Raw genomic sequence first — 57671 nt, forward strand, 5'->3', positions numbered from 1 at the left:
ATCTTTCCATCATCACATTTTTCCCGTGAACATCGCAGGGGGTTAATCCTTGTTCTCTTGCATACTCTAAAGCTTTATTGATATCAAGGATCACCTGCTTAGGGATTTTAATCCCTTTATGAACAGCATCGTATAAGGTAATTTCTTTTAACCGTTTCAATACTATGAAATTTTCTCCTTTATAAATAAGCTTTGAATAAGAAGGATGGTTTCCGATTCTGCGGTATACTTCTGACTCTTTTTCAATGCCTTCTCCTTCGCGCGCGTATACTTTCACTACCCAATCTTTGTACTCTTTGTGCATGAATACCGCGGCATAATTACCTTTCCCTAAACACTTCCAAAGTCTAGGAATATCTTTAACTACTACAGGCTCGGATTCATCCTCGCTTCTTATGCTTATCTCTTTTAATAATTCATTCTTTATCAATCCCACAAAACAATTTATACTCATCATTTCCACTCCGGTTTTGCTAAAAGTGGGCCTGCCCACATTTTAACGAAAATATACACTAAGCGAATTTTAGCATAAAACTGGTCATCTTTCTTCTTCAAATAAAAAGATGACTCGTTTTATTTGAACTGTTGAATACTTAATATGTATTCCGCTATTCAGAGCCAAAAACCATACAACAAAAAAATATTTCTAACTATTTTCATTTTTTCAGAGGCAACTGTATAGAGCTTTTCTTAGTGCAAGTTCTCTTGGTTCATTGACCCTGCCAAATCCATGTTTGATTTTTAGTAGTTTTCAATTCTTGTTCCGCTAATATCTTTGTTAGCTAACACTTTTATCTCGCTTTAATGGGCAGTAAGACCCCCCACCTCAAAATTCAGAAAAAGTAAAGAAGTTAGGTGAGGGATTAACTGCCCATAAAAGTCCGATTGGTTCAACTAATAATCAGTGGGGATGAAGAAAACCCCCACTGATTAAAGTTTCACTTTATTGTTTTAATAGTCTTTTGTTTAATTCCCACAATGCTGTTTTGTTGCTATCCCACTTCAAATACGTTATGGCTTCCTCAAAGCATAACCATTTATAATGTAAGTGTTCTTTAGATAATGAGATGTTTTTTGTAGGTACTTTAACTCCAAACGAAAATTCTTTTATTACATAAACGTCATCTCCCCAAAGGAATTCTCCAACTACATCCTCTACTGGTAGTGAAGACACAGAATCTAATTGTATATATGAACATTCTCTTGTAATACCAGCCTCTTCAAACGCTTCACGTTTTGCTGATTCAATAGGAATCTCACCGTCTTCTCCACCACCAGCTATTCCTTGCCAATAACCATAATCACTTCGGTTGAAAATCGCATATTGAATAGAATCGTCAGTTTTTATATAAGGAAATATTAATACTTGATATGGTGCTCTCATTACTTAACCTCCTCTCAAAAAAAGCTTTAAATAAATAGAAATAAAGAGCAAACATCACAATTCTACATTAATAATGCACGTTCATGGTGTCGGCTCTTTATTTTTAAAGAATTTCATTTTTCGTAAACAGTCTTACTCTGAACGGAGAAAAAACTACTTATTTCCTATCGAATTTGCTTAGTGTATTTTTTCATACCCGATGTTATTCAATTGCGCCCGCAACGTCATAATCATTTAAATCTAACTCAATTGGTTGTCCCAGCGCTAACTTAGCAAGTTCTGATCCTAAATATGGACCTGCAGTTAAACCTGAGGCACCTAATCCGTTTGCAACGAGAATACCTTCAAAGTTAGGAAGCGGGCCAATTACAGGTAAGAACCCTGGTGTGAATGGTCTAAATCCAACTCTCGTTTCAAGCATAGTAGCATTTTCTAAGCCAGGTGCAACTGTTAATGCTTTATGGAATACTTCATTTAAACCACCAGCCGTTACACGGTGATCGAAACCAGTATCATTCTCATGTGTTGCACCAATTACGACATGGCCATTGTCAAATGTTAAAATGTATTGATCATTTGGCGGCATAACAACTGGCATATTTTCTGTTGCTATATTTTCCATTTGCAGGTGAACAATCTGTCCTTTTTGAAACGTAACTAAGAAATTAATTCCTAATGGGTTTAAGATTTCATTCGCCCATGCACCTGCAGTTACAATAACCTTTTCTGCTAGAATTGTTTTATCGTTTACTTTAACACCCGTAATCTGACTACCTTCACAGACTAATACTGCATTGCCTTTTATAAAAGTTGCACCATGTTTTTTCGCAGCGCTTATTAATGCGTTGCGTAATAATCTTCCATTTACTCGTGCAGCACCACTAATATGAACAGAACTAAATTCTTCTGATAATGCTGGGAATAATTTTTTCGTTTCTTCAGCTGATAAACGCGTAATTTCACCAATCTCTGGTGCATCTTCACGGCGCTTATAAGCTCGCTCTTCCATTTGATCTAGTTTTTTCTCATCAGTATGTAAACTAATTGCACCTACACGGTTGTAACCTGTATCCGTTTCACCGTCGTCTTCTAATTGCTGAATTAACGAAGAATAGTAACGTGCACCGCCTTTAACGATTTTATACCATGCTTTATTACGACGTTGCGAAAGCCATGGACAGACAATACCTGCTGCTGCATCCGTTGCTTGACCTACTTGTTGACGATCCACGATAATAACGTTCGCGCCAGCCTTAGCAAGATGATAAGCAGTAGACGCACCTAAAATTCCCGCTCCAACTACAATATACGATTTCATTTCAAACACCTTTTCTCTTTTACTAATTATATAAATATAAGAACATCCCTTAGTATAATGGAAGAAATACTTTTTTCAATGTACTCATCGCAATTAATTGTTGCATCATTGTGACTTTCCTAATCTTATTTTTTCTTTTTGCGGAATAAATCAATTGTTTTATAGCCTTGTGATAGAACCTCAATCATCTTTTCAAAACGTTTTTCACGTGTTTTTTCTTGTTTGACAGAAAACAGATTACGTGCCCAATCTTTTTTGTATCCAGGTGTTAAACTTTGATAAAACTTAAGTTCATTTGGATGATTAGCTAATAAAGCTTCAACATCTTGAATTCGATCTGCATAATCAGCTACACATTGGCTCATTGCAGGCGTTTTCGTCGCTTTTTTCTTCTCACGCTTTAAACCTACAACAGTAAAGATGTCATCCATACTTACCATTCGCGCAAATTTAATATCGCTTTCTCCCACATATCCATCTTCTCCAACGTTTAATGCTGGAAACATCTCATCACGGTGAATAAACGTACTGTAGCGAGAATTACCTTTTTTCGGATATGCGAAGAATATGTATCCTTTTTCAATTAATAATTCTTTATTACTAATAATATAATTCGTTTGTTTCACCATTTCATCCAGTGTTTCTACAAAAATAAAAATGGCATCGTGTTCTTTTGAAAATACAGTTTCTTTTCCTGTAAAAACTTCGTAATCACTTGGTTCATTAATAACAACCATATTCGTATACTTATTAAGTTTCAATTTATCGATAATTGACATGAAGATCTTCCTTTACATTCAAAATTCATTGTTTATACTTTTTCATACTGTTCTAGTGTATTATATCTATTAAGAAAATCAAACTTTAATAGTTGTTTTAAATTAAATTAATAAAATAGCCGGTTCTTATTCAGAACCGGCTAGCTATTCGCGTTATCATAACTCAATAGCAAATAAAGTATATAAAAGCTCTCTATATTGCTCTTCTGTAATTTCACGTTTCGCTTTTTCGCCATGAACTATTTCAGTGAAACTAGTATTGGTTAAAGAGACATGACCAGATTCCGTCAATTTCACTGCAATTGGTCCTTTATTGAAAATAGATTTCTCATCTTCTACTACTCTTTTTTGAACATCATTCACTACTGCCTCATCAATGATACGATTATAAAAAGCATGACATACTTTCCACTCACCGTTCGTATCTTTTCTTTCTAGAACGTAATTCCCTTTACTCGTATCTTTTCGTCTCACTCGATACGTACCATTTTTAGAAGAAACAGCCTCACCAGTAAAAGGCACAGGGACTAGAGGTACTAATGAAGCAATACCTACATCAATTACGTATCGTACGTTATCATAATTTAGAATAATCGTTATATGCCCATCCTCGAGTGCCCAAGTGTTTATATCATTTTTATATACGGTACCTAATGCGAGTTGTACATCATAACCACAATCTTTTAAAAAGTAGTACAAAAGAGTATTTAATTCATAACAAAGTCCACCGCGGGATCTAGTTAAAATTTTATCCTGTAAATTTTCCATAGTAATTGCATTCGAATTACGTGATATAACATCTAAATTCTCAAATGGTATAGTGTGTGCAAATGCAAAAAGAATTGTATTTAATTCTTCAAACTTCATTTCAGTACGCTTTGCAAGATTCAATCTTGTAAAAAGCTTATGTTGTAGACTTGTCATAGTCAGCACCCCTTAAAATGTATAAGTTAAACTAGTATATGCTGATTGTAATTTTGATGGGGTACTGAAACAATGTACATTTCGTTTAACTGTACCGGTACAAAAAGTCTAACTTACAAGATTACTCAAGATAAGAAGCTACGAATACAAATGTAATAGTTTGTCTATAGGTAAATTATTATAATCGCTTAAATCAACAAAATACTGAAGCTGCCACATTTGGCTCTTTTTAGCTTGGTTGCTAACAGGGGTATCCCAGATCGGATAAATCCTCATAGCCATCTTGCCTTTTTGATTTTGTGTTCTCAAGATTTTTTCCTTAAGAAGAATCTCTTTAGGGAAGATAAATTGTCCTAGTTTATTATCATCTATACAAGTGATAACTAATAAGTCAGTAGCAGCGTCATAAGAGAATGCTTGATTTTGCATATCGTCATCTTTCTCCCAAAAAGAAACAAATTGACCAATTTTATTAGGAGTAATTTTGGATTTTCTAAAACGAATGGTTTTGTTATTTAAGTGAAATAAATATCCTGCATATTCTGCGTTTTGCTTTTCTTCTTTTACATTCGCAATCAGTAAATTGTTAGGTTTGTAAATTATGTTGTTTAAGTTTTGTATCGTATCATTATAACTGTTCAAGAAAACTCCCCCTTTATTCATTTCTTAGTTTAACACAAACATCAGTTCTTATATGTTATAAATAATAAGCGATATGAAAAAGAGGGTAATTTTACTGGGGTATTGTTATTACTTTAATGTACTTAGTTTTTCAATTGCTTGTTGTTCAGTTGCTAAGTAAAAAATATCTTTACCTTTATTACATTCATAAATAAAATCCTTTAAGCTTTTACTAGTATACATAGAGAAATCTCCAACAATAGCAAATTTCACCTTGTAGTTTATAAATTTTTGAAGGATATCGCCCGCAAGACGTGTTTTTAGATCAAAGAAATCTTCACTTATTAAAGATTTATGGATAATAATATGCTTCGCATCTATCTCATATTGAACAGTTGCCATAGTATCTAATGCAGATTGAACATCGGATATTAATACCTTATCATTTCTAATGACCGCAATATTGATTCCATCGATTACTACTTTCTTTATTTCCATAGTCCCACCCCTTTATAATTTACACAATATGAGTAAAATTGTTTTACAAAACTTCGTATGAATCATAGATTAAATTAGCTGTAGCTTTTAAAATTGCCTCTATTTTTTATTACTAATACGGTCAATGAAATTAATTTTACTTGTTAAAAAAATATTGTGGCGTAACATAACTTAACAAGCTATCCAAAGTGTTAATCTCGGCATATGGTTGTATTTTGGTAGTATTCTTGATTTTCGGAGGGTTAAACCACACACCTTTTATATTTGCATTTTGAGGACCAGCAATATCCTTTTCTAAGTCATCTCCAATAAATAATACATCTTCTGGTTGCACATTAAGCTTATTTAATGCTAGTTCAAATATACGTTTATCCGGTTTACTAAATCCCACTTCTTCAGAAATAATGATCGTATCAAAGTAATTGTTTAAATTCGTGTTAATTATTTTAGCCCTTTGCCTCTGACTTGAGCCATTTGTTATAATTCCAACTTCAAAGTGCTTCTTTATATGATGTAAGAAATGAATAGTATTTTTGTCTATTGAAAAACATTTAGGGAAATTATTATTCCAAAAATCTTGGATATAATTGCGTGGCAATCTATACTTCGGCGGGAATTCATCAAACAACGATTCTAAAACTATTGTTTTATCACTCATGCCGTATTCCCTTTTATCATATTCTTTAAATTTCCGTAGCATATTGTTTTTAACTGTATCACTAACATCCTCATAACAATTTTCTAAAACAAATAAAAACAATTTATCTACTGCCATATCCCTATTAAGTAACGTATCATCTAAATCAAACAGCATAGCTTTATAACCCATCAAATAAATTCACAACCTTTCTATATTTCTTAGTTATCATCAAAAGTAATCAAAAAACAATTCATATCAAAGAACTCCTAATAGAACGCTATTCTAAGAGTTAAATCAAAAATCCTTTTTCTGTTTGTTAATTGATGTGAAAGTACATAATTTCAACTAAGGTAGTAGGTGAATTTTTTAATTATAATTTATAACTTTCAGATTAATTTGAAAGTATTTTGTGATAAGCTGTACGTAAAGATTAAATATAAAGGATGATTCGTATGCAAATTAGACCAAAGGCAAGTGAATATAACTCTTATTATGCTACGTATGTTAACTTAGTATCAGACGGAAATATCATACAAATTTTAGAACAACAAATAGAGGAAACGAATCTTTTATTAAAAGACATTTCTGATAGTGAGGGACTTTTTCGATATGCTCCTACTAAATGGAGTATAAAAGAAGTAATCGGCCATATTGCGGATACAGAACGTGTTATGGCGTATCGCTTGTTATCTATCGCTCGAGGCGAGACAGCAGAACTTCCAGGCTATAACGATGATATGTATGTTCTTAAAGCTGCTTTTGATAAGCAATCTATGCAAGATCTTCTTGAGAATTTAATAGTTGTTCGCCAATCTACCTTGCATTTACTGAAAAGCTTAGATAAAGACACTTGGTTACAAAAAGGATATGCGAACAAATCTGAAGTTACAGTTCGTGCATTAGCATACATCATAGCTGGACATGAGCTTCATCATCTACAAATTATAAAAGAACGTTATCTTGGTTCTAATGCATATCCAGTAAGTTAATACTTGAAGAAAAAGAGTCCCATTTATATAGGACTCTTTTTTGCTATTTATAAAATTCACCACGCAAGATGCAAACGAGCCCTTATACATAATTTTCTTCAGACTGATATACTATAAACACAATAGTTCTAGAAAGGTGATGATATTATGTATGAACAACAAAATAATAGGGATAGAGATCAAAAAATGATGTTTTTTATGCAAGGAGTTCCCACAAATAGAGTTAACATGAATCAATTGCCAAAATGGATTAGAATCTTCGGCTATTGTGCGTTTGGTTGGATGATACTATTTAGTTTCATTATGATTGTAGGTTTAATTCTGTAATAACGATACATTCAAAATGTTAACGGAACAGCATTTAGATTATACATCTAGGTAACAAGCTATTTTATTACCTAGATGTACTACCCATTCCTTTTCATCTTCATGAATGTAAATAAGTGCATTGAACATTCAACTTGTGAAGAATAGTAATGAGGGTGATAAAGGTCTATACTCACAATCCTTTTGATTTATTTTTGGATGGTAAAACATGTTTCTCTACTCTTTCATATTGAGTAAGTAATTGCCTAATTAAAGATAATTTCGGTACTAACCAATGCGAAAATACCGCCGAAATACATCCTATTAAAGCCCCTACTGCAACATCAAAAGGATAATGAACCCCTACCCAAATACGAGAGATCGCTACACAAAGTGCAAGTATAAGCCATAGCCATCCAGTTTTTTTACGAACAAGCCAAAACGAAAAACAAATCGAAAAAAAGAGAATCGTATGGTCACTAGGAAATGAATTATCTACAGCATGGTCGACAAGTTTATTAACATCAGGCAATACTGCAAACGGTTGATAATTTAGATGGAATTTCCCTGCTATTTTCCCGATTACCTCAGCAATTACAAAAGCAACCATCGCTTGAATAACCATCATCCTACTTTTTCTAGACCCAGTAAACCAATAAGCTAAAATAATTAAAGCAAACATATATACCATATATTCTGCCAAAAATACGATGGCTGGGTTTAGGAATGAATATTGTTTACCTAAATCATTAATGGCTCGAAAAATATCAATATTGAATTGAGAAAAAGACATTTCAAATCCCTCCTTTTAGTAAAGTGTTTTACTGAATGCCATATACTTTCATTACATGAATAGTTTTGGTTATTGTACTCATCTAGAAATAAAAACTTCTTATGACATCGCTTTCTTCTTTTTCACTTTAATAAAAAAAGAAAAAGGAAAACATCGAATTTCCTTACAAACATTCGTACATTCTTACAGTTTTGTCATTTTTTCGTCACTTTGTAAATAGGTTCATCGTCTTGCCTTTTGCTATATTCATAAACTCTTATATCTACAACTACGGAAATGATAATTACACATAAAAAAGAGAAGAACCTTGGTAAGTTCTTCTCTTTTTTTATTAAATTGTAATATAATTACAGTATGTGAAATTATACTATTTTAACTTTAAAAGCGAAGTGAAAACAATCTTTCGTTCGTTTTTGGTATTTATTTAATCGGTTTCTCTGTTTTTAAAACAAATGAACTTAATGCAGAAACTTTAATTTTATTGTCATGGACAACAGAAAGTGGTTTACTTCCCGCCTGCTTCCCGTCTACTAGTACTTTCCAAGGACCTTTCGATGGAAGTGTTATTTCAACAGCTTCTCTATTTGCATTGTGAGCCACCGTAAAGTATTCATTTTTATTCCCCTCTATTGTATAAGCTACAGTATTTTTCGGAGCATGAATAAATGATATATGTGTTTTTATTTGCTCTGCAGATGTCATTCGAAAAGCTGAGTACTTTTTGCGTAATTCTATTAAACCCTTCATATAATCTACTTCATTATTAAACGTTGCTCGGCGCAGCCAATCCATCTGGTTAATTGAATCTGGAGATTTGTAACTGTTATGATCACCATATTTCGTGCGCATAAACTCTTGTCCCGCATGTAAGAACGGAATACCTTGTGATGTTAATAAAATCGAAGAAGATAATTTATGCATTTGTTTTCGCACGTCTTCACTGTCACTTGGATTAGTCAACTCAAGTTTATCCCATAATGTATGATTATCATGCGCTTCCACATAAGTTAGCACCTGCTCTGGATCTTGGTAAGTCGACGAATTTGTATCGTAGTCAATGCCTGCGGTAATACCTTTTTTAATACGGTCTTCCATGTGTTCCTTTCCATTTACAAACCCATTTTCTTTCTCTTCAAATACACTACCTTTTAATCCATCACGTATATTATCGTTAAAATGAGCAATCCCTTTCATTTTCTCTGCATTTTTTTGATTTGCTTTCAACTCTGCTGCAAGAGGTGTATTTAAATCCCAACCTTCTCCATGCAGTATAATAGAAGGGTCAATTTGATTAACAGCTTTACGTATTTCATTCATTGTTTCATAATCATGAATACCCATTAAATCAAAACGGAATCCGTCTAAATTGTATTCTTTTGCCCAGTATGTTATTGAATCAATCATAAATTTCCTCATCATTTTTCGTTCTGAAGCAGTATCATTTCCTACACCAGTGCCATTTGCAAATGTTCCGTCTTCATTGTAACGATAATAATAACCTGGAACTAACTTATGAAAATTAGATTCAGTAGCATTATACATATGGTTATAAACTACATCCATAACAACGCGAAGGTTATTATCGTGCAATGTTTGAACCATTTGCTTTAATTCAGTTATTCGAACAGTTGGCTCATATGGATTTGTAGAATAAGATCCCTCTGGAACATTGAAATTTTTCGGATCATATCCCCAGTTATATTGTGGTTCGTTTACATTCTCTTCATTTACTGAAGCATAATCAAATATCGGTAAAAACTGAACGTGAGTAACACCAAGGTCCTTTATATGATCAAGTCCTGTTTTTACACCTTCTGGCCCTTTTGTTCCTTTTTCTGTTACACCTAAATATTTTCCTTTCTGTTTAATGCCACTTTCGGGCTGAATAGAAAGATCACGTACATGCAATTCATAAATAATAGCATCTTCCGGATTTTTTAATTTAGGCTTTTTGTTAGTGTTCCATTTTTTCGGATTTGTTTCTTCTAAATCAATAACCGCACCTTTATCTCCATTTACAGAAGCAGCACGTGCATAAGGATCAACTGCTTCTGTCCACTTATCACCAATTTTTACCTTATACGTATAATAGAGACCTTTTTGATTCCCTTTAAGTTCTGCTTTCCAGGTGCCCTTTTCACCTTGTTGCATATTTATTTCAGTACCTATTTTATCGTTCCATTTTTTATATGTAACTAACTTCGCTTCACTCGCAGTAGGAGCCCATACACGGAACTTTGTATGTTGCACGGTATATGTATTTCCTAAATCGTTACCACCATAATAAAATAAATGATCAAATTCCTCACTACGAATGACTTTACCAATTTCAGTATTCGTATCAGCTAAGTTTTCTATTTTAACTTTGTATGTTTGTTTTAAATCAATTTTCTGTTCCGTAATTATTTTCACCTTATTCGTAATATCTCCACTGTTTATATCATAAGGAGTAATATTCTTAATTTTAATACCTTCAATTTCGATTTTCTGTTCCTTAATATGAAATGGAACATTCGTCGTTACAGTGATTTCATTGAAACTATCAATAGTTGCTTTTTGAATTGATAGATCCGAAGAAGGCTTAGCGTTATATACCTTTTCATCACCAGAAAGAATCCATACTTCAGCACGACCGTCCTTTATATTTTCAATCCAACGATCCCCACCATCTTTTTCCCACTCATTTGTACGAATGATGAATCCTACACGATTATAGTCACCATCTATATTAATCTTAGCGTACTTTCCAAATTCATCTTCACCAGTAAATTCATAAGATGTACCATTTGCATTTTCTCCCCATAACCAAAGATTCCAGTCTTTTGTATTTCCAAGCTGCTCTTTGTAATGAATGATAACTTCAGTTGTTTTCGAATTTGAAACTGCCTTTACACTTTGAAAAGAGAAAACAGATGATAACATAACGATTATAGTAAGCAATAAAACTGATTTGTTAATTAATCTTTTTGTCATTTGCACTACATACACCCTTTCTTTAAATAGTACGGACGATTTATTATGCCCGTACTACATTACACAATTTAAATTAATATAGAAATCTCTTTTGCTTCCCCCCGTATTGGTTATTTTCACATATGTATTTCAATGATCTTTCCAATACGAAAACGTTTGCATTGATTGTTAAAAAAATAGTTTATTTATGTCTTCATATATCTGTAAATACGAAAAGATCAGGGAAATTATTTTAAAGCAATCGTTTGTTATCGCTTTCATTTTATAGCACTTCCCATTAAGGGGTCAATATATTATTAATTTTCTGTTTTTATATACTATAAACCTAAAATCTTTGTCGCAACTTCTTAAAGGTAGAGTACCTAATTATTGCTTAGTAAGTTTATTTTTCAAATACATTGGTATGAAAAAAACAGCTAATATCCTTAAAACGATATTAGCTGTTTTTCATAATGTAATAATATATGAATAAGAACTATATTTCTAACTTACTTAATTTTTGCTGCATCAAATGCCTTTTGTACTGCTTGAACTTCAGCTGAATTTGCACCATATTTGTTAGTTGCCACTCGAATACATGCTGATCTCAATTCTTTGAAATTAGAAGTCATGTTTAACTCATCTGTATTTGCATAATAGAAAATATCAAACATTTTATCTTCACCAATTCCTTTAACAATTACTCCGTTATGAGTTCCGCCTTTTGCAATAAGATAAGCAACTTTATTAATAATGCTTGAATTAAAATGAACGCCACCTTGATCCCATCCATTAAAATCGTTAAATTCACTGTAATCATCTGGATAAGGTACTCCAAGTGAAGATGGAACAGAAGCTGGGTTTTCCATATCACGGAAGACAGATCCAGTTTGTTCTCCCATCGTCCAGTTAAAGCTTCCATTATTTACGTATTTCTCAATAGATGTTCCCATAATATCAGATAGTGCCTCATTAATCGCACCAGATTCACCGTAATATTCAAGATTAGATTCACTAGAAGTAACAGCATGTGTAAATTCATGGCCAGCTACGTCATATGCTTTGACGATAGGATCTCCATATACAAGCATACTACCATTATTAGCACTTAATGCATTCTGCCAATTTTTCGGATTATTCGTCTCTTCAGAATCCCAAGCGTGTACAACTGAAACTACCTTTTGTCCCTTATTATCAAAGCTATTACGATTGTATTTATCTTTATAAAAATCAAACACTTTTGTTGCTAAGTAATGAGCACTTACTGCTTTTGGATCGTTAAATGTTGTCGAAGTACTAGTTGCTAATGTACCAGGATAATAGCTTTCTTCTTTCGTAATATCTCTGTAATTCACATCATATGTTTCAATTCCTTGCCCTCTTGTATAATCAGCCAGAGCATATTTGCCATTACTTTGTTTAGAAATACCAAATGAACGAGAGATCCCTAAATCATCTTTTCCAGTGCCCGTTAATGATGTAAGACTGCTTTTTTTACTTTTCTTTAAGGCTCCAACTAGTTTTTCACTTGCTTTCAAGTTAGACTCTTGTACCATATTTTTTAACATATCACCATTTTGTGCATTTACTAAATATGTTCCGGAAACATATTTTGGTGTTGCCGCTTCAAATGTAACCTGGTATGCATTGCTAGCCTGTCCATTATTTTCATCAACAAAAATAACTTCCTTAACTTCTGGCTCCGAAATAAAATTGATATCGTTCCCGTACTTCGTATAAATATATTGTTTCGCTTCATCTTTTGATAGATTGATAGGCTTTTTCAATTCTTCTTGTTTTAAATTTTGCGCGCTATCGCCTGAAACACTTTTAATAACACCGTTATTATCTACGTGTGCAGTTAATTGATGGCCATATACTTCTTTTCCTTCATATGTTTGTTGTATACGTACAAGTGTAGTCCCATCATATGAATCACGTTTTTGAAGAACTTTATAATCTACTCCAGTTTCTCCATTGACTTGCTTTGAAGAAAGGGCTTGTTCTGTTTTCTCCTTAAGAGCATCTTTTACTACATTCTCTGGTGCCTTTTGTGACGGTTGTGTAAGTTCACCTGAACGGAATGATTCCTCCTGAATTTGAACTTGTAGTTGATCTGTTTCCTCTGCATGACCTACTCCATACGGTGCTACTGCTGTTAAAGCTAAACCTGTTGTTAATGCTACCTTAGTTAACGTCTTTTTGTTTTTCATTTTTTCACCTCGTATAATTTTGAAATAGAAAGCTTGTACAAAGTATACTTCCTGTTCCTGTCGAAAAAAAGGGAAAATACACAATTTATGTAACATTATGCAAAATTACATAATATAAGGACGATGATTCAAATTAAGAACAACTTATATAAGTGCATGAATTTCAATAAAAAAAGAGCACTTTAAGGTGCTCTTCAAATACGATTATAAATTATGCATTGTGTCATTTATTAGTATATGCTCGTCTCATTTAATTGTTTATTTAATGATTTCTCTACCCAATAACCTTTTAAAAATACATCATCCAATACACCAGTATCCTCCGTTACTGTTTGATTAGCAAATAAAAAATATAGTAAAGATAATGCTAGAAAGAAACATACTACTTATTTGCATTCATATTTATTGGTACTTTTTTAATTGGCACAAATAAATCAACCTTTAACTTTCCTTCTAAATCTTCTGCAACATTATTTAAGCAAAACTCTAAATTATCTCTATCATAATCTGCATCATACTCACTATTTGGCAGCCACTCTGCGTACATGTATTGATACGCTACACTTAATTTATGAGGTTCATCATAGAATTCGTATAGAGCGTATAGACCTCCATCTACACTTTTAAATTGCACACCCTCATGTTGTTCTTTCTCAAAGTTTTCAGGTATGGTCACGCAAGCATCATGTCGGCACATATGGCTTGCAACAAGTTCAGGATTATCTAATGAGATTCCGATAAATGATTGCTCCGGTGGATAAAGTTTATTTTCATTTGCCCACTGTAATAACCTTCCCCAGTGATCTTGTGGTTCAAAATAACTACCAGTTCGTCTTATATAGGCTACTTTTAATGGTGGTAATTTTTTTATAGTCACTTTCATTTATATCAGCCCCTTTATAACTATCTACTCCATTTATTTAGACTTCATTAATAAATATCCCTTCATTAATAGTACAAAACTCCAATGAAAACACGCGGAAATATGCTACAAATAAGAACAATGAATGAATAGATACTGATTTTAAAGAGCTGGATGTTTTCACAAAAAATATTCTTTTATACTAAATGGCTTGATAGAATTCTTTTCATCGTCCAAGCACATTACTAGAAACTTAAATAGTATATTAAAAACTAAAGGGGTCATATTGATGCAAAAAAACTCGTATAATGATTGCAATTGTAGTGTTCAAGATTTTTTATGTACCAATATAGGTGTACAAGTTACGGTGGTTTTGACATATGTGAGAGATTCATCACTTGGTACACAATCATACACCGGGATTCTTACATCAGCTGGAACTGACTATTTTACCATTGAAGATCCAACAAGCGGTAAATTGTATCTATTACAACGAATTTACCTAGATTATATAGAATTTCCAAACAGTCAAACTATTAATAAACCGAAATGGTGCTGTTAAATATTTGAAATACGTTTTATGAACTTGTGGATAAAAAAACACCTTTTTAAGGGTGTTTTTTTATCTAATCTACCCTCCCAGAAAAAACAACAATTAATAACATGTCATATCAATTTATCATTAAATAAATGTAAAAAATGTCCCTATTCATTCATTTTTCATGCGTATGTATGTACATTTGTTAATTTATTCGATATATTATGTGTATTGAATGATTACGAAAAACTTATAGCTCGCTAAAAATACCTTATATTTTTATATCCGTGAAAACTACAAAATGTATAAAATTCCATTTGTCAAATGAATTTAATGCGGAAGGAGGTTTGTGGTTACTTCATCGGGATATAATAATCAGTTTTAAACTGATAAAAATATAGGAGGCGATATAATGTTTCGTACGATTTCAAATTTCATGAGAGTAGCTGAGATAAGAAGGAAAATCCTTTTTACATTAGCGATGTTAATCGTTTTTCGAATTGGCACGTTTATTCCAGTTCCTCATACTAACGCAGAGGTATTAAAAGTACAAGATCAAGCTAACGTTTTAGGTATGCTAAACGTATTTGGCGGAGGAGCATTGCAACACTTCTCAATCTTTGCTGTAGGTATTACACCATATATTACAGCTTCCATTATAGTACAATTACTACAAATGGACGTCATACCAAAATTTTCGGAATGGGCAAAGCAAGGAGAAATGGGCCGTAAGAAATCAGCTCAATTTACTCGATACTTTACAATCATTCTCGCATTCATACAAGCCATTGGGATGTCTTATGGCTTTAATAATATAGCAGGTGGACAATTAATAACAGATCAAAGCTGGACTACATACTTATTTATTGCAACAGTTTTAACTGCAGGTACTGCATTTTTACTTTGGTTAGGTGAACAAATTACCGCTAATGGAGTAGGTAATGGTATTTCGATGCTTATCTTCGCAGGACTTGTAGCAGCGATTCCAAATGTTGCGAATCAAATTTATTTACAACAATTTCAAAATGCAGGCGATCAATTATTCATGCACATCATAAAAATGGTCTTAATTGGTCTTATAATTTTAGCGATAGTTGTTGGCGTTATTTACATACAACAAGCGGTGCGTAAAATACCGATTCAATATGCAAAAGCTGTTTCAGGAAACAATCAATATCAAGGAGCAAAAAACACTCATTTACCTCTAAAAGTAAATAGTGCTGGTGTAATTCCAGTCATCTTTGCTTCCGCATTTTTAATGACGCCGCGTACAATTGCGCAGCTCTTCCCTGATTCAAGCGTATCAAAATGGTTAGTTGCAAACCTTGATTTCGCACATCCAATTGGAATGACACTTTATGTCGGTCTTATCGTTGCTTTCACATACTTCTATGCATTTATTCAAGTAAATCCTGAACAAATGGCAGAGAATTTGAAAAAGCAAAATGGATATGTACCTGGTATTCGTCCTGGTAAATCAACAGAACAATATGTAACGAAAATTTTATACCGTTTAACATTTATCGGTGCAATTTTCTTAGGTGCAATTTCAATTTTACCGCTTGTATTCACAAAGATTGCTACATTACCACCTTCTGCACAAATTGGTGGTACAAGCTTACTGATCATTGTCGGTGTGGCACTTGAAACAATGAAAACGTTAGAAAGTCAGCTTGTAAAACGTCATTATAAAGGGTTTATAAAAAAAGCGAATTAAGTAAAAAAACACAGTTGGTTATTTTTCCAACTGTGTTTTTAATTCTACTGCATCTAATTTTTCTACTAATGTACCAATGATCTTTTCCAAGTTCATTATTTTTTCTTCTAGGGCTCGAATGCGTTTATTGCTCTCGTCTACATCATTATATTTTAAACTGTTATTGGATACTTTGAACTGCTCCCCTAATTCGGAAGTGATATCTTTAATAGTTGATTTTCCAGCATTATCTAGTGCATTTGTATTTGATTTTAATTCAAATTGAAGCTCATATGTATTTCCAGTTAACTCTTTAGCTATTTGCGAAATTAAATCTTTATAAGACTTTTTAACCCACTCTTGTTGGAATTCGTTTTCAAAATAAATGATTAATGAATCTTCATTTATTCTAGCTGTCGTTTCTTTGACCCAAGTTTCATATGACGGTCTCGAAATTTTTAATTGCATTTTATCTTTTATTTTATTCCAAATTGTTTTTGATTCCTCTTGTCCGGAAGTACGTTGATTATTTTGCACGTGATGGATCTGTGCTTTAGAAGTAGCGCTTGATCCTATTTCGAACCAAATTTGATATTCTTCATCAGTAAGTTTCTGTACGGTACTTGAAATTATATTTTTATACTCACCTTCAAGCAAATCACGATGAAACGCATCTTCACAAAAGATTATTACTTTATTATCTTTTATCGTAGCGTTTGTATTTCTAATCCATGTCATAAATGTTTTCTCTGCTATTTTAGGTCTTAATGCTTTCTTTACTTCATCCCAGCTACTAAGCTTTTCTTTTTGGACATCTTTCAAGTTAGATGGTTCGCCATTACATAGATCAAACTGAATTTCAAAAGTCGTATTAAACATTTCTCTTAATGTATTAAATACTAATTCTTTATAATGAGATTCTAACCAGTCACGTGCAAATTCATTTGGACAATAAATTGTTAATATATCATCCTCTAAATAAACAGTAGTATTCGTAAACCAAGTTTCATATGATGGTTTTGAAATTTGCGGTCGAATTTTTTCCTTTACTTCAGTCCAATTTATTTTCATAATAACTCCCCTCTTCTTACAGATCTCTTTCATATAGCTTAATAATATTACGCCTTTCCAATAAATAAAGTCAATCCGTATCATGAATAAAATGAAACATGTTTATATTCACTCAAAATATAAGCTTCTCTAACGCCTTCTTCATTTTAATACCTCGTTATTCTTAACAACTGGTTTTAAAACTTTCATTCTTCAACACTACTATATTGATCTATAACAATTGCTTTCATGTCCTCTCCCTTGCTGTTTATTTTAATAACATACAATTATTTCTCAAAATTTTTCCCCTTAAATTATCATAAACTTATTTTTGGGGGTAATTACGCAAAAAACAAAGCAAATCTAACACACAACTTAGAGTCATTCAAAATTTTATGTTTAATTACATTCAAAAGAAATGGAGAGAACTCTATGACTGAAAAGATATTTAAAATAAACGAGATTGATATATGTACAGAAAGCTTTGGAAACCCTAAAAATCCAGCTATTTTATTAATTATGGGTGCTACGTGTTCAATGGTTTATTGGGATGAAGAATTTTGTGAACAGTTGGCTAACACGGGGAAATTTGTTATTCGTTTTGATAACCGTGATGTGGGACGCTCTGTCGCATATGAACCTGGAACTTCTAATTATTCCGTTACGGATATGGCTGAAGATGCAATTGGGGTACTAGATGCTTATCATATTGACAAAGCGCATCTATTTGGTATGTCTTTAGGCGGTATGATCGCTCAAATTGCTGCTGTAAAACATCCCGAAAGAATATTAACATTAACATTACTAGCTACAAGTGTGATAGGCTCTGACAATAACACACGTGACTTACCCCCGATGGATGAAAGAATTTTAACACATCACGCAAATGGCACGCATTTAGATTGGACAAATGAAAATATTGTAGCAGAATATTTAGTTTCAGGGTCCCGTCTATTATGCGGGTCCAAACGCACATTTGATGAAAAAAGAGTCTATAATCAAGTAAAACAAGAAATTGAACGAGCTAACAATTTATTAAGCATGTTTAATCACGCTTTACTTCAAGGCGATGATGCATATGAAGGGGTGCTTCACTCCATACAAGCACCTACATTAGTCATTCACGGAACAGACGATACCGCACTCCCTTTTGAACATGGTCTCGCACTTATCGATGAGATTCCTAACTCAGCTCTATTAACTCTTGAAGGCGCTGGACATGAGATTCATCCTGATGACTGGGAAGACATCATTCATACTGTTACTGAACATACAGCTAAAATAATAGAAAAATAATGAATAGGAGGGGCACGCCGCAATTTGTGTCCCCCCTATCTTTACATGTAAAAACGCCCATCACTGTATCCGTATGTATAGTGATGGGCAATACTTATATTTTTCTATGTTTAAAAAAACGGACAATCTAATTGATCAACAGCTTCCCATGATTTTTTTTTTATATTATCGGTGGATTTATTTGCTTCTAGTGGTAAGCTTTTAAAAGGATTAACTTCTACTTTTAATAAAGATGATGGCTCAACGTATAACGAGAAAACATGGCTACTTGGTATAGCTTTTGACACATCAATATCTCCTACTTGTTTAAAAAGTTGCTGCGCTGCAAAGAAAAAGAAGTTGGTTGGATTTGATTGTTTATTCAGCCATGCAAGCATTTCAGGTGATACTGACTTATGAATATTAATTTTTACTCGGTCACCACGTTTATATCGCCTAGATCGCATACTTCCACCAACTAACTTATTGTTAAGTTTGTAAATCCTAACTCTTTTTGCTTATGCTCTCTATATTTTGGCGAACAAGTGTAGACTAATAACCCACGTGCATTTGTAAATAATGGATTATCTACAAAGATTACATTTGTTAAACGCCCTTTTTGTTTTAAAATCATTTTCAGGCTATTTTTTATGATAACTGCGCCCCCGCCATAAATAAAAACATATGGATCGTCTTTCATATCATCAATTTTGTTAATAATATCCGTTGCAACGCGCGCTGCTAAACCTAATAGTGCTGGTTGTGATTCCTCAACTAATAATGCATTTCTAGGGTGTTTATCATTTAAATAAATTTGATTGAATTCTGTAATACTATCAATTGTCTTTGTTGGATACTTCCGGTTCCATCTCGTAATAATTTGTAGTAACGTTTCTTTCACACCGTACGATAAACCCTTACTTAGTTGTGGTCTAAAGTTTACACCTAGTGAAACGACTTCTTCTGTCGTTCCTGCACCAATATCAAAAGATAATAATGTTTTATCAACAAAATCAATTTCTGACACTTTATTTTGTTCACATTCTATTTTATGTTTTACAACATTTCCTTCTTCATCATATACAATGCCCCACGTCCCAGAAGCACCCTCAGGTAGGCATTTGCAATATTCGATGGAAATATTAATTGTAACATCACGTCCGTTTGGATAATGGAACACAACCTTATGATTCCCCATATAACGTTTCGCATTTTCCGCCGCTATTTCTTGTGTAATAAGCTGCATAGGGAGAGCAACAGATAAATCATATCGAATGTTAATATGGCTAGAAGTTGGACTTTGACGCATAGCACTTACGGCTAAACCAGATAGAATCGTAATAACCATTAACTCATCAGTTGACTTATTCGATTTCTTCTCAACCTCAGTACCTTTTAATTGATCTTGAATGACTTTTTCTCCAACGATATACCGCACATTATTTAACATTAACGATGGAGAACTAATGGTCACGTCAATGTGATTTTCTAATTCAGATAATGAAACATCTTCCTCATCTAAAAGTCCTGTAGGCTCTCCTATATATAAAGCATATATACTCGGAATAAAAATAGGATCTTGCCCTTTCACCATTAACTTCAAACCATTATTTCCTGCATCAGCACCAGCTTTTAAAAGAATAGACATAACTACCCCCTAAATTAATCTGACATCCCTTCCAAATATATGCGAGCCCATTCTTTTACATTCAAATGTAATGTAATTTTTTATTAATCATAAAAACAAAATATCATATTCTCGCCTCTATATGTAAAAAGTATTTGACATGAAACTTTTCCAATTTTATACTATAGTTGTAAAGAGTTTTTTACAACAGTGGAGGTGCCATTTTTCATATGAATCGCAAAAAATTCATTTTAATAACAATCGTTTTATCATTACTTGGAGTGCTTATACACGGGGCTTATAAATACATCGCTGAAGGTGCGATTTTAGGTGGAACAATTTTCACAAGCGCTTTAATACTTAGCTACCTTATCAATCATATTACATGGGGAGATCCTCACGGTGTATCAGAAGAAAGTCAAGATGAAATGGGACAACAAATTACATATAAAAGCTCTAAAATTGCATATTTTACGCTCGTAGTTGTAATGTTCCTTATATTACTCTTCTCTGAAGGGTTTTCTATGGGAGCTAATTTAAATGGGGTTAAAAACTTCCCTCTTTTTATTGCACTGTGCTCTTCATTCTTTATTCACCCTATTGTCGAGCTTATAGTCGCAAAACAATATAAATAAAAAGATGAGATTTTCTTTATACAGAAAATCTCATCTTTTTATATTTACATCCCCTCAACTATCACTTTTAATTTATTCACAGTCCGCCAATTTCTTACTGTAGCTGGTGTATGCAACTTCTGAAACTGGTTCATTAATTTAGAGTTTCGAATGCTATTTTTGAAAAATAAATACACAACTTTTTCATGAATACAACAATCTTCAATCTCATTTTTTTGCATAAGTAGCTGATCTTTTTCTGTTTTAGAAAGTTCATGTGCTAAGAAGGCAATATGTATACTTTCGCCTTCTCGCAATGAATTGACTTCATAGGGGCATCTTTTTGTAATGTTTATAAATTCCTCATGTGTTCTTAACATAACCGGAACATCAAAACCAAAAACGTTTTTAATTTCAGATTGTATTCGTTTGTTTAGAAAATCAATATCTTTTTCAGATTCGAACACGATATTCCCACTTTGAATATATGTTTTCACTTGTTTCAACCCTATTGATTCAAACGCTTGTTTTAAATCAGCCATTTTGATTATCTTATGCCCGCCTACATTGATTCCTCTTAGTAATGCAATATAAATTGTCATATCAATCCTCCGCATTTTAATGAACTGAGCAATTAAGTTGATTTTCACTCTCATATTTCTCGAATATTTGTTTTAATTCCTCTAACATATCATGTATAGATAATATCTCAAATAAAATGATAGATTCACTTGAAAAATGATGATGATATTGATTCGGTTTACAATGTGCTAAATCATTTTTATTAATCCAAAATTGCTTATCTAATTCATCAATCAGTTTAAAATGTTCCTCATCTATTTTTTCACAATGATTTCTTAATATAGAAATTATAGAATGAATTGTTCGTCGTAAAATTTCTTTTTCATTTTGTGACCAATCACATGTTTCAATTGGTGCTCGAGCTAAATTATCTATATGATAAATAATTTGCTGTAATAAATGAAGTTGCTTTTGTACAAGTAAAAAGCTTCTCATTTCTTTTTTTGTATGTCGATGGTATTTCCAATCTTTTTGCTCATATTGAACAAATTGTACTGCTTTATGTAATAATACAGTTAATTTAGAAAGAGTATAGGTTGTCTCCTTTTTTATAACTTTCCCATCCATTAACGCAGTAAGCCATTCCTCCATAACATTTGCCGTTTTAACAAATAGCTCTTCTGTACATCCCGAAATTGTTTTAACATAGTGTGGTGGTAAGATGAAAAAATTCACTAAAGTAGACACTATAATACCAGTAGATGTAGTAGCTAATCGAATTAAAAATGCAGTAAAATAATGATCTGCCGTAATGGGAATCATTGCAACAGCAGTTAAAGTTGCGACTAACGTTCCTGCGTGTAGCCTTAGTTTTTGACATGTAACGATTGTAAACATTGCCGCTAACGCATAAGAAAGCGCCTGATGACCTAGGAAAAATGTGAAAGTCATTGCATACGCTGATCCAATTGTTGAAGCTGGAAAACGAACTAGTCCTTTTTTTATAGAATCCGTTGCGGTTGGCTCAATTGTTACAATTGCTGTAATAACAGCAAAAATAGTTGGTATATTGAAAAATTCGCAAACTAGAACTGTAAGAAAAACCGCAATTCCTGTCTTTATCACCCTTCCACCAATAATATTCCATTTTCTAACTTGATTCATTTGTATTTCCTTCATTTCTATTTCGTTTATTTATATATTTTACAACATATATTGTTCCAAATAAAAAAACTTACTACTTTACTATGCAAGAGTAAGTTTTTCTTCTCATTATTGTATGATAGGTAAATGCATTATAATTTGTTGACCAATTGGTCCCATTCTTCTAAGTCCTTTATCTTGGAAACCAACTTTTTCATATAAATTTTGTGCTGGAATATTTTTTTCATTCACAGCAAGTACAACTTCATTTTTCATCGGAAAATAACGTTGTACAAACGCTTGTAATAGTGCCAGTGATTTTTTAGCGTATCCCTTCCTTTGTCTATTGTGATTTATAGAAAATGAAGTTAAAAGTAAAGCGTTCTCATTTTCTGTGAATTCCTGTACTCTATCTCCTGTTTGCAATGCAAAAAGACCAACAGGTACCCCATTGTAATCTAAAATAACAATGACATTTTTTGTACGATCATTTTTTGCTTTTTTCAATAATTCAGCTGGGTCCGACGTAAATTGAACTTGTTCACTTGGTAAAGTAAATGTTTCTATAACTTCTTTATATTCCTCTTTATACGGAACTAATTGAATCTCCCCTGTATGTATGTTCATGATAAACTCTCCCATTTTTTACTTATTAACTTAAACCTTGCTGCACTTTAGAATGTACTTTGCCATCTAAAAATGTAATTTCAACTAATGCAGTTGGATTGCTTCCCTTCCAAGCAAAAATTTGCTTAATTTGTGTAGAATGTTCCACCCCTTCTTCTATGAGTAAATCCCCTTCAAAACCAATTAAATCTTTCACTTCTTTATAAGTCATTCCTTCATTTATATTGGAGAAATGATTTATATTGATAGATTTTTTCTTTTGATTTTCCATCACAGTAGAAGAAGTCGCTGTGTGCTTTTTTACTTCTTTCTTCTGTTCACACGCTGTCATACTGAAACCTAAGCATAAACTACATAATATTAATGTGCTTTTTTTCATCATAACAGTTGTCCCTCCCATCATAATTAAACCATATATTCCCTTAAAAATAAACTGAATATTTAATATTATATTGAAAAACCCTGTACAATTTAGTACAGGGTTACTGTTAAATTTATTTATTTAAATGATTATTTGATTGGTCATTCTGTTCTTTTCTCAGTTCTTGCTCTTCATCTTTTGGTAATTGTTTATCATTATCTTGAATTGGATTCGTTTCTTTATTTTCAATCATGTCATTTGGAACTTGTGGCATTACACGGCCAACAATTGCTGCTAACTCATCCAGTATACCTTCGCCTGTTTTTCCTTTTTTAATTTGCTTTCCAATTTGTTTCAGTCGTTCATACGTATCAACATCTGCTACAACAACTGCATTAGCACCATCAGGATCGTTTTTCAAACTTTCTGCAACAGAGTATTTAATGGATTCAACACGTGTTCGATCTAGTTTCGCTTTTACATCAATTCCTACGATAGCATATTTCCCAACTACTACCGCTGTCGCATCATTCACACCTGGCACACTTGCCGCTAAAGACGCTAAATGGTCCGCTGCTTTTTCATTTGGCTTATTTGACTTATTTGTATAATTAACATTTTTCATTGAAACATTTTTTTGCTCGGGCTTTTCGTTTGGATTATCCTTTTTTCCAATACTGCATCCAGTTATTAAAAAACAAACCATCAACATATATATTAAAATCTTCATTATTCTCACCACTTTACCATTAAAGTTTAATCATAAATTTTTTCAACAGCTTGCATTTTCTTCACTTTTTCTTCTGCTCCGCTATTTGCATTGATGAAAATTTGGTACGTATCTTTCCCTAAAGTACCTACAAATTCATAGCAAAGTACTTCGTTATGCAAATCGTTTACTACCATTGCTTTTCGCTCTTCCATTACCTTTACATCAGGGTTTATTTTCTTTCTTGCTTCTGCTGCAGTTAGCTTTGCCGAAGGGATTGTTCGTTTTTGATGTGATGCTAAATATTCTTTCGCCGAAAATCCGACGATAGAACCGTCATCTAAAGCAATTTTCATTTGAATTGCCTCTGGATAAATTCGTACGCCATTCTCATTTACTACATACGTAAATACTCCAACATTATCATATTGTGAGCTATCATAAAGCTCCATATTATGAAACTTATGGTCCTTTAAGAATTTCAAACCTTTACTTCCTGCATCGTTTAAACTAATTTTCTGTTCTTTAATTTCTCGATTATTCATAACCCAAATTGGATATCCGCCTTTTCCGGTAATATCCATATAAAACTCATTATTCGTTGCCTCGTCTTTAATTTTCACACTATAGAAAGATTCTTTCGCACCTTTTCCGCTTTTCTCGACTTCTACTTTTTCATTTCCTTTTAAATTTAAAAACGATTTTGCAATTTTCGCCGCTTCATCTTTTGAAATTGCTTTTCCTTCTGCTGCAAATCCACCTTTTTTATTTTTTTGTGCACTTGTAAAGGTCGGTCCGAAGTTTGTAGATGAATACGATGTTACATTTTTTTCTACTGTCTTTAATCCGTCAATAATTGTATTGTCTGCAGGATCACGATTTGATGCGAGTGCCATCTCAACATCCATCCAGCGTAAATTGTTTTTCAAAACAAGATGTTGCACTTTTCTTAGTTCATCTTGTATATTCCCTGCATTGGAATATAAAGTTTGCAACGTTTTGTATTCTTGATCATTTAATGGTTCTTTTTCTAAATCACGAATGGCTGCACGGTAACTAAAATCACCGATATTCGCTAAAAATTCTTCCGTTTTATTAAAAGGCATTAATGTTAAAGGAAGTTGTCCTACATCCGAACGAGCTTCCGATGTTAATCTCCATACATCTGCTAATGCAGGCGATAAAGATGCGCGCGAATTCATCGCAAGCGTTGTTCCAATTTTATCGTGCAATAAATCAACCTCATATGCTAAATCATGAAACGCACGTTGATAACTGTTTTCTGCCCGAATTAATACTGCATTTTTCTCTTGATGCTCTTTATAGCCCCAGTATCCTGTCCCAACTACACCAACTGTTAATAATACGATTATAATACCTCGTAACATAGTTCCACCTCCGCTCTATTTACAGAAAATATGTTTCCCGATCTTTTTAATTTGTGGACGAGTCCAAATCCATTTACTTGTTGCAGTATCTGGATTGAAATAATACAATGCGTTTCCTGTTGGATCCCATCCATTAATTGCATCTAATACAGCTTTTTTCGCTGTTTCATTTGGTGTTAAATATATTTGTCCGTCTGCTACCGCTGTAAATGCTCTTGGCTCAAAGATTACACCTGAAACAGTATTTGGAAATGATGCACTTGTAACACGATTTAAAATAACTGCAGCGACTGCAACTTGTCCTAAGTACGGCTCCCCACGAGACTCTCCATATACTGCGTTTGCCATGAGCTGTATATCATTTTGAGAATAACCATTTGGAACATTTGTCCCTTTATTTTGAGGTGGTTTATTTTCTTGTGCAGTACCTCCACTATTTCCTTTATTCGTTGTCGTTCCTTTATTAGCAGTTGACTTATCATACTTCGTTGCCTTCACGAGCATTTGCTTCGTTTTAGCTCCGGCTAAACCATCAACAGGTAAACCAAATTTCTCTTGAAAATTCCGAAGTGCCCAGTATGTACCCCATCCGAAAACACCATCTACTTTTCCCGTATAAAATCCGTTATATTTCAAACGAGATTGCAGTTCAATGACATCTTCACCAGATGCTCCCCTTTGAATGACTTGATTAGAAAAGGCTTCTACATTCTTTAGTTGTATACTACTGACCATCAAAGATAGTCCTATGAACGCAAGTAAAACCGCTATTTTAAAAATAGCTTTTTGGCGCATAATTTTCCCTCCTTAATTATGTAAATGATTTCTTGGTTATGTTTTGTAAAAGCCTCGCTTTTATGTAAAGAAGACAAAAAAATCCAAACTCATATCGTTGAAAAAATATGTAAACAATATAAAAAAGGTAAAAGGAGTTCATCATGAAAAAATTGTTAAAACGTATCGCACTCGTCATTCTATTCCTAACTACATGTTCAAATGTATATACAAGCTCATCAATTGTTCATGCGCAGCCGCCGTATGCAAAATGGGGGAAACTTGCTGTAGAAAAGACGAAAGAACAATACCCGAAAGCTGATATAATTGATTATCTTCATATAGGTAGAAAACCGAAAACCGTTCAAATAACAGTTGAAAAATTTAAATTATGGTTACGTGAAGATGGAAAAGAATACGGTGTTTTTGTTGATGTAGAATTTGAAACGAAGACGGAGAAATTTATTAAGGTGTCATTTCAGAAGACGAGTAGATAAAATGAAAACCTCACTGTTTATAATATAAACAGTGAGGTTTTCATTTCTAAATTACTTTCAATTGTGAAGAAATGAAACAATTGAACTGGATTAAATGGATTTACTTGTGCCCTTACTGAAAATTACAATTCTCTTGTATATGTTCAATAAATAATTTTAATGGAACAAGTCCACGTTTAGGCATATGACTACTTATTACAGCAGCTACCTCTAACTGCGGAATGATAACGATATATTGCCCGCCATATCCCATAGCAAAATACATACAGTACGGTATGTGAAATCTTTCGTTATTCAATACCCACCAGTGATATCCATACGCCCCGACATGTTCATACGTTTCAAATAGAGGTGTACTTGATTCTTCTAACCATTTCGATGATACAATTTCATTCCCCTGCCAATATCCATTTTGTAAACATAATATTCCTAGCTTTAATAAGTCTTTTGACTTCATTTTCATACCGAAGCCGCCGACATGTATTCCTTGTGGGTCTTGTTGCCACTCATATTCGGTAATTTCTAATAGATCAAATACATATTTTTTCGCAAACTGTTCTGTCGGCATTCCAGTAGCTTTTTTGATAATGTAACTAAGTAAATGCGAAGAGCCTGAGTTATAATTCATTTTTGTAGCGGGTTCTTCAATTATTGGTTTTTCTAATATATATTGCACCCAGTTCGCTGATTCTACAAAGTCATTCGGGAATACTACTCCATTTCCAAACTCTTTCCACTCCTCACCAGTAGTCATTGTTAATAAGTGATAAAGCGTCAAATCATGTTTTCCCTCAGGTACATTTTCAATCCACTCTGTAATGGGTGTATGTATATCATTTATATAGCCTTTATCAATTGCAATACCTATTAATATAGATACAATGCTTTTTGTAATCGAATTTATTTTATATAAATTACTTGCACATTCAGGTGTTTTATAATACTCAGTTGTTAATTCCCCTTTTTGATAAACAAGAAATGTATTTACTTTTTTCTTTTCAAATTTATTTTCTAGCTGCCTGAAATCCAATACTTTACCTCCAATTAAATCATTACCTAATTTATTATATCTTGTAGCTTTAATTAAAACATACTTGTGTTCAAATAAAAAACAAACCTGCCAGTAATGAACTGACAGGTTTGTTTTTTATAATTTTGTGCGAACATTCCAAAGCTCTGGGAAGAATCGTTGATCAAGTACTCGTTTTAAATAAGATACACCTGAAGAGCCACCTGTTCCCATTTTATGTCCGATAATGCGTTCTACTGTTTTCATATGACGGAAACGCCATTGTTGTAGCCAATCTTCAATATCAATTAATTTTTCAGCAAGTTGGTATAAATCCCAATATTTTTTTACATCCGCATACACTTCAAGCCATGCCGCTTCTACTGTTGCGTCTTCTTCATAAGGCTGCGTAATATCACGATTCAACACATCTTTATGAATAGGAAATCCTTCTTTTACAAGTGCTTGAATTGCGACATCATATAAACTTGGTGCATGTAGCGCCGTATGAAGTCGAGCGTGTAATTCTGGATCTTTTTCATAAATTTTTAAGGCATGCGGCGTTTTATAACCAAGCGCATACTCAATCATACGATATTGATACGATTGAAAACCTGAAGCTTGACCGAGCGAGTCACGAAACTCAATGTACTCTGACGGCGTTAATGTCGCAAGAATATCCCAAGATTGAATGATTTGTGATTGAATTTTTGATACACGTGCTAACATTTTAAAAGCTGGTTGTAATTTGTCTTGTTTAATAGATTCAATTGCTGCGTTTAACTCATGTAAAATAAGCTTCATCCAAAGTTCGCTTGCTTGGTGAATAACGATAAACAACATTTCATCATGGTGGTCTGATAATCTCTTTTGAGAAGATAGTAAACTATCTAATTGTAAATATTCCCCGTACGTCATATTCTCTTTAAAGTCCGTATGAATCCCTTTTTCCATAATTACCTTTTCATTTTCTTTCATATTAGCAAAACGCCCCTTTATATATATTTCTACTTATATTGGTCTAATAACTGCTCGAACTGGACTTCCATCTGCATCTGATAAGGCAAGTGGTAATGCGATTAGTTCGTAATCGCCATCTGCTACATGATCTAGTACGACATTTTCTAAAATGTGTATACCATGTTTAAACAATTGATGATGCGCTGCTAATTCTTTATCATCTAATGGATCAACTGATGGTACATCCACCCCGATTAAACGTATACCTTTTTCTGAAAGAAACGGTGCTATATCCGCACGTAAATGCGGGATTATATCTGGGAATTCATTCGCTTTACCATGTGAAGATGTGCGTAACAACAAGCGTTCTACGCCTTCTAAATGAAATTTCTCTAATTCCTTTTTCCCAATGCTTTCAAGATTAGAAACGTCAATGATTCGCGTAGGTCCGACATAAACTTGGATATCTAAATCTAACACTTTCTTTCCATCATTATCAAAATGAAACGGTGCATCAATATGAGTACCTGTATGAATACTCATCGTTAACTTTCCGACATTTACTGAGCCACTCTCTTCTTTTGACCATGATACTTCATACGAGAACGGTGTATCCCCTGGCCAAGTAGCAATATCATTATTTAGCGGTTGTGAAATATCAATCCACTCTGATGTTTTCATACTTATGCCACAACCTCTCGCTTATTTTCAAATTGCTTATACTCTTCATCTTTCATGATTTTCTTTAAAATCATAACAGACTGCCATACTTCTTCGTACGTATTATATAAAGCAACTGGCGCAAGTCTCACTCCATTTGGCGCTCTAAAATCTGGAATTACTCCATTTGCTTTTAACGCTTTACATATACGTGCTGCTTCTGCATGCTCTAAATAAATATGCCCGCCTCGTTTTTCATCCTCAAATGGATTTCCAATTGTAAATCCGAAATTTTTTAATTCATGATCAATCAAATTAAGCATGTATCTTGTAATATGTAATGATTTTTCGCGTAAACGTTCTATACCAGCATCTTTAAATATTTCAAGAGAACCGATTAAAGGTGCAGTACTTAATACGTGTGGTGTACCAATTTGATAAGCACCTGCATGATCAGCAGCTGTTAATGTATGTTCCATATCAAACTGCTTATCTTTTCTAGAACTAAACCAACCTGATAATCCAGGAAGTCTATTAAAATGCTTTTTATTCACATAAAGCCCTGCAACGCCACCAGGTCCCGCATTTAAGTATTTATAATTACACCAAATCGCGAAATCAACATCCCACTTTTTGAAATGATGCGGAATAGAACCGATTGAGTGACATAAATCGAACCCGATATGAATACCACGCTTATGCGCTTCCGCTGTTAAACGTTTCATATCAAGAATTTGGCCGCTTCTATATAGTACAGAAGGTAATAAAATTAACGCGATATCATCTGTCATTGCATGAATAATATCATCTTCAGAAAGTGTTCTACCATCTCGGCTCTTTACTCGTACTAAATGCTCATCTGGATCTAATCCTTTTAAACGAATTTGACTTTGAAGTGCATATATATCAGACGGGAATGTTAACTCATCCGCAAGAATTTTTGTGCGAATTCCTTTCGGCTCATAGAAAGTTGCGATTACTTGATGAATATTTGTTGTCGTGGAACCGGTTACAATAGTTTCTTCTGGTAAAGCTCCAATAAGAGGTGCAGTCAATTCACCTAATTTCTCCGAAAGGAAAAACCACGGATGCTCACCCTCGGTCCAGCCGTCAATGCCATACTCTTTCCATGAATCTAGCAAAGTAAGTAATGATTTCTCTGCTCTTTTTGAAAGTAGCCCTAATGAGTTTCCATCTAAATATATTGTTCCTTCTTTTTTATAAAATTCAGTTTGAAAATCTTTCAGTTCATCATGTTTATCACATTCAAGCGCATACTCATAAGTTGGTTGAAATGGTTCTGTATACATGGTGTCACCTTCTCTTAATTTTCTTTTTATTCTAACTAATTGAAATATATCACCTTAGTTGATATAACGTCAATGATATTATGTCAGTTGACTTTATATATGAATTTCTTTTACAATACAGTTATATTTTCAGATATTTCAGTATAAAGAGGTGATTCTTTGAAAAACACTACTCTTTCATCAAGAAAACACCGCTCCTTAGAAACAAAGAAGAAACTATTACACTCTGGTTACACTATTTTTATTCGTAACGGATTTCAAAAAACGACAATTACACAAATTATTAAACATGCAGAAACTGGTTATGGCACGGCATATGTATACTTTAAAAACAAAGATGATCTCCTCATCGTTTTAATGGAAGATGTTATGAATCAATTTTATGATATTGCTGAGCGCTCTTTTTCGCCTCAAACGACAGAAGAAGCACGTATAATGATTCAAAATCAAGTTAAAGCATTTCTACAATTAGCAGAGAAAGAACGAGCAATTTTACAAGTTGTAGAAGAAGCAATTGGGTTATCAAAAGAGATACGTCAAAAATGGGACGAGATACGGGAACGCTTTATAAACAGTATTACGCAAGATATTACATACTCTCAAGAAGGTGGGTTAGCACATTCTGAATTGAATAAAGAAATTGTAGCACGTGCTTGGTTTGCGATGAATGAGATGTTTCTTTGGACGATTGTGCAAAATGATAAAAAGATCGACCTAGAAGAAATTGTGCATACATTGACGAAAATGTATACGACTGGTTTATATAAATAGCACACCTTCAATACATAAGGTGTGCTATTTTACATCTATAAAAATATATTATTTGGGTATGGTAGCGCTAAAGAAGGCTTTTCAGATAATGAGAAATATTGTAGTTTTAAAGATTCACCATCTATTGATTTTAGTTTTCCACTAGTAATTTCACATTCAAACACAACAACAATATATTCTACTTGATCGCCATTCGGATATGTATGGCGATACTCTTTTCCTCCAAACACCCCTTTTTGTTTTTTTACTTGCACTTTCAATCCTGTTTCTTCCCACACTTCACGAACTACCGCTTCTTCTGGAGTTTCTCCAGGCTCAATTGCTCCAGCTGGCAAGCTCCAGTATTCTCCACCAGGATATTGAAATAAGATTTCCCCTTGCTCATTTTTAATAACAGCAGCTACACTCGGTATAAAAATTAGTTCATGACCTAATTGCTCACGGATTTGTTTATAATATAGCGACATCGACATATAATTCTCTCCCACTCTATTAATAAATAACTGTATTTTCTGATATCTATTGTATAATAATACCAAAAACGATTTCTATATAGAAAGGATCAGAAAATGTCTCAAGAAAAACTAGTAAATAGCTTTCTATCATTTTTAGGTATGACAAAACAGCCTACTAGCTTAAAGTTTTTAAATGAGCTTATTAAAGCTCATCAAGAAAAAATAAAATGGGAAACCCTCACTAAAATAATTGACTGGGAAAAGGGTAATGAAACAGGTAATTATTTCCCTTCCATTGAGACATACATAAACCATATTACAACAAAAGGTCTCGGGGGTACTTGTTGGACGCACTCAATTGGATTCCATTGGTTATTATCAAATCTTGGTTTTAATGTTCATTATATGTATATGGATCCCGGACATTTATGCTTACGGGTTAACTTAGACCAACCTTATTATGTTGATGTTGGTTATTGTGCACCTTTATTCCAAGCTTACCCACTTTATGAATCATTTCAAGTAAGTAATGTAAGAGAAACTTTCACTTATGAAGTCTCAAATAATAGGATTAAAATTACTAGAGATCCAGGTCCAACAAAAATCTTACATACAGATCCAATACATTTATCAAGTATGAAAGAACTCATTACAAAGTCTAACGATTGGTATACATCCCCTGTATTAAAGAAAATTCAGATTTTCGGTTATATCGATGGTATTCCAACTTCTATTAATGATAATGTTTTAAAACGATATTTCCAAGGTAAGAAAAGAGAACAAATCATTACATCTTCTGAACTTAATTATTGGATAACAGAAAGATTTTGTGTTGATAAAGAAATATATGAAAGAGCTATTGAGATTTTCAATAAAAAATCTTCAAACAGTAAAAGCGTTACTCACGAGATTGAGTAACGCTTTTACCTTAATATATTTTTAATCTTAATCTTCTTTCTGATAAGCAGCTTCTACACATTCTGCTAGACGCTCAATTTGTTCCATAGTTAAACCTCGTGAAATCCAGCCTGTTAACTTATACATAATTTTATAGTAAAGATTACTAGGTTCATATTCTGAAATTAATGTAAGTGCTGTACCCTCCTCATCTTCTTCTAACATATAAGTCATTGCCGAATAACCTTGCTTCATTTCACTGCCAAGTGAAATAATATAGGGTGCATCGTATTCAAGAATTTCTACTTCTGCCTCCAATATTTTCTTACCGACTTTTTGAACAGTAATATATTTATCTCCTACACGTGGATTTTCTTTATCCATATTTGAAGGATAGCGATTTTCTATTATAAACGTATTCCATTCTTTTATTTTTTCATCTTCTATTATGTAGTCACATACAACATCCATTGGTGCTTTTATTACTATTTCTATTGCAAAACTCATTATACTGCCCCTCTCAAATACCCTATCCATTTCTATTTTAACTAAATCATTATGCCATATTTTATATAGTGAAATACAAGTAGAATTTTAATTTTTTATTAATTTAAAAACTTATTCATACAAAATATTTTATTAAAGATACAACAATTAAAAACAAAGCCACAAGTAATAAAGCTATCCCTATACTTCTATTTTCTTTTTCGTTATTTTTTAAATTTTGCACCCCTAAGCTAACTAATATAAACCCTAAAAGCGTTTGTAAAATTAGCATACTCATTTCCGAAGTATCATTCCAACTATAAATGGAATACCCCATTATAATAATTGCAAGTAAAACCGTTACGATCCTATTCATACGAAAATCCCTCCTTTTTAAAAAGAAACCGCTAAGTTTCCTTAGCGGTTTTATTAACAATTTATATTTAGTAAAAGTGCTTTTCATGAATTTGATATAATTCAAAAGAATTTCCTGTCCAATATAACTACGCATGTTAGCCCACTTTTTCTTTATCCAGTCTACTTACAATTCCAACTATAAATTTATATTCAATCCTCCTCTTCTTAACTTTTTTAAACCCTTCTTTCGTATCAAAAATTAAACACGTTTTTCGAAACCACACTCGTACATATAAAGACTCAAAATAAATAGGTTTTATAATTCCTCGTTCTTCAAATTCAGTTCCATCTTTATTTTCAGTTTCTGTTCGAACGAACCACGTATTCCCAATACCAATTTCAATATATTTCACCTAAGTCCTCCTTCCGGAAATTAATTTCTAACTATTCTATTATTTCCCCGGTAAGCGCACATTCCGACAGAACATGAGCCCACAAAGAAAAAGTAGATTACAAAAATCTACTTTATAACTTATATTTTTGCATTCGTTTATAAAATGTACTTCGAGGTACATCTAAAAGTTTTGCAGCTAATGAAACATTTCCATTTGTCTTTTCTAACGCTTCAATCATGCTATCACGCTGTATTTTTTCACGGAAATTTAATGTGTTCTCTGTTTTATTTTCTGCTTGCAATGCAAGTTGATGTTGATTTCCCATCATTGTTTGTAATAAAAAAGAGATTTGTTTTTCACATATTTCTCGTCCTTGCGACAAAATGTAGATGCGTTCTAATACATTTAATAATTCTCGAATATTTCCGGGCCATGTATGCTGATAAAATTGATTACAAATACTTTTTGGAAATACAACATTCCAATTCTTTCGTTTGCAAAAATGTTTTATGAAGTACGGAATATCCTCTTTTCTTTCTATTAACGATGGGACATATAGTGGATAAACATGTAAGCGATAATATAAATCTTGACGGAATTTCCCTTCTTCTACTAATCGCAATAGATCTTTATGTGTCGCAGTAATAATACGAATATTTACTGGTATCTCTTTTGAACTGCCAATTGGGTTTACTGTTCGTTCTTGTAAAACACGCAATAATGCTACTTGCATCTCTGGTGGCACTTCACCAATTTCATCTAAAAATATTGTTCCTCCGTCTGCTTGTTCGAATTTCCCTTTATATCCTTGGCGCCGTGCACCTGTAAACGCTCCTTCAGCATAACCGAACAATTCACTTTCCATTAATTCTTTCGGTAATGAACCGCAGTTAACAGCTATAAAAGGACCATTTTTTCTTGGACTATTTTCATGAATCGCTCTCGCTACATATTCTTTTCCTACACCTGTTTCACCACAAACATATACACTTGCGTCAGTTGGTGATACAAGCTTAATTTCTTCTAAAGTATGTTGAAATGCACTGCTTGTCCCAATTACTCCAGGAAAAGTGATGCCATTTATAAATGGGGACGTTGAAAATGATTTTACTTGTTTATTTCCCTTTACATAAATACATTTCCCAATCATTCTATTATTACTGTATAATGGAACTTCTAATTTAGTTTTCAATCCATAGTGCATTAAATCTTCAAGTTTCATCCGTGACCAATTACATACTCGTTCCCGAACCCTCTTGCTTGCAGAAACGATAACATCACGATGATTACAAATTACAACTTGTTCATCACTATCAATTACATCTAAAAAACGATGGATTAACTGCAGTTCATTTTGATGTACTCGAATACTACATTCACGTTCAATCGCATGTGCAATCGAAGTTACCATACCGAGCATATATGGATGCGAAAACTCAATCGGACAAGAGAAATCTAGAACGCCTATTAATTTCCCATCATCATTATGAATAGGAGCGGCCGCACAGCTCCAGCTATGAGATGCGACAGAATAATGCTCTGTACCACTTATCATAATAGCCTCTTCAATCTCAAGCGCTGTTCCTATCGCATTTGTACCAACAGCAGCTTCCGTCCATTTCACACCTTCAATGAAATTAATCTGTTTCGCTCGTTGCAACGTTTGTTTATTTCCACTTAACGATAGAACGTAACCGTCTGGATCAATTAATAATGCCATCATTTGCAGTTCATCAATGGTTTTTCTCATATTTTGTATTTGAGGTATTGCTATATCTAGGAAGATTTCACTCTTTTTCTTTTGGTCTTGAAAAATATTAGAAGACAAAATTTTCTGACCTTTATTCATATGAGGATTCACATTTGCTTGTTTACATCGATGCCATGATTCTGAAATTCTTTCGTTTATACGGTTCGAATCAAGGACACCTTCATCAACAAACTTTTTCCATGTATGTAAGTAAAACGGTGAAGCTAGCATTGTATCATCTCCCTATTCATTATTTTGGAGATTTGTAAAAACATACTTTTATTATAAAACTGAATAAAAGCGTTTTCAACAAAACTAGAAAGACGACACAAATATGTTAATAATTTGAATATCTTAATGCACTTCTTTATTCTTTTTTAGTAGCACTATATTTTGTATAATGGAAGCAAAGAAAATACATAACCAAAACCACTTTTGTGGATTTCCATTTATAAAGAAAACACTCACGGCTATTGCAAATAAAATTGTGGATGCTACACTAAAATATAATTTTGTTTTCATTCCCATTATCCCTCACCTCTCTATCACTTTACAGTACACACTAACTCTTCATTTTTCATCTCTACTATGTACTCCTGTAAAACATATTCTCTTCCGCCATGTTTTTCATACCATTCATGTATTCTTCTAGCATGTTTCTCGTCATTTCTAATCTTTGATTCTATTTCTTTATACTGTTCATAACTATCATATTCCCATATGGCAAACACTTCGGTCGTACCATTCTTATTATCTTTCATCCAGCGTCCTATTAGCCTAGAGCCATGCTTTAACTGATTAGGTAAGTTCGTATGATTGAAATGATCATTAAAAATTTTAATAAATTCATTTTTTACTATATAGTACTTTCTTCTATAAAACATACATTTCCACCTCTTTAATGAACAGACTCAAATACACCTTCCCATTACAACCGTATTATAATACTTCCCATCCGACAGCCTTTTATCATTTTTTAAAATACCTTCTACTTCAAAACCTAATTTTTTATATAGCTGAATGGCTTTTTCGTTTGTCTCTAATACTTGTAATGATATCTTTTTAATCTCATTTTCATCAGCCCAATGAATAGATTGTTGCAATAACCTCTTACCCATTCCATATCCCCAAAACTCTTTTAAAATACAAACGCCAAATTCTACTTTATGAGATAACCTCTTCAGATTTGAACCTTCGCACCTTGAAAATCCAACGATTCGGTTGTGCACTTCTGCAACTAAAAACAGATTCTTACTCTCTTCACTATCTGTTTTTATTATTTTTTGAAACCCTATCTTATCTATAAATCCCTCTCCAGCTTCTCTATCCATATTTTCAGTTTCTCCATCGATCTGAACTCTAATTTCCGACAACTGTTCCGCATCTGTTTCAGCTGCAGAACGAACTGTATAAACTAATCCATTTATGTGAAACTCTTGCCCTTTTATAATCATTTCAAACTCCTTTTAAATGCAGTCTATTGATGCTATTACAATTTCTTTACCTTGTTTCTCAAATTCTTGAATTGTTTCTTTACTAGCCTCCGAATCTGTTATTATAATGTCAATTTCAATCAGTGACTCTCCTTTTATAAAGTAGTCTATTCCAAGTTTATTGTGAGGAGCTAAACAAATATTTCTTCTAGCAATCTTACTTACTGTTTTACTAAAAAAAGCAACTTCCGGCGTTGCAGTACTTATACCGTTTAATGAAATGCCACCACCTGTAGAGAAATTAAGATCAATAGAAAATCTACTTATCAACTCTGAGGCAAGTGTATCTGTCATATTTCCTGATGGTTTCACCTTTCCACCAATTAAGTACGTATCAATGTTCTTATATTCCCGTAACGTACTAGCAATTTCTAAAGCATTCGTAACAACTGTAAATGATGTTTCAGGTAAATATTTTAACATGGCATAATGAATAGAAGCTCCACCAATAAAAACGGAATCTCCTTCTTGTATATAAGAAGCTGCGATTTTTGCAATTGCGTCTTCATATACAGAACCATTACTATAACGTTTCAATGGCTTGGTAGCTAAATTCCGTACTCTAGCAAGTTCAATTGCTCCTCCATGTGTTCTTTTTAACAAGCCATCCTTCTCCATAATAGACAAATCTCTTCTTATAGAATCGATAGACATATCGAAACTTTCCGCAAGATCCTTTGCAATGACCCTTCCATTTTTCTTAAGTAACTCTAAAATTTTCTCTCTACGCTCTTCAGTAAACATGTTCTCACCACTATCATTTAATATCCAGAAAATTTATTCATCTTTTAATTATATGCATGTTTTTTCTATTTTACAATATTTTCAATACTTCTTTATTCAGCTCTATACAGGTTTTCTCCCTTTTTCTATCCCATTAAATTAACAACTAAATAAATGCATATTTGCATATTTCACAATTATACTTCCATTCATCCTTCTATTAATGTAAAATTATTCCTATATTTTACTTTTTAACACAGAAAGGAATTACTATGAAATCTTTAATGAAAGTAACTTGTACAGCATTATTATTTACAGGGATAATGGCAGGATGTAGTGGAAATGCTACACCAAAACAAGAAAAAAGCGCTCTAGCAAAAAATGCAATGCACTATGGGGAAATCTTTAAAAACGAATACTATAGAGCAACTGTTGAAAATGCTAAATTTGAAAAAATAGACAAAGAGTGGCGTCTCACAGCTCGCGTTACTATAAATAATGCTCGTGTTGACGGACAAACGATAGATCTTTCAGAAATAAAATATTTCATAAAAGATGAAAAAACGGGTAAAAAATACAAAGGTGAAGTTATACAAAATGAAAATGCTAAAAAGGTTCCATCTGAGTTTTCTTTAACTACCGACATTGTATTTAATATGAAAGATTCTCCAAAAGATTTAAATAATATGTATTTATACATAGATAGCAAAGCTGCGCCATTAACAGATACATATTGGAAGCTGGATCATTTAGTATCTAAATAAAAAACAGTCATATAAGACTGTTTTTTATTTATAGAGTTATAAAGTTTAATAGTTATCTATTTCCAGCAATACATTTTTTGCACAAATCATCACTTCTTCAAATGGACAATCAAATAAAACCCCTAGTTCAAAACCATCTTCAGCAAAATCTATTTCATGACATAACCACCAAGCACCTTCAAAATTTTCCGGGATAGAACATTTCGTTACTCCTATAAAAGTTGCTTGTAGTTTATCAAATTCACTGAAAGTACCACTGCAATCTAAAGTTATAATTAGCGTAGCTTCTGATTTTTTCTCCACTGATTTGACTACACTGTCATGTAGTGAGTATTCATGTAGTTGAACGACATTCTGCGCGAGCTTTTCTTTTATAGAATTATAATTATCTATATAGGCTTGCTCTAAATCATTCATTCTTTTCTCATAATCTTTTGTCCACTCAAGCATAAGTCTCTTTAATTTTTCCGTTGGGTATTCTGAATTAATTGTATTGTCATGAATGTATGGATGCAGTGATTTAGGGAGGAACTTTAATAAATCTTCTTTCTTTTCTTCCACGTCTTCTCTTAAACTTTGCTTATAATCCATTCCTACCTTTTCGCTCTCTCGCAACATCTCTTCCCATTCTTCTACTGTTTCTGGGAAATTTAAAAAACCAGATACTTGCATTTCTTTATACCAATCTTTATTAAAATACTTCAAAGACTTTCCCCCTAAAACATTTTAAGATCCAACAAAATCGATATATCTATTTATTATATCATTCTAATAACTATTTTTTCTAAAGAAAAAATGCAAAACTGTAAATATTCCATCTTTTATTTCTAAAACTTCAGAATATTTACAATAGTTGATAATTAGAATACATTTTACTAGTACAAAGATTCACCTGTACAAAAATCTAAACTAAAAGGGATGGTTATATGTTGAAGAAATTAGTAGCAGGTACATTAGTAGCGGGATTTGCATTAACTGGAGGACTAGGAGTAGCAAGTGCTGAAGAAAAAGGTAACACAATTAAGTCTTTTGATTATTTAAAAGTGGATGAACAGAATGTTAATTCTCTTACAAAATTAAGTGATCAAGATAAGAAAGACATCCAAATTACTATGGTATTACCAGAGCAAAATGAAAATGGAGATTGGTTAGCTTACGGTTTTACTAGCCGTGAAACATTAGATGCTTATATTGAAAAGGATAAAAAAGTACTTAAAAATAAAATTAATCCTTTAGGTAGCGGTGCTGGTAGTACTGATTTTTATGAACATAAAGATAAAGGTGGCCAATATATTTACTGGAGCAGCGGCTTTAAAAACTTACCATCTAGCTGGAACGACAGAATTTCCTCTGTAAGTACAGCATCACCTTCAGCAAGTTATTCAACGACACTTTGGGAGCATACTTCAACACAAGGCTATGGAAAAGGTGTTGTATTCAAACATGCGGATTGGTACGGTAAAACTGCTAATTTAGCTGCTGATTGGAACGATATTACTTCAGCGATTGACGTAAAAAAATAATAGGATATTCAATTTCTCCCGTAAAAATTCAAACCACTATTCTCTTATTCATTTAGAGAATAGTGGTTTATTATAATTCCATTTAAGCGTGTACAGCATGTCCTACCGCTTGCAATAAAGCTTCATGAATCGCTTCAGATAAAGTTGGATGCGCTGCAATATAATCTCTCATAATATCGGCAGTAACTTCCGTATGAATCATTACAGTTCCTTGACCAATTAGTTCTGTTGCACGAGGACCAATAATAGAAATTCCAACAATTTCTTGATATTTAGGTTCCACAATAACTTTTACTTTCCCCGTTTGTTCTCCAATAATAAGCGCTTTTCCATTTGCTGTAAAAGGAAATTCTCCAATTTGTATGTCACCGTACTGCTCTCTTGCATCTTTTTCTGTTAAACCGACACTAGCAATTTCTGGAGCGGTATAAATACAGCGAGGTACAGCATGGTAGTTTACTTTTACATCTTCTCCACTCGCGTGTAATGCTGCCGTCGTTCCTTCATGGAATGCAACGTGAGCAAGCTGGATTCCACCAATCACATCTCCTGCTGCATAAATATGTGATACATTGGTTTGCATATGTTCATTCACAGAAATTCCTTTATTTGAATATTGAATGCCTGCTTTTTCTAAATCTAATTGTTGTACACGTGGTTTTCGGCCGACAGAAACGAGAACAAATTCTGGATTAACTTCTTGGATACTTCCTTCATATTCAAATGAAGCCTGCTTCTTATAATTATTTAATCCTTTTAAAGCTGCTCCTGTAAATATTTCTACACCATCATTTTCTAGTTTCCCTCTTAAAATGTGTGCGATATCTTCATCTTCACCTGGTAATAATTGCGGTGCCATTTCAACAATCGTAACTTTTGTTCCAAGACGACTATAAATACTTGCAAACTCGCATCCTATTACACCACCGCCAACGATTAATAATGATTTTGGTATATAATCTATGGACATTGCATGGCTACTATTTAAAATCCACTTTCCGTCAAATGGAGCAAAGGGTAATGCAGTCGGTTCTGAACCTGCCGCTATAATGAACTGTTCTCCATCTACTACATCTTCTTTATCACCGTATATAACTCGCACACGATGATCCGTTTCAAAGTTCGCTTTACCTTGTATAACTTTTATTTTATTTTTCTTCATTAAATATTGAATTCCTTGAACGAGCTGCGTTACGATTTGTGATTTCCTCGCCTGCATTTGCTTCCAATCAATTGATATACTTCCATTATTGAGTGTAACTCCATAATGATTCGCTTTTCTCACAATGTCATGCACTTCTGCACTTTCTAACAATGATTTTGTAGGCATGCATCCAACATTTAAACAAGTCCCGCCAAGATCAGCTTCATCAATAAGAGTGACATCTTTTCCATTTTGAGCTGCGGTAATTGCCGCTACATAGCCAGCAGGTCCGCCACCAATAACGACTAGTTTACTCATTCTCTCACCTTCTCTTTATAAAAGAATTGTTACAGGTTCTTCTAAATAACGTTTAATTGTGCGTAAAAATGCAGCTGCTGGTACACCATCTAATACACGATGATCGAATGTTAAACTTAAAGGTAACATACTGCCTTTTTTTATTTTCTTCCCTTTATATACTGGAACATGTTCAATTGCACCTACACCTAAAATACCAGTTTCAGGTGTATTTAATACTGGCGTAAAATATTCAATACCGAAGCTACCTAAATTACTAATTGTAAAGGTTGTCCCTTGCATATCATCACTACTTAAACTACCTTCTCTTGCTTTTTGTGCAACGTTTTTAATTTGTTTAGATAACTCTACTAAAGATAGATTATTAGCAAAGCGAATAGCTGGAACGACTAATCCTTTTTCTAATGCGACTGCCATGCCTAAATGAACATGTTCAAATTGATGAATTGTATCATCCATATAAGCGCTGTTCATTTCTTTATGCTCTCCAAGCGCTAATACAACAGCACGAGAAACGAAATCCGTAATAGTTAGTTTGTTATCGTATCGTTTTTGTACAACTGAAGCTATTTCTTTATGTAAAGCAACTAAATCTGTAACATCTACTTTCATCGTTAATGTTAATTGTGCACTATTTTGTAAACTTGCATGCATACGGTTTGCGATTGCTTTCCGCATACCAGTAACAGGAATTACTTTACTTTCTTCTTGTTCAAGTACTTCTGGAATTGTTACTCTTTCTTCAATCGCTTTTAATACGTCTACTTTTGTAATCCTTCCGCCAGGGCCTGTACCAACTAATGCTTTGATATCTAGATTTTCAGACTTTGCAATTTTCTTCGCTACAGGTGAAATTTTGATTCTTTTCTTCGCCACTTCTTTCGCATATGGTTCTGGATGTTGGACCTTTTTAGGCTCTAGATTAGGTGCTTTTTCTTCTACAACATTTATACTTTCATTGATTTCTACTTTTTCGTTCAGCTTACCGATATAGCAAATGACAGTGCCAGGTGGAACTCCCTCATCTTCACTTACAGCTATATCAAGAACAGTTCCATCAGCTGGTGCTTCTATTTCAGTTTCGATTTTTTCCGAATTAATACTAGCAATTAGTTCACCTTTTGAGACATGATCGCCTGCTTTAATATTCCAGCTTGTAATAATACCTTCTTTCATCGCCATACCTAACTTCGGCATTACAACTTCTACAGCCATGCTTCTCTCTCCCTTCTCATCGTTTTATTACACATGTAATAAAGTTTGGTCTCCGATCATTTCTGATACAGTTTCAATTACTTTTTCCGGCGTTGGTAAATATAACTTTTCAAGTGGTGGCGAGAACGGAACTGGTGTATGTGGTGCTGTAATTCGTTTAATAGGCGCATCTAACAAATCGAATCCTTTATCTGCTACAATTGCCGCAATATCCGTTGCGATACTACATCTTGGATTTGCTTCATCAATAACAATAAGGCGATTTGTTTTTTCAACTGATGCTAAAATCGTATCTTCATCCAGTGGTGATAAAGAACGTGGATCAATTACTTCTACTTCAAGTCCTTTTTTCGATAATTGCTCAGCAGCCGCAAGTGCTGTATGAACTTGTTTTCCAATTGCGACGATTGTTACGTCAGAACCTTCCCGTTTAATATCCGCTTTTCCTAATGGAATTGTGTAATAACCTTCTGGCACTTCACCCTTCATATTGTAGAGTGTTTTATCTTCAAAGAAGATTACCGGATCATCATCTTCAATTGCCGCTAATAGTAAGCCTTTTGCGTCATATGGAGTAGAAGGAACGACAACTTTTATACCTGGAATGCTCGTAAATAACGCATACAAACTTTGTGAATGTTGTGCAGCTGCGCTAAAACCTGCACCATGCATCGTACGTACTGTAACTGGCACTTTCGCTTTACCACCGAACATATAGCGGAACTTTGCACCTTGGTTTAATACTTGATCAAGACAACTACCGATAAAATCATTAAACATTAATTCAGCAATCGGACGTAGTCCTGTTGCCGCAGCTGCCATTGCTGCTCCCATGTAACCCGCTTCTGAAATTGGTGTATCTAAAATACGATTTCGGCCAAATTCTTGTACAAGGCCTTTCGTAACACCAAGAACACCGCCCCATGCTTCATCATCTTGCAAGTGATCAACTTGTGCACCACCTGCAACGTCTTCTCCTATTAAAATTACATTTTCATCACGGCGCATCGATATTTTCATCGCTTCATTAATTGCGGTTGACATACTTACTGTTCTAGTCATTATTTTTCACCCTCCTCTTATTTGTAAGAAACGTATACATCTTTTAATAACTCTTCATCCTCTGGATATGGACTATTTTCACTAAATTCAATTGATTTTTGAACCGCTTCATCTACTGCCTTTTCCATATCTACAAGCTCAGATTCAGTTAATAAAGCTTCATGAATTAAATGCTTACGGAAATTCACAATCGCATCTTTTTCATTTAAATGTTCTTCTTTTTCTTCTGAAGTTTTATACGTTTGTGCTTCACCTTCGAAATGACCGTAATTACGATATGTCATACATTCAATTATTGTTGGACCACCGCCATTACGCGCACGTTCTACTGCTTCCTCAGCAGCTTTATATACAGCTAGCAGATCTTTTCCATCTACTTGAACACCTGGAATATTGTAAGCTTTTGCACGATCCGCAATAGAATCACAACTTGAAGCATATTCAAATGTCGTTGCTTCACCGTAACCGTTATTTTCAGCGATAAAAATAACTGGTAACGTCCAAATCGCCGCTAAGTTAACCCCTTCATGAAACGTACCTTCATTATTTGCTCCATCACCAAAGAAACAAACACTTACATCTTTCGTTCCTTTATATTTAGCTGTTAATGCCGAACCGCAAGCAAGCGGGAAACCACCACCTACAATGCCATTTGCACCAAGCATTCCTTTATCTAAATCAGCAATATGCATGGATCCGCCTTTACCTTTACATAATCCTGTCGCTTTCCCGAAAAGTTCAGCCATCATACCGTTTAAATCACAACCTTTTGCGATACAGTGTCCATGTCCTCTATGCGTACTTGTAATACTGTCACTATCCGTTAAGTGGGCACATACACCAACTGCTACCGCTTCTTCCCCAGCGTATAAATGGACGAAACCTGGTAGCACGCCTTGAGCGAACAATTCATGTACCTTATCTTCAAATTTACGAATCTCTAACATTTTTTCGTACATCCAGCGAGCTTGTTCTTTCGTAATTCCATTCCCTTTACTTTCAGTTGTTTTTAACATGTTCAGCCCTCCTATTTTCTTGTTCATCTTTTATATTGCAAGTACCGTGCCAATTTCCAATCCTTGATTTAATAGGTTTTCTCTCTATGTTGAAAATAAAAAAGTGGACAAAACGAGACATTAGTCTCGTTTTGTCCACTTTTGTTCACCTAATTTGAAAATTATTATCTTATTCACCATCAAAACTCTTCTGTAATTTTCGGATGTAAATAATTTGACCGATATGATATGCATTATGAGTAGTTACATTGGCTAGCACTTCCCACCACTTTGCAGAAACAGGAAATCCCACTACATCGCTTTCAACCCTTTCTTCATTTATGAGATTTTGCCATAGTAACAGTTTCTCTAGTAGTTTTTCTCGTAATTCATCGAAAGTTTGATTATTTGAAAGCATAAAACTTTTGTTATTATCTCCAATAGCGGGCACAGCATTCACATTCGATTCTTTATATCTAGTTTGCCACGTAGAATTCCAATACAATAAATGTTGTACAATTTCAGCTATACTGTTACTCTCTTCATTCGGTTTCCAGAAAGCTTCCCTCTCAGATAAACCCTTAACTGCATCTGAAAACGGAATATACCAACTAGGATCGTTCGCATTCGCTAATAACTGATCTGCTAATACATCCTTCACATGGGCCATTATTCTTCCCTCATTTCATAAACGTATTCATACTCACTTCTCTATATACGCTGAGTCCGTATAATTTCCTCTTTTAAAAATCTCATAGAATATAGAATTAACGGGTAATGCTCTCAAAACGAATGTAAGAATAATAGATTTTCTTATCATAAATCGTTATGATAAAAGAAAAAGAAAAGCTGGCAGAAAATGAACAAAAAAGTCGCAATTATTACAGGATCCTCAAGTGGATTTGGACTATTAACTACACTCGAACTCGCAAAAAAAGATTATTTAGTTATCGCTACAATGAGAAACCTTGAAAAACAAGCGAACTTACTATCTCAAGCTACTCAACTAAACTTGCTGCACAACATAACAGTCCAACAATTAGATATAACCGATCAAAACTCTATACATACCTTTCAATTATTTTTAAAAGAAATAAACAGAGTAGACCTCCTTATTAATAATGCAGGATATGCTAATGGTGGCTTTGTAGAAGAAATTCCAGTAGAGGAATATCGCAAACAATTTGAAACGAATCTTTTTGGTGCTATATCGATTACTCAGCTTGTTTTACCATATATGAGAGAACAACAAAGTGGGAAAATTATTAATATAAGTAGCATTAGTGGTCAAGTTGGATTCCCTGGTCTATCTCCTTACGTTTCTTCAAAACATGCATTAGAAGGATGGAGTGAATCCCTTCGTTTAGAAGTAAAACCTTTTGGAATAGATGTTGTTTTAGTGGAACCTGGTTCTTATAACACGAATATATGGGAAGTTGGTAAACAACTAGCTACAAACCAATCTGATACTACTTCTCCTTACAAAGAATATATGGATAAAATACAAAAACATATTAATAGCGGCAGTGATACATTTGGTAATTCGATAGATGTTGCTAATAAAATTGTAGAAATTGCTGAGTCTAAGCGTACGAATTTACGTTATCCAATCGGTAAAGGTGTAAAATTTATGATCTTTGCAAAGAAAATTCTTCCTTGGAGATTGTGGGAATATCTTGTTTTGAGAAGCTTTAAGAAAATGTAATTACCTTTATTGAAAACCATTTTGAAAGAGGTGCTAATTAAATGTTAGGTTTACCTTATGGTAAAGTGTTTTTAGTTCCGTGGACTGAAGAGTCGGCAATTGAATTTGTAAAGGAGAAACAATTCATTGAGGAACAAATTGGCGAACATATTTTAGCGATACACCATATTGGTAGTACTTCTATTCCACATTTAAGTGCAAAGCCCATTATTGATATAGCAATTGAATTAGAAAATTATAGGGACGGTATACATTGTATTAAAAAATTAGAACTACTAAACTATAAATATAGAAAAGATGTATTGCCTGAACGATATTATTTTAATAAAGGTGAGCCAAGAACTCATCAAATTCATATGTATGAAAAAGGGAATACACATGTAATAGAACAATTGCAATTCAGAGATTACTTAATAGTCAATAAAACTGCTCGTATACAGTATGAACAGTTGAAGATTCAACTTTCACAGGCTAATCCTAATGATAAACATCAATATGCAGAGGATAAAACAAATTTCATTAAATCCGTATTAGCGAAATTAAATGTTTAAATTGAATAAGAAACCATTTAGCAGTAAATGGTTTCTTATTTATTAGTTATCTCATTATGTATAATCAAATTTTTAATTATACAGCAGGTGGAACGAAATAAAATAGTATCGAGAGCATCAATATAAAAGAAACCATTCCCGTTATCGAAAGTATATATTCTTTTGATTTTCTATCATATTTCCATTCCATCCATGCTCTTAAAGTCCATGATATCCCTAAATAAGTGAACATGACATAAGCCATTTTAGCTTTTTCAAATTTAAACATATAATAACAACTACTTATTACATAAATAATAATAAGACCTATTTCTAATTTTACATGTAAACTATTCACATGCTTATATCCAAAGAAGCCTCTTTTCTCCATATTTAATTTTCTTCTTAAAAACTGTTCTAAAAAGTAACCACCTATACCCAGTCCAATAATAATTAAAATTGTAGAGATATCCATTGTTATCCCTCCAATTACTTTATATATTTTTAGAAACAAAGTGGACTATATTATGGTTATTCTCTTCTAAATAACTTACAATTCCTTCAGGATATGTTGGCTTCTCCTTTAATTCCTCTATGCTCTTCCATATTAATATAATATTCTCATGTTCTTTATGCCTTATTTCATTTGTAACCATCTCTTGAACAGTTCCCCAATATATCAATGTACAATGATGTCCTTTTTCGTTGTTCCACTCGAAAATATGCTCATTTACAACAGCTAGCTCTTGGACATCAATTTTCAAATCGTATTCTTCCATTAATTCTCGTATTATCGCTTCTTTTGCTGGTTCACCAAATTCAATAGAGCCTCCTGGAAAACGATAAAATGATTCATTTTCATCGCATTGAACGAGCACTTTTGAGTTATCTCCATTATAAATAATAACTTCTACACGTAATACAGATTTATTCATTATTTTCCTCCTTTAAATCTTTAATTGAAAATTTATTAAAGAAAGAAGTATATAATTAATCCAGTTATTATTAGCGCTGTAACTGCAAATAATGAAATCAAGAACTCGCGCGATTCCTTATCATATTTCCACTCCATATATGATTGAAATCCATATAACGTGATAAAAAACAAAAGAGGTACATACCCCATAAATATACGGTTTGGAAACAAAGCACTTATCGCAATAACAACTATATAAGAGAAAATAATAATTCTATTCCCCCATTTATGTGTTTTATTCACATATTGATTATCCCATCCCTTTTGTTTCGGGATGTTTAATCTTTTTCTTGCTATTTTTTCAAAAACGAATATACATAGTACCCATAAAATTAATAGAGTTATTTTGGTAATTGACAGAAAACCCTCTCCTTTTATTTTCTTACTTTTATTTTCTCTGGCTGATCACTCGGATAAGTAGCCTTTCCTTTATTATCAATGTCCCAACTAATAATTGTCGCACTATCGCGTCCGAATTGATGATGAACGTGCTCTAATACATGATGAACACTTTCTTCAAGTTTTATATTATTTCTATTCATATCACTATACAGATTTACAGGAGTTTCATACCGACGTTCCCCGCATTCTAATACTCCATCTGTCACCATTACAATTCGATTCTTTCCATTACATAATTCACGAATGCCTGTTGAATAACAAGGAACAGGTAAATCAAATGTGTTTACATTTCCAATCCATTCGTAAAAATGACGTTGATTTAATGCATATTGTCCTAACTTATGTAACTCTTCATGAAATACATAAACTAAACAGTCTCCAATAGATAGCCACCATATATAATTTTCTTTTCTTACACATAGTAAGCAAGCTGTTTCACCTTTAATTCTTTTACACTTTTCCTTAAATGAAGAAGATTGTAAGATTGTAAGAATATGATTTTCAATAGATCGAAATACTGTATCAATCGATTCATTCATCATTTCTTTTATATTTTCATATTCTTTTTGAATTGTATTTACTACTAAATCAACACTTTCTGCACTATTATGTCCATCTAATATAGCTGCAAATTCCCAATCACCATTTGACCAAACTAACGCACCATCTTCATTCTTTTTTGCTCCGGCACTACTATTCCCACCATATGCACCGAGCACGATATCACCATATTGCTTTACCGAAATTTCGTCTAAACACATTTCTCTACTTCCAATCCATGAATGTTGTCTATTATTTGTTGTATGCATATTCACTTACCATATACTTTCGTATTCTTTCGCATAGTTTTTTGATTTTTTCTGTATCACTATAAGGCGCACCGTTCCATTTCGCTACTTCAGTCGGTGACCAAAACTCTTTTGGTGTATTTGCATAACGCGGTATGATGTGCATATGCATATGTGGTACACCATTCCCTGAAACAAAAGTGTAAATATGTTCGGCACCTTCACTTTCTTTTAGTGCTTTACTTACTCTACTTGATATAAGTCCGAACCTTTTCGCTTCTTCATCTGTTAGCTCAGCAAGACCAGGTACATGTCTTTTTATATCTATCATTACATAACCAAGATACGTTTCTTCGCTATCCCAGTGGACATGTCCAACGTAAACGAGTTCATCTTCGGAAATAGCTCCACCTGGAACTGTAATATTTCCTTTATGTTTTTCACAAATGAAGCAATTTTGTTCTTCTTGATTATTTGTTGGCATATCCATCACCATCCTTTTTATATATAATATCATAAAAAAAGGAAAAATAGGATTTATATTCCGAAAATTCATTCTTTTAACGCAACAATTTTGAATTGAATTTACACCTCATTTTTTCTTCAAAACCACAACTCCAATTACAATCCCAATCACAATTCCGACTACTAAATTATTTGTAAAATAACCTTGGACTACACCGATTACAACCCCTATACCGACGCCTATCGCCAAGGCATCATTACTTTTTTTCTTTTTAGACAAAATAGCATCTCCTCTCATAATTTCTTCCAAAATAATATCTATTTACATGAAGTCACTGTCTCCTAATATATTCGCTATTCCACTTAATAATTTCCAAAAAATGCACTTTATTACTTATACTTTTCCACCACATAATCCTCTTCTTAAGAAGAGATTTTCAAGTCGCTATTAAACAAACATATCGTTATTCATCGAAGAATTAAATCAATGAAATAAAAAAACAAGTTTTTGCGTCAGCTGACGGTTCTGTTATCGTTCGAATATAATCTATTCAAACAAAAAACACACTTTGTATAATAAAGTGTGTTTTCTTGTTATCTTCTTTTTTGGTGAAATCCTTGTGTAATACGATCTAATATAATCGCAATGACAACAATGGCTAGTCCCGCTTCAAATCCCATCCCGATATTAACTTGTGTCACAGAGCGGTATACATCAACTCCAAGACCTGGAGCTCCTACAAGCGATGCTGTTACTACCATTGATAAAGAGAGCATAATACTTTGGTTCACACCAGCCATGATCGTTCCAGTTGCGAGTGGTAATTGTACTTTAAATAATTTTTGTGATGCGGTAGAGCCAAACGCATTCGCTGCTTCTATTAAATCTTCTGGAACTTGTCTAATTCCTAAGTCAGTAAAACGAATTGTCGGTGGCATTGCAAAGATTACCGATGCAATAATCCCAGGTACTACTCCTACTCCGAAAAATGTAATCGCAGGAATCAGATATACGAAAGCCGGCATTGTTTGCATAAAATCTAATGTCGGTTTTAAAAATTTTGAAAACCGTTCATTTTGCGAAGCTAAAATGCCAATTGGGATACCTACAATAATTGAAATAATAACAGATGTAAGTACAAGAGCTAATGTCTGCATCGTCTGTGCCCAGTAGTTAATATTCAAAATAAATAATAATCCGATGAGTGTAAAAATAACTAAAGATACTTTTCTCGTTGTGTACCAAATGAGGAAACACAAAATAATAATCATCAATATAGCCGGTATTATTGTTAAAAAATTAGTGAGTAAATCAACGAATCCACCGATAATATAAGAGAATCCTCGGAATAAGCCTTCAAAGTGCTCATATAAACTTGCAACAAATGAGTCGACCCATTCCCCTAAAGGAATACGTGGTATACTATTCATCGTCTTTCACCTCTTCTTCAATATTACCTGCAAGAGCTTGAATGACACTTTCACGTTTAATAATTCCTCTTAGCCTTTTCTTCTCATCAATTACTGGTAACGGATATTTCATCTCCGCCATTTTCGCATACGTTTCTTCCAGTAAAGTATCTAAATACACGTGCGGGATATCGGTAAGTAATAAATCAGCAATCGGCCATTGCTTTTGTACTGCTTTACTCGCATCATCTGCCGTTAATATTCCTAAAAACTCATATTTTTTGTTAACAACATACACTGTAGAAACGCCGGCATTTCTCATAATTTGAAGTGCTACACGTGGTCCACGGTCAATTAATAACGTCTCTGGTCGTTTTAATATAGATTCCGCCGTTATTACTTTTCCTAAATTCACATCCGCCACGAATTTCTCTACAAATTCATTCGCAGGACTCATCATAATTTCTTCTGGTGTTCCAATTTGGACAACTTCTCCATCTTTCATTAACGCAATTCGATCACCAATTCGAAGGGCTTCATCTAAATCATGCGTAATAAAAATAATTGTTTTTTCCATTTTATCTTGTAATTCTAACAGTTCATCTTGCATTTCTTTTCGAATCAGTGGATCTAATGCACTAAATGACTCATCCATAAGTAAAACATCCGGATCATTCGTAAGCGCTCTCGCAATGCCGACACGCTGTTGCATACCACCACTCAGTTGACTTGGATAATTATCTTTATGATGATCAAGTCCAACTAACTTCAAGGACTCTAACGCTTTTCTCTCTCGTTCCTCTACTGGAACTCCTTGTATTTCCAACCCATATGCAACATTTTGCAAAACGGTACGATGAGGGAATAGAGCGAATTTCTGAAACACCATGCTCATCTTCGTTCTTCTCACTCTTCGCAACTCTTCTTTTCCCATCGTTGCGATATCCTCTCCATCTATGTATATATGCCCCGCTGTTGGTCTAATCAGTTGGTTTAACATACGAACTAATGTCGATTTCCCGCTACCAGACAATCCCATAATAACGAAAATTTCTCCCGTATATACTTCGAACGTCGCCTTTTTTACGCCAACGTTCATTCCTGTCTCTTTCAAAATTTCCGATTTACTTTTTCCCTCTTTTAATAAGGTAAGCGCTCTTTGCGGGTGTTTCCCAAATACTTTTGTTACGTTTTCAACACGTACCTTTGTATTATCCATGTCACTACTCCTTTTCTACCCATCTATTCACATAGTGTTGCGATTTTGCAAAGAAATATTACATAAAAATAACATTTATAAGATTTCTTTAAAATTCTTTTTTCCGTTCATAATAAGAATGCTTACTTATACATTTATTTAAAAAGCAAACGTTTCTTAGGAGGTTTTTAATGAGAAAGAAAATATGGCTCATATGCCTTGCATTATTTATTACTATGATTTTCTCTTCATGTAATGCAACAAATGCAAATTCGAAAGGAAAAATTAAACTAGGTGTAACAAGTTGGAAAGAAAACATTGCAACTGCAAATATGTGGAAGGTACTACTAGAACAAAAAGGCTACAAAGTTGAACTCATGTATTTAGAAAAAGCGGCAATTTGGACTGGTGTTGCTCGCGGTGATGTTGATGCTAATTTAGAAGTATGGCTACCCGTTACGGATAAACCACTAAATGATCGTTATAAAGATGATATTGTCTTAAAATCAAAATGGTATGAAGGAACCGGACTAGGTTTAGTTGTCCCTTCTTATGTGAAAAACATAAACAGCATTGAAGATCTAAATGCACATAAAGATGAACTAGATAATAAAATTGTCGGAATTGAACCTGGCAGCAGTCTTATGAATTTAACGAATAAAGCGATGAAGGAATATGATATAAAGCTAAAACTTGTCCAGTCTTCTGAAGCTGCTTTGATGAGTGAACTAAAAAAAGCATATACGAAAAAGAAACCAATCGCTGTTACGCTTTGGAATCCACATTGGGGTTTTTCAGAATTTGACTTAAAATATTTAAAAGACCCTAAGAAAGTATATGGTGAAAAAGATGACATTTATTACTCCGTTCGTAAAGGTTTCGAAAAAGATCATCCGGATATCATAAAATACTTTGATAAATGGAAAATGAACGATGAACAGCTTGGTACATTAATGGTCGAGTTAAATAAAACGAAAGATCCCGAAGAAGCGGCGCGAAAATGGATTAAAAAGAATCAAGCGTTAGTCGATGAATGGATAAAAGATTAATAAAACAGGCTAGAGAATATACTTTACTCTCTAGCCTGCTTTCTGCTATTTTTTCGTAACAACATCATCTACAATCCCATATGCCTTTGCTTCTTCTGCGGTCATAAAATAATCTCTTTCTGTATCATGTGCTACTCTTTCAATCGGTTGCCCTGTTTTTTCTGCAATCATTTTATTAATATCATGTTTTAACTTTAAAATTCTTTTTGCTGTGATTTCAATTTCCGTTGCTTGCCCTTGTGCACCACCAAGCGGCTGATGAATCATAATTTCACTATTTGGGAGTGCAAACCGTTTTCCTTTTGCACCTGATAATAATAGCAATGCACCAAATGATGCTGCAAAGCCCATGCATAGCGTTTGCACGTCTGGTTTGATTAAATTCATCGTATCCAATATGGCAAAACCTGCTGTCGTTGATCCGCCTGGACTATTAATGTATAAAAATATATCTTTCTCTGCATCTTCTGCTTCTAAAAATAATAATTGAGCTACGACACTACTCGCTACTTGATCATTTATTTCTGAACCAATAATAACAATACGGTCTTTTAATAACCTTGAGTATATATCATAGGAACGTTCTCCTAATTTCGTTTGTTCTACAACATATGGAATTGCATTCATTTTAAATCCCTCCAATAATTGTTATGCTGCTAAAAGCATACAACTGTAGGAAGAAGGTTGTTTCACATTAAATAATAAGACTGGCTGTTTAGATGGTAACTTAGTAAAATCTATTGTTGGAAGCAGTTTCGTTAATAATTCCGGTCTCTCTTCTCGAATAGACGTTACTACAACTTCCATATCGTCTGTGAATTCAACTATCTCTATCCCTTCTTCACTTACAGTTTTCAACCTATTTCTACTCCGAAACAAAGAAGCTTTTACTGCCCCTTCCGATACGGAACATACTTTAGCAATATCAGCGATACTATATTGAAAAACATCCTTTAATAATAAAATCGTGGATTGCTGTACATTTAATGAAGATAATACTTTCCCTACCATTTCATGCAAATCTGCAATTTTTTCATGTGGTTCTTCAAAAGTAATTTGGTCTCTTATTTTTTCATGAACTGATTTTGACTTTATTTGATCTAACCAACGATTTCTAGCTATTTTATATACGAGCGTCATACAAATATCTTTATTACTATATTTTTGAAGTACTTTACAAACCGTTTCTTGGGCAAGATCTTCGCCATCCCATTTATTTTTCGTTAAAAATGTACAGTATCTTTTCAACTCTCCGTATTGCTCAATTAAAAAAGTTATATTTGAATGATTCATATCGATATGATTTTTCAAAATATGAGTTACTTTTGTGCACAAAATAACCACTCCTTTTCAGCGCTTACTTAATTAACGATTCAACAAATAAAAAAGTTACGGGGCATATAAAAAAATTATGTTTATGTTCAATAATTCGCGGTCATAAATATGTTATGTACAATTTTACGTGAGGAGGAACAAATTTGCCAAAATTAACAATTGAAGGTGCGGGAACTTTTGATGTAAAAGAAGGCACAAAATTAGTATTAGCAATTGAAGATAACGGTGTAAACATACTCCATCGTTGCGGCGGAAAAGCACGTTGCACAACTTGTAGAGTAGAAATTATAGCCGGTGATTTTTGTGAAGCGAGTGCGAATGAAAAACATGCAATGACTGAAAAAGGGATTGAGGATCATTTACGATTATCTTGTCAAATGCGTGTACATAAGGATATAGTAGTTCGTCCAGTACTTACAGTTGAAAGTTCAGGTCTTGATGCTGGACCACGTCCGGCGGAGTAAAGCGATGGATTTAAAACAGATAGCTGGTGAATATGCTGCAACCTTCGTAAAAGATGGTATGAAGATTGGTCTTGGTACAGGATCAACCGCATACTGGACGATACAAAAATTAGGTCAACGTGTAAAAGAGGGATTATCAATTCAAGCTGTCCCGACATCAAAGGAAACGGAAGCATTGGCACAGCAGCTAAATATTCCGTTGATTTCGTTAAACGACGTACAAAGTCTTGATCTTACAATTGATGGCGCTGATGAAATTGATTCTAATTTACAGCTTATTAAAGGAGGCGGTGGTGCATTACTTCGCGAGAAAATTGTAGCCTCCTCCTCGAAAGAACTTATCATTATCGTTGATGAATCAAAAGTTGTGACACGTTTAGGGACTTTTCCATTACCTATTGAAATCATACCTTTTGCATGGAAACAAACCGAAAGTAAAATTCAATCTTTAGGATGTCAAACAACGTTACGCTTAAAAAATAATGAAACGTTTATAACCGATAATAATAACATGATTATCGATTGTATATTCCCTAATCATATACCTACTCCTTCCGATTTACACAAAAGATTAAAAATGATTACTGGTGTAGTTGAAACCGGATTGTTTGTTAATATGACTAGTAAGGCGATTATTGGAACAAAAAACGGGATACAGGAATTATAATGAACGCTGACTCTTACAGTCAGCTTTTTTATATTTTCTCGTTATTACGTAACATTATGATATACTATGAAAACAAAAGCACATCACACTAGAAAGGATTGAACAATTTGCACTCCAAACTCATAACAGAACTTACAGATTTAGAAACTGCCTTTCATATTCGAAAAGAAGTATTTGTAAAAGAACAAAATGTTCCACTTGAAGATGAATTCGATATGTTTGATGAAATCGGGGAGAAATGTAAACATATTTTAGTTTATTATAACAATCTTCCTGTTGGTACAGGTCGTATCCGATTTGTTGATGGAACTGGAAAATTAGAACGTATTTGTATTTTAAAAGACTATCGTAAATACGGTTTAGGAAAAGTAATTATTCAAACGTTAGAAGAAATTGCTCGTGAAAAAGAATCTACAAAAGTAAAACTACACGGTCAAACACAGGCTGAAGGATTTTATAAAAAACTAGGTTATCAAACCTCTTCTGATGTATTTATGGAAGATGGCATTCCGCATATACTTATGACGAAAATGTTATCATAATAAAAAAGGCAGTATATGAAACTACTTTACGTATTCATATACTGCCCTTTTTTATTTATAGAAAAATGAATTCTCAAGATGTCCTTTTGCATCAAAGCCCATTATCTCTTAGTTCATAGCAAGGTAAATCTTACACTGTTTTCCATAATGATAAAGCATAAATCCAGTTTGGATCCCCATTTCCTTTATAACTTTGGACTGCTTCATATACTTTTCCCTCGTGTAGAACTTTATCTCCCTTTTCATATGCTTTCTTTGCATCCCATTCTTCATATGAAACGCTTTCAGTTTTTGTAGTAATTATGAATATATCACTCTGTACAGATTCATTTCCAGCTACATCAACAGCTTTCACTACATATTTATAAGTAGTATTAGAGAGTAAATATTTATCCATATAAGAAGTCGTATTGGATGTTGCAATTTTTTCCATTGATCCTTTTGTTTCTCTATAAATATCGTAATGGTCTACACCAATATTATCGTCAGAAGGACTCCACATTAGTTCCACACTTGACGCTGTCGTTCCCATACTATGTAATCCTTTTGGTTGTGTTGGTGCTTCTGTATCAGGAGCCTCAACTGTCGTTTTTACTGTAAGCTTTGCACTTTCTTTCGAAGCATTTCCAGCTGCGTCAATTGCCTTTATAGTATAAGAGTATTCTGTACTTGGTTGTAATTTTTTATCAATAAAATGAGTTCCTGGTACTGTATCAATCATCTCTCCGTTACGGAAGATTTGATACCCTTTTA

The 57671-nt window shown here is 33.4% G+C and carries 68 protein-coding genes (1 of these 68 running past the window's edge); 17 read left to right on the forward strand and 51 right to left on the reverse strand.

Features of this window, described 5'->3' with window-relative positions; genetic code table 11:
• From ACTT1L_RS00005 to ACTT1L_RS00040, 8 genes are all read right to left on the reverse strand, one after another.
• On the reverse strand, positions 1-457 hold a 457-nt coding region (locus ACTT1L_RS00005; RefSeq protein ID WP_442821704.1), incomplete at its 3' end, for a serine/threonine protein kinase.
• A gap of 486 nt (positions 458-943) precedes the next feature.
• Positions 944-1384: an NUDIX hydrolase gene (locus ACTT1L_RS00010; protein ID WP_076874561.1), complete on the reverse strand. Its 441-nt coding sequence runs from the start codon at positions 1382-1384 to the stop codon at positions 944-946.
• Between the two features lie 202 nt (positions 1385-1586).
• Positions 1587-2702: an NAD(P)/FAD-dependent oxidoreductase gene (locus ACTT1L_RS00015; protein WP_076874568.1), complete on the reverse strand. Its 1116-nt coding sequence runs from the start codon at positions 2700-2702 to the stop codon at positions 1587-1589.
• 125 nt (positions 2703-2827) lie between these two features.
• Positions 2828-3481 carry a YdeI/OmpD-associated family protein gene (locus ACTT1L_RS00020; protein WP_000022240.1) on the reverse strand — a complete coding sequence of 218 codons (654 nt, stop codon included), beginning with the start codon at positions 3479-3481 and terminating at the stop codon, positions 2828-2830.
• A gap of 156 nt (positions 3482-3637) precedes the next feature.
• Positions 3638-4405 carry an arylamine N-acetyltransferase family protein gene (locus ACTT1L_RS00025; protein ID WP_442821705.1) on the reverse strand — a complete coding sequence of 256 codons (768 nt, stop codon included), beginning with the start codon at positions 4403-4405 and terminating at the stop codon, positions 3638-3640.
• A gap of 138 nt (positions 4406-4543) precedes the next feature.
• Positions 4544-5047, reverse strand: a complete 504-nt coding sequence (locus ACTT1L_RS00030; protein WP_061130433.1) for a MepB family protein — start codon at positions 5045-5047, stop codon at positions 4544-4546.
• A gap of 108 nt (positions 5048-5155) precedes the next feature.
• Positions 5156-5524 (reverse strand): DUF4180 domain-containing protein, encoded by a 369-nt coding sequence (locus tag ACTT1L_RS00035; protein WP_071741644.1) that lies wholly within the window; start codon positions 5522-5524, stop codon positions 5156-5158.
• Between the two features lie 136 nt (positions 5525-5660).
• Entirely contained in the window at positions 5661-6353 is a 693-nt protein-coding gene (locus ACTT1L_RS00040) for an HAD family hydrolase (protein WP_140394935.1), read from the reverse strand.
• Between the two features lie 263 nt (positions 6354-6616).
• Between ACTT1L_RS00040 and ACTT1L_RS00045 the strand changes: the two genes are divergently transcribed.
• Together ACTT1L_RS00045 and ACTT1L_RS00050 are read left to right on the forward strand one after the other, a co-directional pair.
• A complete protein-coding gene (locus tag ACTT1L_RS00045) occupies positions 6617-7153 on the forward strand; it encodes a DinB family protein (RefSeq protein WP_071741643.1) in 537 nt (178 codons plus the stop codon).
• 147 nt (positions 7154-7300) lie between these two features.
• Positions 7301-7480, forward strand: coding sequence for a hypothetical protein (locus tag ACTT1L_RS00050; protein WP_086708240.1), 180 nt, complete (start codon positions 7301-7303; stop codon positions 7478-7480).
• Between the two features lie 172 nt (positions 7481-7652).
• On the opposite strand, the gene ACTT1L_RS00055 is transcribed toward ACTT1L_RS00050, so the two are convergent.
• The 4 genes from ACTT1L_RS00055 to ACTT1L_RS00070 form a co-directional block, all read right to left on the reverse strand.
• A complete protein-coding gene (locus ACTT1L_RS00055; protein ID WP_076874559.1) occupies positions 7653-8252 on the reverse strand; it encodes an undecaprenyl-diphosphatase in 600 nt (199 codons plus the stop codon).
• A gap of 420 nt (positions 8253-8672) precedes the next feature.
• On the reverse strand, positions 8673-11231 hold the full coding sequence (gene pulA / locus ACTT1L_RS00060) for a type I pullulanase (RefSeq protein WP_076874558.1): 2559 nt from the start codon (positions 11229-11231) through the stop codon (positions 8673-8675).
• A 482-nt stretch (positions 11232-11713) separates the two neighbouring features.
• Positions 11714-13417, reverse strand: a complete 1704-nt coding sequence (locus tag ACTT1L_RS00065) for a M4 family metallopeptidase (protein WP_061402913.1) — start codon at positions 13415-13417, stop codon at positions 11714-11716.
• Between the two features lie 382 nt (positions 13418-13799).
• Entirely contained in the window at positions 13800-14300 is a 501-nt protein-coding gene (locus ACTT1L_RS00070; RefSeq protein ID WP_016717643.1) for an AraC family transcriptional regulator, read from the reverse strand.
• A 268-nt stretch (positions 14301-14568) separates the two neighbouring features.
• On the opposite strand from ACTT1L_RS00070, the gene ACTT1L_RS00075 reads away from it, so the two are divergent.
• The gene (locus ACTT1L_RS00075; RefSeq protein WP_016717644.1) at positions 14569-14841 is read left to right on the forward strand and encodes a spore coat protein GerQ; all 273 of its coding nucleotides are present in this window, start codon (positions 14569-14571) and stop codon (positions 14839-14841) included.
• A 388-nt stretch (positions 14842-15229) separates the two neighbouring features.
• The gene (gene secY, locus ACTT1L_RS00080; RefSeq protein WP_061130374.1) at positions 15230-16534 is read left to right on the forward strand and encodes a preprotein translocase subunit SecY; all 1305 of its coding nucleotides are present in this window, start codon (positions 15230-15232) and stop codon (positions 16532-16534) included.
• Positions 16535-16552: 18 nt separating this feature from the next.
• Here the strand turns inward: secY and ACTT1L_RS00085 are convergent, their stop codons facing one another.
• Positions 16553-17584: a DnaA N-terminal domain-containing protein gene (locus ACTT1L_RS00085; protein ID WP_076868632.1), complete on the reverse strand. Its 1032-nt coding sequence runs from the start codon at positions 17582-17584 to the stop codon at positions 16553-16555.
• A gap of 411 nt (positions 17585-17995) precedes the next feature.
• Here ACTT1L_RS00085 and ACTT1L_RS00090 point away from each other — a divergent pair, with 411 nt between their 5' ends.
• On the forward strand, positions 17996-18859 hold the full coding sequence (locus tag ACTT1L_RS00090) for an alpha/beta fold hydrolase (protein WP_000136574.1): 864 nt from the start codon (positions 17996-17998) through the stop codon (positions 18857-18859).
• A 110-nt stretch (positions 18860-18969) separates the two neighbouring features.
• On the opposite strand, the gene ACTT1L_RS00095 is transcribed toward ACTT1L_RS00090, so the two are convergent.
• Together ACTT1L_RS00095 and ACTT1L_RS00100 are read right to left on the reverse strand one after the other, a co-directional pair.
• Entirely contained in the window at positions 18970-19305 is a 336-nt protein-coding gene (locus ACTT1L_RS00095; protein WP_001257754.1) for a hypothetical protein, read from the reverse strand.
• 11 nt (positions 19306-19316) lie between these two features.
• Complete coding sequence (locus ACTT1L_RS00100) at positions 19317-20486, reverse strand: ParM/StbA family protein (RefSeq protein WP_000025610.1); 1170 nt, start codon at positions 20484-20486, stop codon at positions 19317-19319.
• 209 nt (positions 20487-20695) lie between these two features.
• Between ACTT1L_RS00100 and ACTT1L_RS00105 the strand changes: the two genes are divergently transcribed.
• On the forward strand, positions 20696-21100 hold the full coding sequence (locus ACTT1L_RS00105; protein WP_001080322.1) for a hypothetical protein: 405 nt from the start codon (positions 20696-20698) through the stop codon (positions 21098-21100).
• Between the two features lie 44 nt (positions 21101-21144).
• On the opposite strand, the gene ACTT1L_RS00110 is transcribed toward ACTT1L_RS00105, so the two are convergent.
• The 7 genes from ACTT1L_RS00110 to sleB all read right to left on the reverse strand — a co-directional run bounded on the left by ACTT1L_RS00110 (position 21145) and on the right by sleB (position 26624).
• Entirely contained in the window at positions 21145-21681 is a 537-nt protein-coding gene (locus ACTT1L_RS00110; RefSeq protein ID WP_242231060.1) for a DUF1697 domain-containing protein, read from the reverse strand.
• Between the two features lie 16 nt (positions 21682-21697).
• Complete coding sequence (locus ACTT1L_RS00115; protein ID WP_061130378.1) at positions 21698-22765, reverse strand: aromatic acid exporter family protein; 1068 nt, start codon at positions 22763-22765, stop codon at positions 21698-21700.
• Positions 22766-22873: 108 nt separating this feature from the next.
• Positions 22874-23371: a GNAT family N-acetyltransferase gene (locus ACTT1L_RS00120; RefSeq protein ID WP_220779128.1), complete on the reverse strand. Its 498-nt coding sequence runs from the start codon at positions 23369-23371 to the stop codon at positions 22874-22876.
• 25 nt (positions 23372-23396) lie between these two features.
• Positions 23397-23753, reverse strand: a complete 357-nt coding sequence (locus tag ACTT1L_RS00125; RefSeq protein ID WP_000976537.1) for a hypothetical protein — start codon at positions 23751-23753, stop codon at positions 23397-23399.
• A gap of 112 nt (positions 23754-23865) precedes the next feature.
• Positions 23866-24462 (reverse strand): YhcN/YlaJ family sporulation lipoprotein, encoded by a 597-nt coding sequence (locus ACTT1L_RS00130; RefSeq protein WP_000698002.1) that lies wholly within the window; start codon positions 24460-24462, stop codon positions 23866-23868.
• Between the two features lie 26 nt (positions 24463-24488).
• Positions 24489-25829, reverse strand: coding sequence for a germination protein YpeB (ypeB, locus tag ACTT1L_RS00135; RefSeq protein ID WP_000943712.1), 1341 nt, complete (start codon positions 25827-25829; stop codon positions 24489-24491).
• A gap of 15 nt (positions 25830-25844) precedes the next feature.
• The gene (sleB, locus tag ACTT1L_RS00140) at positions 25845-26624 is read right to left on the reverse strand and encodes a spore cortex-lytic enzyme (RefSeq protein ID WP_001249053.1); all 780 of its coding nucleotides are present in this window, start codon (positions 26622-26624) and stop codon (positions 25845-25847) included.
• 143 nt (positions 26625-26767) lie between these two features.
• On the opposite strand from sleB, the gene ACTT1L_RS00145 reads away from it, so the two are divergent.
• The gene (locus ACTT1L_RS00145; protein WP_076874553.1) at positions 26768-27100 is read left to right on the forward strand and encodes a DUF3889 domain-containing protein; all 333 of its coding nucleotides are present in this window, start codon (positions 26768-26770) and stop codon (positions 27098-27100) included.
• 112 nt (positions 27101-27212) lie between these two features.
• On the opposite strand, the gene ACTT1L_RS00150 is transcribed toward ACTT1L_RS00145, so the two are convergent.
• The 4 genes from ACTT1L_RS00150 to kynU all read right to left on the reverse strand — a co-directional run bounded on the left by ACTT1L_RS00150 (position 27213) and on the right by kynU (position 31039).
• Positions 27213-28130: a serine hydrolase domain-containing protein gene (locus ACTT1L_RS00150; RefSeq protein WP_071741724.1), complete on the reverse strand. Its 918-nt coding sequence runs from the start codon at positions 28128-28130 to the stop codon at positions 27213-27215.
• Positions 28131-28247: 117 nt separating this feature from the next.
• Entirely contained in the window at positions 28248-29087 is an 840-nt protein-coding gene (gene kynA / locus ACTT1L_RS00155; protein ID WP_000661965.1) for a tryptophan 2,3-dioxygenase, read from the reverse strand.
• Positions 29088-29120: 33 nt separating this feature from the next.
• On the reverse strand, positions 29121-29750 hold the full coding sequence (gene kynB / locus ACTT1L_RS00160; protein ID WP_000858056.1) for an arylformamidase: 630 nt from the start codon (positions 29748-29750) through the stop codon (positions 29121-29123).
• 2 nt (positions 29751-29752) lie between these two features.
• Positions 29753-31039: a kynureninase gene (kynU, locus tag ACTT1L_RS00165; protein WP_442821706.1), complete on the reverse strand. Its 1287-nt coding sequence runs from the start codon at positions 31037-31039 to the stop codon at positions 29753-29755.
• Between the two features lie 159 nt (positions 31040-31198).
• Between kynU and ACTT1L_RS00170 the strand changes: the two genes are divergently transcribed.
• Positions 31199-31810 (forward strand): TetR/AcrR family transcriptional regulator, encoded by a 612-nt coding sequence (locus ACTT1L_RS00170; protein WP_000799603.1) that lies wholly within the window; start codon positions 31199-31201, stop codon positions 31808-31810.
• Positions 31811-31845: 35 nt separating this feature from the next.
• Here ACTT1L_RS00170 and ACTT1L_RS00175 read toward each other — a convergent pair whose 3' ends face one another.
• Entirely contained in the window at positions 31846-32283 is a 438-nt protein-coding gene (locus tag ACTT1L_RS00175; RefSeq protein ID WP_000062940.1) for an NUDIX hydrolase, read from the reverse strand.
• Between the two features lie 96 nt (positions 32284-32379).
• Between ACTT1L_RS00175 and ACTT1L_RS00180 the strand changes: the two genes are divergently transcribed.
• Positions 32380-33183: an arylamine N-acetyltransferase gene (locus tag ACTT1L_RS00180; RefSeq protein ID WP_061130384.1), complete on the forward strand. Its 804-nt coding sequence runs from the start codon at positions 32380-32382 to the stop codon at positions 33181-33183.
• Positions 33184-33210: 27 nt separating this feature from the next.
• Here ACTT1L_RS00180 and ACTT1L_RS00185 read toward each other — a convergent pair whose 3' ends face one another.
• The 7 genes from ACTT1L_RS00185 to ACTT1L_RS00215 form a co-directional block, all read right to left on the reverse strand.
• Positions 33211-33669 (reverse strand): SRPBCC family protein, encoded by a 459-nt coding sequence (locus ACTT1L_RS00185; RefSeq protein WP_000006421.1) that lies wholly within the window; start codon positions 33667-33669, stop codon positions 33211-33213.
• Positions 33670-33784: 115 nt separating this feature from the next.
• Positions 33785-34024 carry a DUF3953 domain-containing protein gene (locus ACTT1L_RS00190; protein WP_001080078.1) on the reverse strand — a complete coding sequence of 80 codons (240 nt, stop codon included), beginning with the start codon at positions 34022-34024 and terminating at the stop codon, positions 33785-33787.
• Positions 34025-34160: 136 nt separating this feature from the next.
• Entirely contained in the window at positions 34161-34418 is a 258-nt protein-coding gene (locus tag ACTT1L_RS00195) for a DUF3977 family protein (protein ID WP_000873859.1), read from the reverse strand.
• Positions 34419-34530: 112 nt separating this feature from the next.
• The gene (locus ACTT1L_RS00200; RefSeq protein WP_061130385.1) at positions 34531-36381 is read right to left on the reverse strand and encodes a sigma-54-dependent Fis family transcriptional regulator; all 1851 of its coding nucleotides are present in this window, start codon (positions 36379-36381) and stop codon (positions 34531-34533) included.
• A gap of 314 nt (positions 36382-36695) precedes the next feature.
• Positions 36696-37034, reverse strand: coding sequence for an NIPSNAP family protein (locus ACTT1L_RS00205; protein ID WP_000499967.1), 339 nt, complete (start codon positions 37032-37034; stop codon positions 36696-36698).
• A gap of 27 nt (positions 37035-37061) precedes the next feature.
• Entirely contained in the window at positions 37062-37604 is a 543-nt protein-coding gene (locus ACTT1L_RS00210) for a GNAT family N-acetyltransferase (protein ID WP_061130386.1), read from the reverse strand.
• 12 nt (positions 37605-37616) lie between these two features.
• Positions 37617-38387, reverse strand: a complete 771-nt coding sequence (locus ACTT1L_RS00215) for a DeoR/GlpR family DNA-binding transcription regulator (protein ID WP_000493625.1) — start codon at positions 38385-38387, stop codon at positions 37617-37619.
• A gap of 251 nt (positions 38388-38638) precedes the next feature.
• Between ACTT1L_RS00215 and ACTT1L_RS00220 the strand changes: the two genes are divergently transcribed.
• Positions 38639-39130 (forward strand): hypothetical protein, encoded by a 492-nt coding sequence (locus ACTT1L_RS00220; protein ID WP_000838798.1) that lies wholly within the window; start codon positions 38639-38641, stop codon positions 39128-39130.
• Positions 39131-39175: 45 nt separating this feature from the next.
• Here ACTT1L_RS00220 and ACTT1L_RS00225 read toward each other — a convergent pair whose 3' ends face one another.
• A complete protein-coding gene (locus tag ACTT1L_RS00225; protein WP_086708225.1) occupies positions 39176-39835 on the reverse strand; it encodes a DUF4085 family protein in 660 nt (219 codons plus the stop codon).
• Positions 39836-40056: 221 nt separating this feature from the next.
• Between ACTT1L_RS00225 and ACTT1L_RS00230 the strand changes: the two genes are divergently transcribed.
• Positions 40057-40653, forward strand: coding sequence for a hypothetical protein (locus ACTT1L_RS00230; RefSeq protein WP_000914447.1), 597 nt, complete (start codon positions 40057-40059; stop codon positions 40651-40653).
• Positions 40654-40735: 82 nt separating this feature from the next.
• On the opposite strand, the gene lpdA is transcribed toward ACTT1L_RS00230, so the two are convergent.
• The 5 genes from lpdA to ACTT1L_RS00255 form a co-directional block, all read right to left on the reverse strand.
• Positions 40736-42115: a dihydrolipoyl dehydrogenase gene (gene lpdA / locus ACTT1L_RS00235; RefSeq protein ID WP_061184437.1), complete on the reverse strand. Its 1380-nt coding sequence runs from the start codon at positions 42113-42115 to the stop codon at positions 40736-40738.
• Between the two features lie 15 nt (positions 42116-42130).
• On the reverse strand, positions 42131-43330 hold the full coding sequence (locus ACTT1L_RS00240) for a dihydrolipoamide acetyltransferase family protein (RefSeq protein WP_000257750.1): 1200 nt from the start codon (positions 43328-43330) through the stop codon (positions 42131-42133).
• Between the two features lie 27 nt (positions 43331-43357).
• Positions 43358-44392, reverse strand: a complete 1035-nt coding sequence (acoB, locus tag ACTT1L_RS00245) for an acetoin:2,6-dichlorophenolindophenol oxidoreductase subunit beta (protein WP_000198894.1) — start codon at positions 44390-44392, stop codon at positions 43358-43360.
• A gap of 17 nt (positions 44393-44409) precedes the next feature.
• Positions 44410-45408 (reverse strand): acetoin:2,6-dichlorophenolindophenol oxidoreductase subunit alpha, encoded by a 999-nt coding sequence (gene acoA / locus ACTT1L_RS00250; RefSeq protein ID WP_086708223.1) that lies wholly within the window; start codon positions 45406-45408, stop codon positions 44410-44412.
• A 169-nt stretch (positions 45409-45577) separates the two neighbouring features.
• On the reverse strand, positions 45578-46057 hold the full coding sequence (locus ACTT1L_RS00255) for a DinB family protein (protein ID WP_000951610.1): 480 nt from the start codon (positions 46055-46057) through the stop codon (positions 45578-45580).
• Positions 46058-46246: 189 nt separating this feature from the next.
• On the opposite strand from ACTT1L_RS00255, the gene ACTT1L_RS00260 reads away from it, so the two are divergent.
• Positions 46247-47092, forward strand: coding sequence for an oxidoreductase (locus ACTT1L_RS00260; protein WP_442821707.1), 846 nt, complete (start codon positions 46247-46249; stop codon positions 47090-47092).
• A 41-nt stretch (positions 47093-47133) separates the two neighbouring features.
• Positions 47134-47643 carry a GrpB family protein gene (locus ACTT1L_RS00265; protein ID WP_086708221.1) on the forward strand — a complete coding sequence of 170 codons (510 nt, stop codon included), beginning with the start codon at positions 47134-47136 and terminating at the stop codon, positions 47641-47643.
• Positions 47644-47719: 76 nt separating this feature from the next.
• Here ACTT1L_RS00265 and ACTT1L_RS00270 read toward each other — a convergent pair whose 3' ends face one another.
• The 8 genes from ACTT1L_RS00270 to ACTT1L_RS00305 all read right to left on the reverse strand — a co-directional run bounded on the left by ACTT1L_RS00270 (position 47720) and on the right by ACTT1L_RS00305 (position 52882).
• Complete coding sequence (locus ACTT1L_RS00270; protein ID WP_086708219.1) at positions 47720-48097, reverse strand: DUF4181 domain-containing protein; 378 nt, start codon at positions 48095-48097, stop codon at positions 47720-47722.
• 19 nt (positions 48098-48116) lie between these two features.
• Positions 48117-48557 carry an NUDIX domain-containing protein gene (locus ACTT1L_RS00275; protein ID WP_086708217.1) on the reverse strand — a complete coding sequence of 147 codons (441 nt, stop codon included), beginning with the start codon at positions 48555-48557 and terminating at the stop codon, positions 48117-48119.
• A gap of 35 nt (positions 48558-48592) precedes the next feature.
• Positions 48593-48931 carry a DUF4181 domain-containing protein gene (locus ACTT1L_RS00280; RefSeq protein ID WP_071735919.1) on the reverse strand — a complete coding sequence of 113 codons (339 nt, stop codon included), beginning with the start codon at positions 48929-48931 and terminating at the stop codon, positions 48593-48595.
• 41 nt (positions 48932-48972) lie between these two features.
• Entirely contained in the window at positions 48973-49809 is an 837-nt protein-coding gene (locus ACTT1L_RS00285) for a PP2C family serine/threonine-protein phosphatase (RefSeq protein WP_442821708.1), read from the reverse strand.
• Positions 49793-50278: an HIT family protein gene (locus ACTT1L_RS00290; RefSeq protein WP_140394929.1), complete on the reverse strand. Its 486-nt coding sequence runs from the start codon at positions 50276-50278 to the stop codon at positions 49793-49795. Before ACTT1L_RS00290 ends, ACTT1L_RS00285 begins: the two co-directional genes overlap by 17 nt.
• Before the next feature lie 102 nt (positions 50279-50380).
• A complete protein-coding gene (locus ACTT1L_RS00295; RefSeq protein ID WP_071742003.1) occupies positions 50381-50551 on the reverse strand; it encodes a septum formation initiator in 171 nt (56 codons plus the stop codon).
• 296 nt (positions 50552-50847) lie between these two features.
• Positions 50848-51684, reverse strand: a complete 837-nt coding sequence (locus ACTT1L_RS00300) for an ABC transporter permease (RefSeq protein WP_001084762.1) — start codon at positions 51682-51684, stop codon at positions 50848-50850.
• Positions 51677-52882 (reverse strand): quaternary amine ABC transporter ATP-binding protein, encoded by a 1206-nt coding sequence (locus ACTT1L_RS00305; protein WP_000370623.1) that lies wholly within the window; start codon positions 52880-52882, stop codon positions 51677-51679. Before ACTT1L_RS00305 ends, ACTT1L_RS00300 begins: the two co-directional genes overlap by 8 nt.
• 170 nt (positions 52883-53052) lie before the next feature.
• Here ACTT1L_RS00305 and ACTT1L_RS00310 point away from each other — a divergent pair, with 170 nt between their 5' ends.
• On the forward strand, positions 53053-53910 hold the full coding sequence (locus ACTT1L_RS00310; RefSeq protein ID WP_001227645.1) for a glycine betaine ABC transporter substrate-binding protein: 858 nt from the start codon (positions 53053-53055) through the stop codon (positions 53908-53910).
• A 45-nt stretch (positions 53911-53955) separates the two neighbouring features.
• Here the strand turns inward: ACTT1L_RS00310 and clpP are convergent, their stop codons facing one another.
• The gene (gene clpP, locus ACTT1L_RS00315) at positions 53956-54537 is read right to left on the reverse strand and encodes an ATP-dependent Clp endopeptidase proteolytic subunit ClpP (protein WP_000991625.1); all 582 of its coding nucleotides are present in this window, start codon (positions 54535-54537) and stop codon (positions 53956-53958) included.
• A 21-nt stretch (positions 54538-54558) separates the two neighbouring features.
• A complete protein-coding gene (locus ACTT1L_RS00320; RefSeq protein ID WP_000337497.1) occupies positions 54559-55245 on the reverse strand; it encodes an RNA polymerase subunit sigma-70 in 687 nt (228 codons plus the stop codon).
• A 143-nt stretch (positions 55246-55388) separates the two neighbouring features.
• Between ACTT1L_RS00320 and ACTT1L_RS00325 the strand changes: the two genes are divergently transcribed.
• The 3 genes from ACTT1L_RS00325 (at position 55389) to ACTT1L_RS00335 (ending at position 56918) form a co-directional block, all read left to right on the forward strand.
• Positions 55389-55709, forward strand: a complete 321-nt coding sequence (locus tag ACTT1L_RS00325) for a 2Fe-2S iron-sulfur cluster-binding protein (RefSeq protein WP_001125376.1) — start codon at positions 55389-55391, stop codon at positions 55707-55709.
• A gap of 4 nt (positions 55710-55713) precedes the next feature.
• Positions 55714-56376: a ribose 5-phosphate isomerase A gene (rpiA, locus tag ACTT1L_RS00330; RefSeq protein ID WP_000364536.1), complete on the forward strand. Its 663-nt coding sequence runs from the start codon at positions 55714-55716 to the stop codon at positions 56374-56376.
• 107 nt (positions 56377-56483) lie between these two features.
• Positions 56484-56918, forward strand: coding sequence for a GNAT family N-acetyltransferase (locus ACTT1L_RS00335; RefSeq protein WP_000555718.1), 435 nt, complete (start codon positions 56484-56486; stop codon positions 56916-56918).
• A 130-nt stretch (positions 56919-57048) separates the two neighbouring features.
• Here the strand turns inward: ACTT1L_RS00335 and ACTT1L_RS00340 are convergent, their stop codons facing one another.
• Positions 57049-57671 carry the 3' end of a lytic polysaccharide monooxygenase gene (locus tag ACTT1L_RS00340; protein ID WP_061130471.1) on the reverse strand. Its footprint extends 745 nt past the window's final position, so 623 of the gene's 1368 nt are visible here — the last part of the coding sequence; its start codon lies beyond the right edge, outside the window; its stop codon occupies positions 57049-57051.

It is taken from the genome of Bacillus sp. FH (assembly GCF_052216825.1).
GTDB lineage: Bacteria > Bacillota > Bacilli > Bacillales > Bacillaceae_G > Bacillus_A > Bacillus_A paranthracis.

What these genes read in the sequence shown, in the direction of transcription:
- ACTT1L_RS00010 (WP_076874561.1), bottom strand. Translation starts at nt 1,384, where the DNA reads ATGAGAGCACCATATCAAGTATTAATATTTCCTTATATAAAAACTGAC.
- ACTT1L_RS00015 (WP_076874568.1), bottom strand. Translation starts at nt 2,702, where the DNA reads ATGAAATCGTATATTGTAGTTGGAGCGGGAATTTTAGGTGCGTCTACT.
- ACTT1L_RS00020 (WP_000022240.1), bottom strand. Translation starts at nt 3,481, where the DNA reads ATGTCAATTATCGATAAATTGAAACTTAATAAGTATACGAATATGGTT.
- ACTT1L_RS00025 (WP_442821705.1), bottom strand. Translation starts at nt 4,405, where the DNA reads ATGACAAGTCTACAACATAAGCTTTTTACAAGATTGAATCTTGCAAAG.
- ACTT1L_RS00035 (WP_071741644.1), bottom strand. Translation starts at nt 5,524, where the DNA reads ATGGAAATAAAGAAAGTAGTAATCGATGGAATCAATATTGCGGTCATT.
- ACTT1L_RS00040 (WP_140394935.1), bottom strand. Translation starts at nt 6,353, where the DNA reads ATGGGTTATAAAGCTATGCTGTTTGATTTAGATGATACGTTACTTAAT.
- ACTT1L_RS00045 (WP_071741643.1), top strand. Translation starts at nt 6,617, where the DNA reads ATGCAAATTAGACCAAAGGCAAGTGAATATAACTCTTATTATGCTACG.
- ACTT1L_RS00050 (WP_086708240.1), top strand. Translation starts at nt 7,301, where the DNA reads ATGTATGAACAACAAAATAATAGGGATAGAGATCAAAAAATGATGTTT.
- ACTT1L_RS00055 (WP_076874559.1), bottom strand. Translation starts at nt 8,252, where the DNA reads ATGTCTTTTTCTCAATTCAATATTGATATTTTTCGAGCCATTAATGAT.
- ACTT1L_RS00065 (WP_061402913.1), bottom strand. Translation starts at nt 13,417, where the DNA reads ATGAAAAACAAAAAGACGTTAACTAAGGTAGCATTAACAACAGGTTTA.
- ACTT1L_RS00070 (WP_016717643.1), bottom strand. Translation starts at nt 14,300, where the DNA reads ATGAAAGTGACTATAAAAAAATTACCACCATTAAAAGTAGCCTATATA.
- ACTT1L_RS00075 (WP_016717644.1), top strand. Translation starts at nt 14,569, where the DNA reads ATGCAAAAAAACTCGTATAATGATTGCAATTGTAGTGTTCAAGATTTT.
- secY (WP_061130374.1), top strand. Translation starts at nt 15,230, where the DNA reads ATGTTTCGTACGATTTCAAATTTCATGAGAGTAGCTGAGATAAGAAGG.
- ACTT1L_RS00085 (WP_076868632.1), bottom strand. Translation starts at nt 17,584, where the DNA reads ATGAAAATAAATTGGACTGAAGTAAAGGAAAAAATTCGACCGCAAATT.
- ACTT1L_RS00090 (WP_000136574.1), top strand. Translation starts at nt 17,996, where the DNA reads ATGACTGAAAAGATATTTAAAATAAACGAGATTGATATATGTACAGAA.
- ACTT1L_RS00095 (WP_001257754.1), bottom strand. Translation starts at nt 19,305, where the DNA reads ATGCGATCTAGGCGATATAAACGTGGTGACCGAGTAAAAATTAATATT.
- ACTT1L_RS00100 (WP_000025610.1), bottom strand. Translation starts at nt 20,486, where the DNA reads ATGTCTATTCTTTTAAAAGCTGGTGCTGATGCAGGAAATAATGGTTTG.
- ACTT1L_RS00105 (WP_001080322.1), top strand. Translation starts at nt 20,696, where the DNA reads ATGAATCGCAAAAAATTCATTTTAATAACAATCGTTTTATCATTACTT.
- ACTT1L_RS00110 (WP_242231060.1), bottom strand. Translation starts at nt 21,681, where the DNA reads ATGACAATTTATATTGCATTACTAAGAGGAATCAATGTAGGCGGGCAT.
- ACTT1L_RS00115 (WP_061130378.1), bottom strand. Translation starts at nt 22,765, where the DNA reads ATGAATCAAGTTAGAAAATGGAATATTATTGGTGGAAGGGTGATAAAG.
- ACTT1L_RS00120 (WP_220779128.1), bottom strand. Translation starts at nt 23,371, where the DNA reads ATGAACATACATACAGGGGAGATTCAATTAGTTCCGTATAAAGAGGAA.
- ACTT1L_RS00125 (WP_000976537.1), bottom strand. Translation starts at nt 23,753, where the DNA reads ATGATGAAAAAAAGCACATTAATATTATGTAGTTTATGCTTAGGTTTC.
- ACTT1L_RS00130 (WP_000698002.1), bottom strand. Translation starts at nt 24,462, where the DNA reads ATGAAGATTTTAATATATATGTTGATGGTTTGTTTTTTAATAACTGGA.
- ypeB (WP_000943712.1), bottom strand. Translation starts at nt 25,829, where the DNA reads ATGTTACGAGGTATTATAATCGTATTATTAACAGTTGGTGTAGTTGGG.
- sleB (WP_001249053.1), bottom strand. Translation starts at nt 26,624, where the DNA reads ATGCGCCAAAAAGCTATTTTTAAAATAGCGGTTTTACTTGCGTTCATA.
- ACTT1L_RS00145 (WP_076874553.1), top strand. Translation starts at nt 26,768, where the DNA reads ATGAAAAAATTGTTAAAACGTATCGCACTCGTCATTCTATTCCTAACT.
- kynA (WP_000661965.1), bottom strand. Translation starts at nt 29,087, where the DNA reads ATGAAAGAAAATGAAAAGGTAATTATGGAAAAAGGGATTCATACGGAC.
- kynB (WP_000858056.1), bottom strand. Translation starts at nt 29,750, where the DNA reads ATGAAAACATCAGAGTGGATTGATATTTCACAACCGCTAAATAATGAT.
- kynU (WP_442821706.1), bottom strand. Translation starts at nt 31,039, where the DNA reads ATGTATACAGAACCATTTCAACCAACTTATGAGTATGCGCTTGAATGT.
- ACTT1L_RS00175 (WP_000062940.1), bottom strand. Translation starts at nt 32,283, where the DNA reads ATGTCGATGTCGCTATATTATAAACAAATCCGTGAGCAATTAGGTCAT.
- ACTT1L_RS00180 (WP_061130384.1), top strand. Translation starts at nt 32,380, where the DNA reads ATGTCTCAAGAAAAACTAGTAAATAGCTTTCTATCATTTTTAGGTATG.
- ACTT1L_RS00185 (WP_000006421.1), bottom strand. Translation starts at nt 33,669, where the DNA reads ATGAGTTTTGCAATAGAAATAGTAATAAAAGCACCAATGGATGTTGTA.
- ACTT1L_RS00190 (WP_001080078.1), bottom strand. Translation starts at nt 34,024, where the DNA reads ATGAATAGGATCGTAACGGTTTTACTTGCAATTATTATAATGGGGTAT.
- ACTT1L_RS00200 (WP_061130385.1), bottom strand. Translation starts at nt 36,381, where the DNA reads ATGCTAGCTTCACCGTTTTACTTACATACATGGAAAAAGTTTGTTGAT.
- ACTT1L_RS00205 (WP_000499967.1), bottom strand. Translation starts at nt 37,034, where the DNA reads ATGTTTTATAGAAGAAAGTACTATATAGTAAAAAATGAATTTATTAAA.
- ACTT1L_RS00210 (WP_061130386.1), bottom strand. Translation starts at nt 37,604, where the DNA reads ATGATTATAAAAGGGCAAGAGTTTCACATAAATGGATTAGTTTATACA.
- ACTT1L_RS00215 (WP_000493625.1), bottom strand. Translation starts at nt 38,387, where the DNA reads ATGTTTACTGAAGAGCGTAGAGAGAAAATTTTAGAGTTACTTAAGAAA.
- ACTT1L_RS00220 (WP_000838798.1), top strand. Translation starts at nt 38,639, where the DNA reads ATGAAATCTTTAATGAAAGTAACTTGTACAGCATTATTATTTACAGGG.
- ACTT1L_RS00230 (WP_000914447.1), top strand. Translation starts at nt 40,057, where the DNA reads ATGTTGAAGAAATTAGTAGCAGGTACATTAGTAGCGGGATTTGCATTA.
- lpdA (WP_061184437.1), bottom strand. Translation starts at nt 42,115, where the DNA reads ATGAGTAAACTAGTCGTTATTGGTGGCGGACCTGCTGGCTATGTAGCG.
- ACTT1L_RS00240 (WP_000257750.1), bottom strand. Translation starts at nt 43,330, where the DNA reads ATGGCTGTAGAAGTTGTAATGCCGAAGTTAGGTATGGCGATGAAAGAA.
- acoB (WP_000198894.1), bottom strand. Translation starts at nt 44,392, where the DNA reads ATGACTAGAACAGTAAGTATGTCAACCGCAATTAATGAAGCGATGAAA.
- acoA (WP_086708223.1), bottom strand. Translation starts at nt 45,408, where the DNA reads ATGTTAAAAACAACTGAAAGTAAAGGGAATGGAATTACGAAAGAACAA.
- ACTT1L_RS00255 (WP_000951610.1), bottom strand. Translation starts at nt 46,057, where the DNA reads ATGGCCCATGTGAAGGATGTATTAGCAGATCAGTTATTAGCGAATGCG.
- ACTT1L_RS00260 (WP_442821707.1), top strand. Translation starts at nt 46,247, where the DNA reads ATGAACAAAAAAGTCGCAATTATTACAGGATCCTCAAGTGGATTTGGA.
- ACTT1L_RS00265 (WP_086708221.1), top strand. Translation starts at nt 47,134, where the DNA reads ATGTTAGGTTTACCTTATGGTAAAGTGTTTTTAGTTCCGTGGACTGAA.
- ACTT1L_RS00270 (WP_086708219.1), bottom strand. Translation starts at nt 48,097, where the DNA reads ATGGATATCTCTACAATTTTAATTATTATTGGACTGGGTATAGGTGGT.
- ACTT1L_RS00275 (WP_086708217.1), bottom strand. Translation starts at nt 48,557, where the DNA reads ATGAATAAATCTGTATTACGTGTAGAAGTTATTATTTATAATGGAGAT.
- ACTT1L_RS00285 (WP_442821708.1), bottom strand. Translation starts at nt 49,809, where the DNA reads ATGCATACAACAAATAATAGACAACATTCATGGATTGGAAGTAGAGAA.
- ACTT1L_RS00290 (WP_140394929.1), bottom strand. Translation starts at nt 50,278, where the DNA reads ATGGATATGCCAACAAATAATCAAGAAGAACAAAATTGCTTCATTTGT.
- ACTT1L_RS00295 (WP_071742003.1), bottom strand. Translation starts at nt 50,551, where the DNA reads ATGAGAGGAGATGCTATTTTGTCTAAAAAGAAAAAAAGTAATGATGCC.
- ACTT1L_RS00300 (WP_001084762.1), bottom strand. Translation starts at nt 51,684, where the DNA reads ATGAATAGTATACCACGTATTCCTTTAGGGGAATGGGTCGACTCATTT.
- ACTT1L_RS00305 (WP_000370623.1), bottom strand. Translation starts at nt 52,882, where the DNA reads ATGGATAATACAAAGGTACGTGTTGAAAACGTAACAAAAGTATTTGGG.
- ACTT1L_RS00310 (WP_001227645.1), top strand. Translation starts at nt 53,053, where the DNA reads ATGAGAAAGAAAATATGGCTCATATGCCTTGCATTATTTATTACTATG.
- clpP (WP_000991625.1), bottom strand. Translation starts at nt 54,537, where the DNA reads ATGAATGCAATTCCATATGTTGTAGAACAAACGAAATTAGGAGAACGT.
- rpiA (WP_000364536.1), top strand. Translation starts at nt 55,714, where the DNA reads ATGGATTTAAAACAGATAGCTGGTGAATATGCTGCAACCTTCGTAAAA.